Origin of the sequence: Leptospira vanthielii serovar Holland str. Waz Holland = ATCC 700522, assembly GCF_000332455.1 — a bacterium.
Classification (GTDB): domain Bacteria; phylum Spirochaetota; class Leptospiria; order Leptospirales; family Leptospiraceae; genus Leptospira_A; species Leptospira_A vanthielii.
In genome coordinates this window covers 1-57,671 of sequence record NZ_AOGY02000021.1, presented here as the reverse complement: position 1 = coordinate 57,671, position 57,671 = coordinate 1, and the positions used below count along the sequence as shown (strand labels likewise).

The 57,671-nt window shown below is 37.5% G+C and carries 54 protein-coding genes and 1 pseudogene (1 of these 55 running past the window's edge); 28 read left to right on the top strand and 27 right to left on the bottom strand.

Translation table 11 applies throughout. The annotated features are described in order from the left end of the window. Nucleotides 1–172: the end of a methyl-accepting chemotaxis protein gene (locus tag LEP1GSC199_RS04180; RefSeq protein WP_232420628.1), read on the top strand. The gene continues 1,433 nt to the left of window position 1, outside the view; the window shows 172 of its 1,605 coding nt (coding positions 1,434–1,605); the start codon falls outside the window, past its left edge; the stop codon is at nucleotides 170–172. Nucleotides 173–243: 71 nt separating this feature from the next. Here LEP1GSC199_RS04180 and LEP1GSC199_RS04175 read toward each other — a convergent pair whose 3' ends face one another. Together LEP1GSC199_RS04175 and LEP1GSC199_RS04170 are read right to left on the bottom strand one after the other, a co-directional pair. Then, nucleotides 244–789, bottom strand: coding sequence for a DUF4334 domain-containing protein (locus LEP1GSC199_RS04175; protein WP_002977867.1), 546 nt, complete (start codon nucleotides 787–789; stop codon nucleotides 244–246). A gap of 377 nt (nucleotides 790–1,166) precedes the next feature. Then, a complete protein-coding gene (locus tag LEP1GSC199_RS04170; RefSeq protein WP_002977876.1) occupies nucleotides 1,167–1,679 on the bottom strand; it encodes a putative Ig domain-containing protein in 513 nt (170 codons plus the stop codon). A 148-nt stretch (nucleotides 1,680–1,827) separates the two neighbouring features. Between LEP1GSC199_RS04170 and LEP1GSC199_RS04165 the strand changes: the two genes are divergently transcribed. Next, nucleotides 1,828–2,238 carry a CoA-binding protein gene (locus LEP1GSC199_RS04165; protein WP_002977821.1) on the top strand — a complete coding sequence of 137 codons (411 nt, stop codon included), beginning with the start codon at nucleotides 1,828–1,830 and terminating at the stop codon, nucleotides 2,236–2,238. A 69-nt stretch (nucleotides 2,239–2,307) separates the two neighbouring features. On the opposite strand, the gene LEP1GSC199_RS04160 is transcribed toward LEP1GSC199_RS04165, so the two are convergent. Continuing rightward, nucleotides 2,308–2,739, bottom strand: coding sequence for a DoxX family protein (locus LEP1GSC199_RS04160; RefSeq protein WP_002977863.1), 432 nt, complete (start codon nucleotides 2,737–2,739; stop codon nucleotides 2,308–2,310). Between the two features lie 133 nt (nucleotides 2,740–2,872). Between LEP1GSC199_RS04160 and LEP1GSC199_RS04155 the strand changes: the two genes are divergently transcribed. Beyond that, the gene (locus tag LEP1GSC199_RS04155; protein WP_002977852.1) at nucleotides 2,873–5,248 is read left to right on the top strand and encodes a TonB-dependent receptor; all 2,376 of its coding nucleotides are present in this window, start codon (nucleotides 2,873–2,875) and stop codon (nucleotides 5,246–5,248) included. Nucleotides 5,249–5,263: 15 nt separating this feature from the next. After that, the gene (locus LEP1GSC199_RS04150) at nucleotides 5,264–5,827 is read left to right on the top strand and encodes an LIC_11695 family lipoprotein (protein ID WP_002977929.1); all 564 of its coding nucleotides are present in this window, start codon (nucleotides 5,264–5,266) and stop codon (nucleotides 5,825–5,827) included. 8 nt (nucleotides 5,828–5,835) lie between these two features. Here LEP1GSC199_RS04150 and LEP1GSC199_RS04145 read toward each other — a convergent pair whose 3' ends face one another. Next, nucleotides 5,836–6,930, bottom strand: coding sequence for a PepSY-associated TM helix domain-containing protein (locus LEP1GSC199_RS04145; RefSeq protein WP_002977906.1), 1,095 nt, complete (start codon nucleotides 6,928–6,930; stop codon nucleotides 5,836–5,838). A 176-nt stretch (nucleotides 6,931–7,106) separates the two neighbouring features. Here LEP1GSC199_RS04145 and LEP1GSC199_RS04140 point away from each other — a divergent pair, with 176 nt between their 5' ends. Continuing rightward, a complete protein-coding gene (locus LEP1GSC199_RS04140) occupies nucleotides 7,107–8,288 on the top strand; it encodes a putative sulfate/molybdate transporter (RefSeq protein ID WP_002977937.1) in 1,182 nt (393 codons plus the stop codon). Between the two features lie 57 nt (nucleotides 8,289–8,345). Here the strand turns inward: LEP1GSC199_RS04140 and LEP1GSC199_RS04135 are convergent, their stop codons facing one another. Next, nucleotides 8,346–11,870 (bottom strand): nitrate reductase, encoded by a 3,525-nt coding sequence (locus tag LEP1GSC199_RS04135; RefSeq protein WP_002977828.1) that lies wholly within the window; start codon nucleotides 11,868–11,870, stop codon nucleotides 8,346–8,348. Nucleotides 11,871–12,298: 428 nt separating this feature from the next. Between LEP1GSC199_RS04135 and nirB the strand changes: the two genes are divergently transcribed. The 7 genes from nirB to LEP1GSC199_RS04100 all read left to right on the top strand — a co-directional run bounded on the left by nirB (nucleotide 12,299) and on the right by LEP1GSC199_RS04100 (nucleotide 21,931). Further along, complete coding sequence (gene nirB / locus LEP1GSC199_RS04130; protein ID WP_039926028.1) at nucleotides 12,299–14,818, top strand: nitrite reductase large subunit NirB; 2,520 nt, start codon at nucleotides 12,299–12,301, stop codon at nucleotides 14,816–14,818. A 14-nt stretch (nucleotides 14,819–14,832) separates the two neighbouring features. Further along, a complete protein-coding gene (gene nirD / locus LEP1GSC199_RS04125) occupies nucleotides 14,833–15,204 on the top strand; it encodes a nitrite reductase small subunit NirD (RefSeq protein WP_002977892.1) in 372 nt (123 codons plus the stop codon). 11 nt (nucleotides 15,205–15,215) lie between these two features. Next, on the top strand, nucleotides 15,216–16,004 hold the full coding sequence (gene cobA / locus LEP1GSC199_RS04120) for a uroporphyrinogen-III C-methyltransferase (protein ID WP_002977869.1): 789 nt from the start codon (nucleotides 15,216–15,218) through the stop codon (nucleotides 16,002–16,004). A gap of 12 nt (nucleotides 16,005–16,016) precedes the next feature. After that, nucleotides 16,017–16,931: a bifunctional molybdenum cofactor biosynthesis protein MoaC/MoaB gene (gene moaCB / locus LEP1GSC199_RS04115; RefSeq protein WP_002977908.1), complete on the top strand. Its 915-nt coding sequence runs from the start codon at nucleotides 16,017–16,019 to the stop codon at nucleotides 16,929–16,931. Beyond that, complete coding sequence (locus LEP1GSC199_RS04110; RefSeq protein WP_002977899.1) at nucleotides 16,928–18,118, top strand: molybdopterin molybdotransferase MoeA; 1,191 nt, start codon at nucleotides 16,928–16,930, stop codon at nucleotides 18,116–18,118. Before moaCB ends, LEP1GSC199_RS04110 begins: the two co-directional genes overlap by 4 nt. Before the next feature lie 203 nt (nucleotides 18,119–18,321). Further along, on the top strand, nucleotides 18,322–19,677 hold the full coding sequence (locus tag LEP1GSC199_RS04105; protein ID WP_198288755.1) for an MFS transporter: 1,356 nt from the start codon (nucleotides 18,322–18,324) through the stop codon (nucleotides 19,675–19,677). 97 nt (nucleotides 19,678–19,774) lie between these two features. Further along, nucleotides 19,775–21,931 (top strand): molybdopterin-dependent oxidoreductase, encoded by a 2,157-nt coding sequence (locus LEP1GSC199_RS04100; protein ID WP_002977904.1) that lies wholly within the window; start codon nucleotides 19,775–19,777, stop codon nucleotides 21,929–21,931. On the opposite strand, the gene LEP1GSC199_RS04095 is transcribed toward LEP1GSC199_RS04100, so the two are convergent. After that, a complete protein-coding gene (locus LEP1GSC199_RS04095; RefSeq protein WP_002977835.1) occupies nucleotides 21,928–23,004 on the bottom strand; it encodes a HesA/MoeB/ThiF family protein in 1,077 nt (358 codons plus the stop codon). The genes LEP1GSC199_RS04100 and LEP1GSC199_RS04095 overlap by 4 nt on opposite strands. Before the next feature lie 131 nt (nucleotides 23,005–23,135). Between LEP1GSC199_RS04095 and LEP1GSC199_RS04090 the strand changes: the two genes are divergently transcribed. From LEP1GSC199_RS04090 to LEP1GSC199_RS04065, 6 genes are all read left to right on the top strand, one after another. Further along, nucleotides 23,136–24,077, top strand: coding sequence for a radical SAM protein (locus tag LEP1GSC199_RS04090; RefSeq protein ID WP_039926025.1), 942 nt, complete (start codon nucleotides 23,136–23,138; stop codon nucleotides 24,075–24,077). After that, a complete protein-coding gene (locus tag LEP1GSC199_RS04085; protein WP_002977883.1) occupies nucleotides 24,078–24,320 on the top strand; it encodes a MoaD/ThiS family protein in 243 nt (80 codons plus the stop codon). It begins immediately after the preceding gene. Further along, nucleotides 24,321–24,764 carry a molybdenum cofactor biosynthesis protein MoaE gene (locus LEP1GSC199_RS04080; RefSeq protein ID WP_002977830.1) on the top strand — a complete coding sequence of 148 codons (444 nt, stop codon included), beginning with the start codon at nucleotides 24,321–24,323 and terminating at the stop codon, nucleotides 24,762–24,764. It begins immediately after the preceding gene. Further along, complete coding sequence (locus tag LEP1GSC199_RS04075; RefSeq protein ID WP_002977847.1) at nucleotides 24,745–25,365, top strand: molybdenum cofactor guanylyltransferase; 621 nt, start codon at nucleotides 24,745–24,747, stop codon at nucleotides 25,363–25,365. Before LEP1GSC199_RS04080 ends, LEP1GSC199_RS04075 begins: the two co-directional genes overlap by 20 nt. 12 nt (nucleotides 25,366–25,377) lie before the next feature. Beyond that, nucleotides 25,378–25,968 carry an HAD family hydrolase gene (locus LEP1GSC199_RS04070; RefSeq protein ID WP_002977895.1) on the top strand — a complete coding sequence of 197 codons (591 nt, stop codon included), beginning with the start codon at nucleotides 25,378–25,380 and terminating at the stop codon, nucleotides 25,966–25,968. A gap of 201 nt (nucleotides 25,969–26,169) precedes the next feature. Continuing rightward, nucleotides 26,170–27,369 (top strand): hypothetical protein, encoded by a 1,200-nt coding sequence (locus LEP1GSC199_RS04065; RefSeq protein ID WP_039926023.1) that lies wholly within the window; start codon nucleotides 26,170–26,172, stop codon nucleotides 27,367–27,369. A 30-nt stretch (nucleotides 27,370–27,399) separates the two neighbouring features. Here LEP1GSC199_RS04065 and LEP1GSC199_RS04060 read toward each other — a convergent pair whose 3' ends face one another. After that, entirely contained in the window at nucleotides 27,400–28,341 is a 942-nt protein-coding gene (locus LEP1GSC199_RS04060) for a sensor histidine kinase (protein WP_002977878.1), read from the bottom strand. 447 nt (nucleotides 28,342–28,788) lie between these two features. Between LEP1GSC199_RS04060 and LEP1GSC199_RS04050 the strand changes: the two genes are divergently transcribed. Next, nucleotides 28,789–29,286, top strand: coding sequence for a YdeI/OmpD-associated family protein (locus LEP1GSC199_RS04050; RefSeq protein WP_039926045.1), 498 nt, complete (start codon nucleotides 28,789–28,791; stop codon nucleotides 29,284–29,286). A gap of 30 nt (nucleotides 29,287–29,316) precedes the next feature. Here LEP1GSC199_RS04050 and LEP1GSC199_RS04045 read toward each other — a convergent pair whose 3' ends face one another. Further along, complete coding sequence (locus tag LEP1GSC199_RS04045; RefSeq protein WP_002977912.1) at nucleotides 29,317–30,303, bottom strand: M14 family zinc carboxypeptidase; 987 nt, start codon at nucleotides 30,301–30,303, stop codon at nucleotides 29,317–29,319. Nucleotides 30,304–30,557: 254 nt separating this feature from the next. Here LEP1GSC199_RS04045 and LEP1GSC199_RS04040 point away from each other — a divergent pair, with 254 nt between their 5' ends. Both LEP1GSC199_RS04040 and LEP1GSC199_RS04035 read left to right on the top strand, forming a co-directional pair. Beyond that, entirely contained in the window at nucleotides 30,558–31,535 is a 978-nt protein-coding gene (locus LEP1GSC199_RS04040; protein WP_002977901.1) for an alpha/beta fold hydrolase, read from the top strand. Between the two features lie 55 nt (nucleotides 31,536–31,590). Beyond that, complete coding sequence (locus LEP1GSC199_RS04035) at nucleotides 31,591–32,196, top strand: DNA-3-methyladenine glycosylase I (protein ID WP_039926042.1); 606 nt, start codon at nucleotides 31,591–31,593, stop codon at nucleotides 32,194–32,196. Between the two features lie 132 nt (nucleotides 32,197–32,328). On the opposite strand, the gene LEP1GSC199_RS04030 is transcribed toward LEP1GSC199_RS04035, so the two are convergent. Both LEP1GSC199_RS04030 and LEP1GSC199_RS04025 read right to left on the bottom strand, forming a co-directional pair. Then, entirely contained in the window at nucleotides 32,329–32,760 is a 432-nt protein-coding gene (locus LEP1GSC199_RS04030; protein ID WP_002977857.1) for a nuclear transport factor 2 family protein, read from the bottom strand. A gap of 47 nt (nucleotides 32,761–32,807) precedes the next feature. Next, nucleotides 32,808–33,245, bottom strand: a complete 438-nt coding sequence (locus LEP1GSC199_RS04025) for a MarR family winged helix-turn-helix transcriptional regulator (RefSeq protein WP_039926019.1) — start codon at nucleotides 33,243–33,245, stop codon at nucleotides 32,808–32,810. A gap of 146 nt (nucleotides 33,246–33,391) precedes the next feature. Between LEP1GSC199_RS04025 and rnk the strand changes: the two genes are divergently transcribed. Continuing rightward, nucleotides 33,392–33,808 (top strand): nucleoside diphosphate kinase regulator, encoded by a 417-nt coding sequence (gene rnk / locus LEP1GSC199_RS04020; protein ID WP_002977859.1) that lies wholly within the window; start codon nucleotides 33,392–33,394, stop codon nucleotides 33,806–33,808. A 150-nt stretch (nucleotides 33,809–33,958) separates the two neighbouring features. Here the strand turns inward: rnk and LEP1GSC199_RS04015 are convergent, their stop codons facing one another. The 9 genes from LEP1GSC199_RS04015 to LEP1GSC199_RS03975 form a co-directional block, all read right to left on the bottom strand. Next, the gene (locus tag LEP1GSC199_RS04015) at nucleotides 33,959–34,318 is read right to left on the bottom strand and encodes a cysteine rich repeat-containing protein (protein ID WP_002977845.1); all 360 of its coding nucleotides are present in this window, start codon (nucleotides 34,316–34,318) and stop codon (nucleotides 33,959–33,961) included. A gap of 199 nt (nucleotides 34,319–34,517) precedes the next feature. Then, complete coding sequence (locus tag LEP1GSC199_RS04010) at nucleotides 34,518–35,138, bottom strand: glycosyltransferase family protein (RefSeq protein WP_002977819.1); 621 nt, start codon at nucleotides 35,136–35,138, stop codon at nucleotides 34,518–34,520. Nucleotides 35,139–35,195: 57 nt separating this feature from the next. Further along, nucleotides 35,196–35,963: an OmpA family protein gene (locus LEP1GSC199_RS04005; protein ID WP_002977910.1), complete on the bottom strand. Its 768-nt coding sequence runs from the start codon at nucleotides 35,961–35,963 to the stop codon at nucleotides 35,196–35,198. 56 nt (nucleotides 35,964–36,019) lie between these two features. After that, complete coding sequence (locus LEP1GSC199_RS04000; RefSeq protein WP_002977884.1) at nucleotides 36,020–37,222, bottom strand: hypothetical protein; 1,203 nt, start codon at nucleotides 37,220–37,222, stop codon at nucleotides 36,020–36,022. Nucleotides 37,223–37,227: 5 nt separating this feature from the next. Further along, nucleotides 37,228–39,951 carry an Ig-like domain-containing protein gene (locus LEP1GSC199_RS03995; protein WP_232420626.1) on the bottom strand — a complete coding sequence of 908 codons (2,724 nt, stop codon included), beginning with the start codon at nucleotides 39,949–39,951 and terminating at the stop codon, nucleotides 37,228–37,230. Nucleotides 39,952–40,468: 517 nt separating this feature from the next. Beyond that, a complete protein-coding gene (locus tag LEP1GSC199_RS03990; protein ID WP_002977927.1) occupies nucleotides 40,469–41,098 on the bottom strand; it encodes a DUF2306 domain-containing protein in 630 nt (209 codons plus the stop codon). A 141-nt stretch (nucleotides 41,099–41,239) separates the two neighbouring features. Further along, nucleotides 41,240–41,434, bottom strand: coding sequence for a hypothetical protein (locus LEP1GSC199_RS03985; RefSeq protein WP_002977862.1), 195 nt, complete (start codon nucleotides 41,432–41,434; stop codon nucleotides 41,240–41,242). Nucleotides 41,435–41,447: 13 nt separating this feature from the next. Further along, nucleotides 41,448–42,905, bottom strand: a complete 1,458-nt coding sequence (locus LEP1GSC199_RS03980) for an NAD(P)/FAD-dependent oxidoreductase (protein WP_002977935.1) — start codon at nucleotides 42,903–42,905, stop codon at nucleotides 41,448–41,450. A 311-nt stretch (nucleotides 42,906–43,216) separates the two neighbouring features. Further along, nucleotides 43,217–43,450 (bottom strand): hypothetical protein, encoded by a 234-nt coding sequence (locus tag LEP1GSC199_RS03975; RefSeq protein WP_002977865.1) that lies wholly within the window; start codon nucleotides 43,448–43,450, stop codon nucleotides 43,217–43,219. A gap of 258 nt (nucleotides 43,451–43,708) precedes the next feature. Here LEP1GSC199_RS03975 and LEP1GSC199_RS03970 point away from each other — a divergent pair, with 258 nt between their 5' ends. From LEP1GSC199_RS03970 to LEP1GSC199_RS03955, 4 genes are all read left to right on the top strand, one after another. Continuing rightward, nucleotides 43,709–44,101 (top strand): STAS/SEC14 domain-containing protein, encoded by a 393-nt coding sequence (locus LEP1GSC199_RS03970; RefSeq protein ID WP_002977914.1) that lies wholly within the window; start codon nucleotides 43,709–43,711, stop codon nucleotides 44,099–44,101. 9 nt (nucleotides 44,102–44,110) lie between these two features. Further along, complete coding sequence (locus tag LEP1GSC199_RS03965; protein WP_002977916.1) at nucleotides 44,111–45,376, top strand: methyl-accepting chemotaxis protein; 1,266 nt, start codon at nucleotides 44,111–44,113, stop codon at nucleotides 45,374–45,376. A gap of 335 nt (nucleotides 45,377–45,711) precedes the next feature. Further along, a complete protein-coding gene (locus LEP1GSC199_RS03960) occupies nucleotides 45,712–48,222 on the top strand; it encodes an ATP-binding protein (RefSeq protein WP_002977832.1) in 2,511 nt (836 codons plus the stop codon). Nucleotides 48,223–48,251: 29 nt separating this feature from the next. After that, nucleotides 48,252–49,451 (top strand): EAL domain-containing protein, encoded by a 1,200-nt coding sequence (locus tag LEP1GSC199_RS03955; RefSeq protein ID WP_002977872.1) that lies wholly within the window; start codon nucleotides 48,252–48,254, stop codon nucleotides 49,449–49,451. Between the two features lie 165 nt (nucleotides 49,452–49,616). Here the strand turns inward: LEP1GSC199_RS03955 and LEP1GSC199_RS03950 are convergent, their stop codons facing one another. The 6 genes from LEP1GSC199_RS03950 to LEP1GSC199_RS03925 form a co-directional block, all read right to left on the bottom strand. Beyond that, the gene (locus LEP1GSC199_RS03950; RefSeq protein ID WP_002977826.1) at nucleotides 49,617–49,958 is read right to left on the bottom strand and encodes a hypothetical protein; all 342 of its coding nucleotides are present in this window, start codon (nucleotides 49,956–49,958) and stop codon (nucleotides 49,617–49,619) included. 18 nt (nucleotides 49,959–49,976) lie between these two features. After that, on the bottom strand, nucleotides 49,977–50,246 hold the full coding sequence (locus tag LEP1GSC199_RS03945; RefSeq protein ID WP_002977924.1) for a hypothetical protein: 270 nt from the start codon (nucleotides 50,244–50,246) through the stop codon (nucleotides 49,977–49,979). A gap of 389 nt (nucleotides 50,247–50,635) precedes the next feature. After that, nucleotides 50,636–51,181 carry a hypothetical protein gene (locus LEP1GSC199_RS03940; RefSeq protein ID WP_002977918.1) on the bottom strand — a complete coding sequence of 182 codons (546 nt, stop codon included), beginning with the start codon at nucleotides 51,179–51,181 and terminating at the stop codon, nucleotides 50,636–50,638. Between the two features lie 241 nt (nucleotides 51,182–51,422). After that, nucleotides 51,423–52,040, bottom strand: a complete 618-nt coding sequence (gene lsa20, locus LEP1GSC199_RS03935) for an LIC11469 family lipoprotein adhesin Lsa20 (protein ID WP_002977890.1) — start codon at nucleotides 52,038–52,040, stop codon at nucleotides 51,423–51,425. 7 nt (nucleotides 52,041–52,047) lie between these two features. Further along, nucleotides 52,048–53,517, bottom strand: coding sequence for an NADase-type glycan-binding domain-containing protein (locus tag LEP1GSC199_RS03930; RefSeq protein WP_002977843.1), 1,470 nt, complete (start codon nucleotides 53,515–53,517; stop codon nucleotides 52,048–52,050). Nucleotides 53,518–53,579: 62 nt separating this feature from the next. Further along, nucleotides 53,580–54,479: a thioredoxin domain-containing protein gene (locus tag LEP1GSC199_RS03925; protein ID WP_002977926.1), complete on the bottom strand. Its 900-nt coding sequence runs from the start codon at nucleotides 54,477–54,479 to the stop codon at nucleotides 53,580–53,582. Nucleotides 54,480–54,879: 400 nt separating this feature from the next. On the opposite strand from LEP1GSC199_RS03925, the gene LEP1GSC199_RS03920 reads away from it, so the two are divergent. Together LEP1GSC199_RS03920 and LEP1GSC199_RS03915 are read left to right on the top strand one after the other, a co-directional pair. After that, complete coding sequence (locus LEP1GSC199_RS03920; RefSeq protein WP_002977855.1) at nucleotides 54,880–55,461, top strand: hypothetical protein; 582 nt, start codon at nucleotides 54,880–54,882, stop codon at nucleotides 55,459–55,461. 110 nt (nucleotides 55,462–55,571) lie between these two features. After that, nucleotides 55,572–55,958, top strand: a complete 387-nt coding sequence (locus tag LEP1GSC199_RS03915; protein WP_002977888.1) for a hypothetical protein — start codon at nucleotides 55,572–55,574, stop codon at nucleotides 55,956–55,958. An 81-nt stretch (nucleotides 55,959–56,039) separates the two neighbouring features. Here LEP1GSC199_RS03915 and LEP1GSC199_RS03910 read toward each other — a convergent pair whose 3' ends face one another. Both LEP1GSC199_RS03910 and LEP1GSC199_RS21235 read right to left on the bottom strand, forming a co-directional pair. Continuing rightward, nucleotides 56,040–56,510, bottom strand: a complete 471-nt coding sequence (locus tag LEP1GSC199_RS03910) for a DUF2461 domain-containing protein (protein ID WP_269746514.1) — start codon at nucleotides 56,508–56,510, stop codon at nucleotides 56,040–56,042. 16 nt (nucleotides 56,511–56,526) lie between these two features. After that, a pseudogene (locus tag LEP1GSC199_RS21235) lies at nucleotides 56,527–57,519 on the bottom strand (IS30 family transposase). Between the last annotated feature and the right edge of the window lie 152 nt (nucleotides 57,520–57,671).

Here is a 57,671-nt window from a genome sequence, read left to right as displayed (position 1 = left end):
CGTCAATTGGTTTCCTAAAGCAAGCAATTCCAGCTTAAGAAAGATGGCAGTGGTAGTTCCCAACTCAGCATTAGCTGCCATCTCAATAGATGACCAAACACTAAAAACTGGGAATGTAGAACTAAAATCGGTTCCTAGTTTAGAGTCTGGAATTGCATGGTTAAACGACTAAAATCGTATCCGACAAAACTTACAGATCATTGATTTCTTCTAAATCACAATGGTCTGTAATGTCTTATATCCTTATTTATCCCTTTCCAAAACAAAAAAGAAAGGTTGTTTCATCCCTTTATAATCCATACATCCAAAGAGAGTATCTTGATTTACTTTTTTAAAAATGTCATGGATGGGAAGATTATCATAAATCATTGCAGCAGTAAGTTGTCCACGAAACTCTATCCGTCTGACACGAGCTTTTGATTTCGAAGTCTGAAATAAAAATCGAACTAACAAAAATACATATCGTAAAGGCCATAAATTAGTAGAAGGAATCAATGTTGCTAACCGAACAGGCATTAGGGAAGGATTTACTTTAAATAAAGATTTCCCAAAAGATTTAAAAACCAATGGATGAACGTTATCTGCATCCACAAATTCTTTTCCATACCAATTGAATGTTTCCAAAGCACCATCCATCGTATGTGAAGTGTGAAATCCAGATCCATGCCACTGACCGATTGTATCTTCGATAGAGACAGTTTCTAGTGCATCAAAGAGTGCGAACGAATCTTGCGTAGAATTGTTCTTTTTACCGCACATTTCGTTGAATTTTTTTTCAAGCGTATTCATAATTAAATTGTAACCTAGGCCAATCTTTCTCCTCTCCTGCTTTCAGGAAATATATATACAAAAAACAAAAAGAATTTCGAAACTTCAATCAAGAACAGATTCAATTCGCTTTCGTTCTTCGTTGATTCTTATTATAGCTTCTTCTATTTTTTCTTGTAATAGAATTAGATTCGATAACGTCTAATGAGTTCCGTCGAATCCCGTAAACCCCAATGATTTAAATGTCATAGTAGTAAACAGCGGGAAATGACGAATTGACAACTTAAGTCGATTCTGCCCCAACCTCATTACGAATGACCGCAACAAAAAAGGTAGCAATCGAAAGTTTGTTTTTAAAATCAATCCGCCACAAAGTTTAGGTATATCATACCAAACGACTATGCACCACTACAAGCATTATTACATCCATCACCATTTATCGTATTATTATCGTCACAGACTTCATTTCCTTCGATAACACCATTACCACAAGTTGCATCTTTCACTTGTATAGAAATAGTTGCTGAGGTTGACCCGAAACTATTCTCAGCAGTAATAATATAGTTGGTTGCAGCCTGGTTTGCAGTCGGAGTTCCAGAAATGGTGCAAGTGTTTCCTAAGTTAATTCCAACTGGGAAAGTTAGGTTAGACTTACAGGACTCAACTTTTCCAGTCACGGATGGAACTTTTGCAGAAATTGCAGTATTCCTAAAAAAAACATATGGCGAACCAGTATAACTTAAACTAGATGGGGGACTGGAAGAATTACCTGGGTTTGATGCAACAACCAAAGTAATTAATTCAGCAGGAGTAAATTTCGCATCTTCTTTACCAGAAGTTAAATCACAACCCAAAAAGCCAATCAAGGGAAATAAAGAAAAAACAAAAATTTTCAGAACAAAATGATTCATCAACTAACCTCTGTGAGAATTTTTTATTTAATCCAATCGAAGTCAACTGATTCTTGTTAAACTTATTTTTTAATCAAATTACAAAAATATTAGGGATATATATAAATTCCCCACTTGCAATTTCCAATCCATCCTTTATACTATTTCTATGAATGTAGCAGATTCCGAAATTAAAACCCTCCTTGACTCTTATAAAAAGATAACTGTTTACGGATTAAGTAATGATCCATCCAAACCAAGCCATTATGTACCCGCATACATCCGAGACAAAGGATGGGAGGTGGTCGGAACCTATCCCAAAGAACATACTGTAGGTGAATTTACTATCTATAAAACCTTAAAAGAAGTTCCCAAGGAAGATAGGAAATTCATTGATGTGTTTCGAAGTTCCGACAAAATTCCCGAAGTTATAGACGAAATTTTAAGTTTGGGTGGGACCGAAGTGGTATGGCTCCAATTGGGAATTTCCCATCCAGAAGCAGAGAAAAAAGCGGAAGCGGCAGGGCTTCGTGTTGTTTCTAATCGTTGCCTAATCATCGAACATAGAAATTATTTTTAATCACAACACGACCTACCGATTCTAATCAAAGAATATGATTTCTAAGAAAAAATATCTGAAAATTGTTATTTAGTTTTTACGCTTTGTTAGAAAGTCCTGCCAAGAACCACAACTCCAAATGGCCCAGAGGACAAGCACTGGCTGAAAGAACAAACGTATCAAACGTGCTCTATCGGTATCTAAACCAAAAGCACTGATCCCATTTATATATTGGGATACGTTTCCAGGAAAAATCATTACAAAAAACAATGCAACAACCCAACCAACTTGCGCTTGTTTGTTGCGCAGAAAAATCAAAGACAAACCCAAACTGATTTCCACCACCCCCGATAATAACACAACCAAATCAGCGTCTATTGGTAACCAAGTTGGTACTTGGGCCAAAAACTCTGTCCTATGCCATGTTAGGTGGCCGGTTCCGGCGAAAGCCAAAAAAGCTCCAAGGAGGATTCGCAGTGTGGTTTGAAAGACATTTCTATCCGTTGTGTTTGTTTGATTCATGAAACCTTAGACTAAAAATTTGTTTTGATGGCCCAAACCAAGTTCGATTACTAAGGAAGCCCCATTATATGATTTTGAGTCCTACTCTCATTAAATTCTCGACATAAAAGCACGCATGCGGAGGAATGGCCGTATGAGTATCCATTTTGAGAATTGTTCTCATATAGAGCCCCCACCCAATTCACTCACCTCCCCCTTATTGCAGGTTCTATTCATCAAAATTCAGACTTTGTTTTTTATTTTTTGTCTCTTTTCCTTCCCCCTTCTCGCCCAAAGCACAGAGAAAAAACCAGAGCCCCAAATAGAAGGAATGGAGACAAGTCCGAGTGCAGGGGCCAAACCCGCAGAGCAAGGGATTCGTGTTACAGGTAAAAAAGATCCGAGAGACCGGGAGATCCTTCGGACTCCGAATAGCATCAGCCGTTTGAATGAACAAGACATTCAAGATGCTGGTATCAATCGAACCAACGATATAGATAAACAAGTTCCCAATTTCTCCATCATTGATTCGGGATCGCGTAATTTTACTTATTTCAACATACGTGGGATGCGAAGTATTGCCTTCAGTGAACCGGCTGTGGGTTTGATTTTAGATGGAATTCCTCTAAACGATAATGTGGCGCTTAACACGGAGTTATATGGTATTGAGAATATCGAAGTATACCGTGGTAGCCAAGCTACCTTGTTTGGAAAAAACTTTCAAGGAGGTGTTGTTGAAATTCGAACAAAAAAACCAACCAATGTTGCAGAAGGGAAAATTACTTTTGATGCCGGAAATTATAAAAAACAAGAAACATCTGCTTATTACAATGCACCAATCATTAAAGATAAATTATTTTTTGGAATCGCAGGTAAAACCACAGAACGCGAAGGATACCTATCCAACGTAACAGGGTTTTATTACCCAACCAATCGACCTTATGAAGCTCCCGTAGAAATCTATAAAACTCATCCCGATGGTAGAAAAGGAAAAGCTGGACGTTTTCGTTTGTTCTTCACTCCCAACGAAATTTTTGAGGCAGACTTACAAGTCAGTGCCGAAAGTTTCGACGATGGTTCACTCAACTTAGTAAACTACTTAGGTGCCAAGTCGGAAAGAGAAAAAGCATTATTACAAGGTTGCGTCGCGATGCCTTCCAACTGTTACAAGTTATATGGAACATATACGAACAGAGTCAATGGAGACAGAAAAGTCTATTGGGATTATGAGGGGAAAAGTAATGTTACAGGAAATACCTACTCTCTAGCAACGACTACAAAACTACCTCATGCAAATCTCAAAACAGCATCTGCGATTCGTAAGATGGACATTGACCCCATTACCGCAGATTCAGATTTTACAACAATAGATCAGAACAGATCCATCTATGTAGAAAAGGCAACAACATTCCTAAATGATATATTTGTCGAATCGAAAGACAAACATGATCCCTTCCAGTTTAAAGCAGGAATTTATTCATCGAACAAAGTAACCAATATAGATCAAGCAAGGGAACATAGATCCCCAATTTACGTCATAAATGATTTTCCAGGTCTCACCGCACCGACAAGAGAGAAAAATTTATCAAGACTACAAGACCGCAATATTAGTTTTTATACTCATAATAGTTATACATTTGCCGAGAAATTTACGTTTACAATCGGCGCAAGGTTAGAACGACAAGAAAGCCGCCTATCACATACAGAACAAGCAGAAGGCATTTCACGTGCAGGTAATCCACTCGGAGAAACTTTTGTAATGTCTGACCCGTATTCAATAAACAATCGTTATAATTACAATGTTTCTCGTTTTATTTTTGATTACAAACCAATCGAAAATCTAATGTTTTTTATCGGGTTTAGCCGAGGTTATAAAAATGCCGGTTATAGTACAGTAGTCAATATTCCAAACAGAGCCACATTCAAACCAGAAATCAACGATACCGTCGAAGCCGGGCTCAAATCAGAATTTTTTAAGGGAAAATTTGGACTAAAATACACCCAGTTCTACACAGAAACACAAGACTTTCATGTGGTCCGAGCTATTAACCTTTCCCAATATATAAACCTCAATGCAGAACTCGTTACCATTAGAGGATATGAACTCGAAACATTTCTAAAACCACATAAGGATGTAAAACTAGGTCTCTCGGCTGGTTATACAGAAGGAATTTTCAACAAGTTTCATGATTCCGTTCTCAATCGAGATTTTAACGGGAAGTGGGTTCACTTCATTCCTAAATACGATATTGTAAGTTACCTTCAATACAGAAACGAATACGGAATGTTTTTTCGAACTGAGTTTCAGGCCGTTGGCCAAATGTATTTTGCCGCAGATAACACGGTGTCTAGCGATCCATATTATGTAATCAACTCAAGGATTGGATACGAAACAGACACCCTCTCTGCTTATCTCTATATGAATAATATCAACGATCGGTATTACTTCACATCTTACATCGATGGGACATTTCAAGCAGTACCCGGTGCTCCAAAAACATACGGATTTATGTTGACTTATAAAATTTAAACTCTGGAGACAAATATGAAAACAAAACTAAAAACCCTTCTCACCCTATTAACCATTGGTTTCTCCGTATTCCAATGTGATCTTTTTGATCCCAAGTCCAAGGTATCAAACGAAGATTTGGTAACAATGTTAGGCTTACAACAGATGTATGCAAATAGTTTAAGCGAGGGTCAAAAACTTGGCCTTAACATTGCCTACAGCCATCGTTTTAGCATAAAAAATGGACCGCATCTTTTTTGTAGAGAATACTCAACTGCTTACCTAGAAAAACAAGCTGAATGGGAAAAAAACATGGAACAAACATATACAACTATTGGAAATGCAATTGGAATTCAGATTGTTGTGGAAAAGTTTAATGGACCATGTTCCGTCGCCGACAAAATTAGTGCCTGTCATTATGACGGTGTTGACGGAATCAATGATCTAATTCCTTATGCGTACACTACGGAAGGAGAACATAAATATTTAATTCCTGCGAACATTTATTATGGAGTAACGGATTTAAAGAATGCTAAAGAAGCTTGCGAAAGATTCAAAGGAACTTACGTTTGTTACGATCCAAGTAAATGTTGGCAATAAACTAACGATTACACAGAAGAACTCAAAGGAATCTTTTGAGTTCTTCTTCTTTTATTCTTTCTCTTAATATAAAATATGCTAATCCCACTAATTGCAAGAATCGCCGGGGTAAGTCCCCCAATCACCCAGATTACCTTACTCAAATGATTGGCAAAAGTTCCGAAGTGAAGTGGCCGAAATGAATCCAATATTTGATTCCAGAATTCTTCCTTTGATATATCAACCTTATCAAATATTTTTTTAGATTTCACATCATAACGAACATAAGAACCGTACCGACTTTCCAATCCAGAGGAATCGAAACGATTCCCATAAATTCCAATTGGTTCTTCTTTAGAGTGGTGTGGAAAAGAAACATATCCCAATCGGAATCCAGGAATTTCCTTTTTTGTTTGCTCCACCAATTGATTGATCGAATCTTCTTTATGCCAAAGATGATGGACTACCCTTTCTTCTGGAAATGTAAGAATCACGGTATCTCGTAAACTCCACCATCCGCCAGTGATTGCCAAAATCAAATGAAACCAAACTGCGTTAATACCAACAAACTTGTGCAAGTCGGAAAATAGTATTTGTATACTTTCTTTCCATCTCAGACGAAACAAACTGATCCAAAATCGTTTGTAAAGTTTGATCCCACTAATCACCAAAACCAAATAGATAAAGGCAATACATCCCGTTAAAAAATAACCTACCCCACCGAGAAAAAGACTATAATGTAAAACTAATAAGAATCCATAAATACTATCACTTCGATCCTCTTTTAGTTTTCCAATCACCTTGCCATTGTATGGATTGATTAAGTAGACAGATTCACGACTAGGCATTTTTAGATTATGAAACCAAACTTGATCAGCTTGGTCATTTAAGTCAGAAACCAACCAACCCGCAACACTTCCATCAGGCATTTGAGTTAACAATTGTTTGTATAATTCATCCAAGGACAACCGACGATCTTCCACTGCTATGGAATGTGAGCCAGCAAGGGATTGAATTTCCTTTCCGTAGACCAAAAGAGATCCGGTCAGACCCAAAACCAAAAGAAAACTCGCACCAAAGATCCCGAGTATCAAATGCAGTTTATACCAAGTTTTTGCTTTCACGAATGATCGACTCCAAGTGGGGAATAGAGCCATATTATGAGAATGGGTCTCATTTTCAAGAAAAACTCAAATAAGCTTACTTTGCCTGAGAGGCGGGATTTCACTGCCAACTTCTCTGGCCTGGAAGATTTCCGGGTTTCCAAGCGGCGGTAACATTTCCACTCTGAACAAGAATTATGTTTGGATTTTCTTTTTTGCGTTTCAACCGTCGAGAGTTTGCGGGTGCCTTTGGGGACATCGGAACTGACTTACCTCTCCTAGTTGCTATGATCCTTGCGGCGGGCCTTGATACACCGAGTGTGTTCATTGTGTTCGGCTCAATGCAAATCCTAACAGGACTGATTTATAAAATGCCTATGCCCGTGCAACCACTGAAAGCCATGGCAACTCTTGTTATCACAGGTAAAATTGCTGGGCCTATTGTGTTAGGTGCAGGGATTGCAATTGGGACCATCATGTTTTTCCTTTCCTTATTTGGTTTTTTGGATCGCCTAACAAAGTCAATTCCCAAAGCGGTGGTTCGAGGGTTACAATTCGGATTAGGTGTTAGCCTTTGTGTTCTTGCCTGCAAGGAATACATCCCCGCCGAACAAACAAAAGGATATATCCTCGCAGCCATTTCCTTTTTTATCATTATTTTATTACTCGATAACAAAAAATATCCCGCTTCCCTCTTTGTCATTTTACTCGGAATCGTATATGCCTTGACTTTCCATTTCCATCTGACGATCATTCAAAGTAGCATAGAAGTCCATATTCCGATATTTTTTTTACCTGATGCCGATATGATCCTAAAAGGTTTTGTGTTATTAGCAATTCCTCAAATCCCTCTGTCATTAGGAAACTCCATCCTTGCCACCAAACAGGTATCTGATGACCTATTTCCTGATAGAAAACCAATCAGTGTCAAAAAAATTGGATTCACCTACTCATTGATGAATTTGATCTCTCCTCTTTTTAGCGGAATTCCTTGTTGCCATGGAGCTGGCGGGATGGTGGGTCATTATACTTTCGGGGGAAGGACAGGAGGTTCAGTGGTGATTTATGGTTCTCTATACATCATCCTTGGACTTTTTTTTGGGAATGGGATCCAAAACATAATCAAAACATTCCCACTGCCGATGCTTGGTATGATTCTTTTTTTCGAAGCCCTATCTCTTATCACCTTACTAAAGGATACTATCCCAAACAAAAGAGAGTTTATCATCGCCATCCTTACGGGAATGATTGCTTTTGGGCTTCCTTATGGATTTTTGATTGCAATGGTTGTTGGAACTGGAGTTTATTATTCACCAATTACACTTTCCACATTATCTAAATTAGGTGATAGAATAATCAAAGAACAAAAAGATTATTAAGAAAATAGAGAAATTCGAATCAATCCGAACATAGAGAATCTAAGTAGTTACTTTCAACTAAATAGATTCCTCCAAATGATTCACCATCTCTCGAATGATTTTGTTCACTTCCGGGCGACAACTGCCACACCCAGTACCAGCACCGGTTGTTGCCATAATGGATTCTAAATTGTTGGCACCATTTTTAATTTCGTCTTCTATATTTCCCCGACCCACACTATTGCAGGAGCAGACAAGAGCACCTTTCGGTTGTTTGGTGGCAGTTCCCCCAGAGAGTAACTTCCCTCGTTTCTCTCCAAGTTCTATTCCACTCGCAATCAAGTTTTTATATTCAACAAATTCGGCTTTATCACCGATGAGAATGGCACCAACGAGTTTATCACCCTTCACAATGCATTTTTTATAACGCCTTCTTTTACGATCTAAAAATACAATTTCTTCGTATTCATCGGATAGATTTTCAAAAGAAACTCCAGGAAGACGAAGGGAAACAAGTTCAAGTCCAGGAATTTTTAATAGATTGGAATGTAGGGATCCAGAATAAGTTTTGTATTTATAACCAAATATATGTGAGGCGGCGACTTTTGCTTGTTCTTCTGCCGCAAGAACTGTTCCGTAAACTCCACTGGCATGTTCTGCCACTTCTCCAATGGCATAAATATCAGGATCACTGGTTTGTAAAAATTCATTTACTTTGATCCCTTCTCCTAATTCAAAACCTAAGCCCTTTGCTAAATGCAAATTGGGACTGGTTCCCATCGCATAAACGATTCCATCAGGATATAGTTTTCGTCCATCTTTCAACTCTACGTTAGTGATGCGACCATACCCATTGACTTTTGCAATTTCCGAATTAAAAAGAACTTCGATTCCGCGATTCAAGATCTCTTCTTTTAAAATCTCACAAGCCACAACATCCAACTGTTTGGACATCAACCGGTCCGTTCGAACTAGAACAGTGACTTTTACATTTAGAGATTTTAACGCAGCTGCCAATTCCAATCCAAGAAGTCCACCACCTACAATCAGGGCATGGGAATCAGGAACAAAAAAACCTTTGATCCGATCCGCATCAGTTTTAGCACGTAAACTAAAAACTCCCACCATATCAGGTGTTATGGATTTGGGAATTTGAGGAGAACTTCCTGTAGCAAGGATTAGTTTGTTATACGAATGCGAATTGCCCAAAGCATCTTTAACAATCTTTGCTTCTGGTAGAATTTCAGTCACAGAGGTAGAGGTAAAAAGATTGATATTCCAAGAGACTACTTCTTCTGAATCTGCACTCGAGAGTTCATAGAATTCTTTTTCTCCGCTGATAAAGTCAGGAAGAAGGATTCGGTTGTATAAAGGATTTTCTTCCTTACAAATTACGGTGATTTCATCATCGGGAGCTAAGTCTTTATATTTTTTGATAAATGCATGAGTGCTATTTCCGCCACCAATGATAAGAATCTTTTCTTTTTCTTTGGTATATGGTTTTACTTGCACAGCCGAGATTTTAAAACCAGGTTGTTTGGAAAACGGATCAAAGTCTTTGCTTGTTAGGTTGTTTGCTCGAGATTCATCGTTTTTGTTTTTTTTTCCCCAATGCATAGGCAAAAAAACTGTCCCTTGTTTGATTGAGTCTGTGATTTTGGCCCGAACACGAACCACACCTCTTTCATTCGATACTTCCGCAATCGCGCCATCAATGAGATCCATTCGTTTTGCATCCTCTGGATGAATCTCCAAATATGGTTCTGACTTGTGTTCCATCAGTTTTTGCACTTTTCCCGTTCGAGTCATGGTATGCCACTGGTCTCGGATTCGACCTGTGGTTAAAACGAAGGGATATGTTTCCGAAGTTTTTTCGGAAGTATCTTCGGGTGATACATCAAAGATTTTTGCTTTTCCATTCGCACGATAGAAGATATGATCCGAAAATAATCTCGGAGTTCCGCCGTGGTCTTTGTGAGGATAAGGCCACTGCACAGAACGTTTTTCTTTTAATATCGAATAATCCAGTCCACTGATATCAATTTTAGTATGTTTTGTTAAAGCACAATGTTCTAAAAATACATCTTCTTCCGATTGATAAGCAAACGAAGAACCAAAACCCATCTTCTCAGCAAACTTTTGAATGATCAGAGTATCCGCAAGTGCCTCACCGGGAGGATCTATGATCTTAGAAAGATAAGTCACACGCCGATCGGAATTGGTCATGGTTCCTTGTTTTTCTGCCCAACCCGCTGCAGGAAGCACATAATCCGCATAAGGAATGGCAGACGAATTCATAGATATATCTTGTACGACAACTAATTCAGCAGCACGTAACCCTTGTTCTACCATTCGTGCATCCGGTAAACTTGTGGTTGGATTTGTACACATAATCCAAACAGCCTTCATTTTTCCTGTGCGTAGGTTTTCAAACATCTCCACTGCCGTAAACCCAGGTTTACTTTGGATGACTTCGGTTTCCACTCCCCAAAACTTTGCTACTTCTTCTCTATGATTTGTATTACTCAAATCACGATGAGCCGGTAACAAATTCGAAAGTCCACCGACTTCCCGTCCGCCCATGGCATTGGGTTGACCGGTAAGGGAAAAAGGGCCACTGCCTGGTTTTCCAATTTTACCAGTTAACAAAGATAAGTTGAGTAGGCTTAAGTTTTTGTTAACACCCACTACACTTTGGTTCAGTCCCATGGCCCATAAGGATAAAAATCCATTCGCATGACCTATGTAAGATGCTGCCAAGTGAATGTCACTTGCGGGAATTCCGCAAGTCTTTGCTGCCGATTCTACGTCAAAGTTCGATAAGAGTATTTTTAATGCTTCAATCCCTTCTGTATGGGATTGGATGAATTCAGAATCAATCCAATTGTTTTGAATTAGAACCTTGGCAATTGCATGGAAAAGATAAATATCGGTTCCTGGATGAATTTGTAAATGTAAGTCGGCGTCCTCACAAGTATCCGTCCGTCTTGGATCCACAACGATGATCTTTACATCAGGATGGTTCTTTTTATGAGCTTCAATCCGACGAAATAAAATGGGATGACACCATGCAGGATTGGCTCCGGCAATGAGAAAACAATCGGCAAGTTCAATGTCCTCATAAGCAATCGGCACACTGTCTTCACCCAGAGCCATTTTGTATCCCACAACAGCCGAACTCATACAAAGCCTTGAGTTGGTATCAATATTATTGCTACCAATAAATCCTTTGATGAGTTTATTGATAATATAGTATTCTTCTGTAAGCAGTTGGCCAGAAACATAGAATCCCACAGAGTCTGGGCCGTAAGTTTGAATCAATTTTTTGAATTTATCAGCAATCCCAGAAAGAGCACTCTCCCAACTAACTTTTGATAACGGAAGATTCTTATCTTTTCTATAGGAAGGATAGAGGAGACGATCACTTCTATCCATCACCGTATAATGCAAATTCATCCCTTTCGAACACAAAAGCCCCTTGTTCGCTGGATGGTCCTTGTCCCCTTCAATAGAGATCTCTGTCAGGCCAGTTTTGTGGACGGTAACACCACAACCAACCCCACAATAAGAACAAGTGGATGCATAGGTTTCTTGAATCTGCACACAGATAGTCAGCAATAACTATGCCAATTGCTGAAATATTCACAAAAATGCTTATTCCCATAGGAATTTGGATTAAATCGTCCCAGGTTGAAGTTAAGACCGGCAAAATCACGAAAAAAAATCGTAGGAAACTGCACATAAAACGTACAGAACCGTTAGTTTCTAACAGAAAGGATGAAAAAAAGTTCAAAAGGAAGGGGACTGACTTGGGAAACTCGTGCACCAAAAACAGGCAGCTTCCCATTTTTTGTAGCTAAATTTATATTTTTTTTACAAGGACCCACTCGATTCCCTAAGTATATCCCCAAAGCAGTAGTATTTTTAATCTAGCTGCCTCTGTTAGGTACACTTCGTGCATATTGTAGGATGATTGGAACCATTCTAGCGGTTCTTTTTAGAAAACTTTTGGGTCCAGGTAGGGTAACAAAATGATCAAGCGAAAGTTAATCGTGATAGGAAACGGTATGGTTGGCCACAGGTTTTGCGAAAAATTAGTGGAGTTCGGTGGCACGGACAAATTTGAAATCACAGTCCTTGGGGAAGAACCAAGACGAGCCTACGACCGCGTCCATCTTTCTGAATATTTTGCCGATAAGTCTGCCGATTCCTTATACCTTTGCCCTCCTGATTGGTATAGGTCAAATGGAATCAAATTGTTATTATCAGAACCAGCAGTATCAATTGACACCATCAAACGAAAGTTAGTTACTAATCTTGGCACAGAACTTGATTTCGATGAATTAATTTTTGCCACTGGTTCCTCCCCTTTTGTACCTCCACTGGAAGGTTTAGATAAGGAAGGAGTTTTTGTTTACAGAACCATTGAAGACTTAGAACAAACTATGGAATACAGCAAAAAAGTAAAAAAGGCAGCTGTACTCGGTGGTGGACTACTCGGACTCGAAGCTGCGAAAGCACTGGTTGATTTAGGTAAAGAAACTCATGTTGTGGAGTTTGCTCCAAGACTTATGCCAAGGCAGTTGGATGATGGTGGTGCTGCCATTTTAAAATCCAAAATAGAAGAGATTGGTGTTGAAATTCATTTAAACAAACAAACTGAAAAAGTCCTTGGTGAAGAAAAAATCGAAGGTTTTGAATTCAAAGATGGTGGTAGTCTTCAGTTTGATATGCTCATTGTTTCTGCGGGAATTCGTCCAAGAGATGAACTAGCAAAAGAAGCAGGGATTGCTGTTGGGGAACGCGGAGGAATCATCGTAGATGATGGAATGGGAACCAATGTTTACGGAATTTATGCGATCGGTGAAGTTGCCTTACATAGAAATTTTATTTATGGCCTTGTAGCTCCGGGTTATGAGATGGCAGAAACCCTTGCCTTCAATTTATGTAGCCCAGGGAGTAAACCAAAGGTTTATATTGGATCTGATTTATCCACAAAACTAAAGTTAATTGGTGTAGAAGTAGCTTCTTTTGGAGATGCTCTCGGCCAATCGGAACATATTCCGATCGTTTTTAAAAACCCAAGAAGTGGTGTTTACAAAAAACTAGTCATCTCTCCTGACGGTAAATACCTGTTAGGTGGAATCCTAGTAGGGGATGCAAAAGCATACGGAAACCTACTCTCCTTCTATTTAAACAAAATGGAACTACCGGAAGAACCAGAAACTTTGATTGTTGGTTCTGTTTCTGCAGAAAACCTTTTTGGAGCGGATGCCCTACCAGATGAAGCAAAAATCTGCTCTTGTAATAATGTTTCCAAAGGAGATATCCTTAAAGCCATTCGCGAAAAAGAATGTTATGACATCACTAGTTTAAAAAATTGTTCGAAGGCCGGTAGTGGTTGCGGGGGATGTTTGCCACAAGTAAACTCCATCCTCAAAGCAGAGTTAAAAATCCAAGGGAAAGTAGTCACAGAACACCTCTGCGAACACTTCAAATTTTCTAGAAAAGAACTGTTTCAAGTCATCAAAGTCAAATCATTGAAAAGTTTTCCCGATGTCATCAAAGAAGTGGGTCGTGGGAACGGATGCGAAGTTTGTAAACCAGCGGTTGCCTCCATCCTTGCGAGTGTATGGAACGAGCCCATCCTCAAACATAGAGAAATCCAAGATACCAACGACAAATACTTAGCCAATATCCAAAGAGGAGGAACCTACTCTGTGGTTCCTAGAATTCCTGGAGGAGAGATCACTCCAGAAAAACTCATTGCGATCGGGGATGTTGCCAAAAAATACAATCTCTATTGTAAAATCACTGGTGGCCAACGTATCGACTTGTTAGGTGCAAGGATTGACCAACTCCCCGCCATTTGGAAGGATCTAATCGAGTTTGGATTTGAAAGTGGACATGCTTATGGAAAGTCCATGCGAACGGTCAAAAGTTGTGTGGGTTCCACTTGGTGCCGGTTTGGAGTACAGGACAGTACCTCCTTTGCCATCAAATTAGAAGAACGATACAAAGGGATTCGTGCTCCTCATAAATTAAAGTGCGGAGTGTCCGGTTGCATTCGCGAATGTGCGGAAGCTCGCGGAAAAGACTTTGGAATCATTGCCACAGAAAGAGGTTGGAACCTTTATATCGGTGGAAACGGCGGAGTGAATCCTAAACATGCGATTCTTTTTGCAGAAGATCTCGATGAAGACACCTGTATTAAGTATATCGACCGTTATATGATGTTCTATATAAGAACCGCAGACAAACTGATGAGAACTTCTACTTGGTTAGAACAATTAGAAGGTGGAATTGATTACTTAAAAGATGTAGTGATCAATGACAGGCTCGGAATCAACTCACAACTAGATGAAGAGATGAATGCCCTTGTGAACACTTATCTCTGTGAGTGGAAAGATGTTGTGGAAGATACGGAAAAACAAAAGAAATTTAAACATTTTGTGAACAGTAATGAAACAGATCCGAATATCAAATTCATCGAAGAACGTGGTCAGATTCGCCCAGTGGATTGGGTAGAAAAAGATTTAGTCAATTCATAAACAGGAGAAACAAAATGTCAGTAGATACAAAAAACAAAGAAAGAGTATTCATAGGTCCAGTTTCCGAATTTGAAAAAGAAGGTGGAGTCACAGCAAAAGTGGGCGAAAAACAAATTGCCATTTTTTACTTTGAATCTCGGAACGAATGGTATGCCTGCGACAATGCATGCCCCCATACGGGAGATATGGTTTTGTCTCGTGGGTTTCTTGGGGATACCAATGGTGATCCAAAAGTAGTCTGCCCTCTCCATAAAAGAAATTATTCACTCACAAGTGGGGAATGTCTTAGCGGTGAAAATTACAAAGTGAACCTTTATCCTGTGATTGTGGAAAACGGATCCGTCTATTTGGATGTGGATCCATCACTTCCGAGTACCAACGGTTAAACGTTAATTCTATGGAACTTTTAAGCAACCAAACAAACAAAGGTAAGGTGTATCTCGTCGGTGCAGGGCCGGGAGATCCAGAACTCTTAACTGTCAAAGCCTTAAAAACTTTGCGAAAAGCAGATGTTGTTTTTTATGATGATTTGGTTTCTCCAAGAATTCTTGGTGTTTGTAGAAAAAATATCCAATTGGTTTATGTGGGGAAAAGACTCGGAGTCCATAGTTGTTTACAAGACGAGATTAATTCCAAACTCATCCAAGCGGCAAACGAATTTAAAACAGTAGTTAGGTTAAAAGGTGGCGACCCTTCCATCTTCGGACGGGTGGGAGAAGAGTTTGCAGCTCTTCTTGCAGAAGGAATCCAATGTGAGATCGTTGCTGGCATCACTACTGCATCAGGTGTTGCGTCTTCCTTAGGATTTCCTTTGACCCATAGAGACTATGCAAGAGAGATCCTTTTCCTATCGGGACACAAAAAGGATGGAGCCAACTCGGAAGGTTTTAAAAACCTCAACTGTATTGGGAAAACCATCGTAGTTTATATGGGACTCAATTCGATTGGTCTCATTGTCTCCGAACTCCTGGATGCCGGAAATGTAAAAGATACTCCTATTGCAGTCATTCAAAATGCAACTCTCGATACTGAACGAGTTTTTACTGGAAATCTGAATTCCATCCAATCCATCATTGAAGAAAACGAGGTCAAATCCCCAGCCATTCTTGTGATCGGAGAGATTGTTCGTTTCTATCGTGAGATGGAAAATTTGAAAAATGACTGTTCTTCCATTCTCACACCCTGATAAGGGATAGGAATGAATGATATTACAGGCAAACGAACCACCCTTCGGTATGCAGAAGCGGAAGGGTATGTGTATTGTAAGGCGGAGACAATCGAAAAAGTCAAAGCCAACACATTACCAAAAGGGGATCTCTTTGGTGTAGCTAAGGCTGCCGCCCTTCTTGGATCTAAAAAAACCTCTGAACTCATCCCCCACTGCCATCCGGTTCCCATTGATTCTTTTTTAGTCAAATTTGAAATCCTAGAAGAAAAAAATGCCATTCGAATCCAAACAGAAGCCAAGTCCATTGGTAAAACTGGAATTGAAATGGAAGCACTAACGGGAGTTACCGTTGCTGCTCTTGTGATTTATGATCTCCTAAAACCGATTGATAAAGAAATAGAAATCTCTGCGATCCGACTCTTAGAAAAAAAAGGAGGAAAAACGGATGCACAAATATCCAAATTTGCCTCTGGATCCAATGCAAAAATTTTAGTTTGTTCCGATTCTTGTTTTGCAGGAAAAAAGGAAGACGGTTCGGGCAAAATCATCTCGGAACTTCTCATCCAAGAAGGTGTAGATGTTTTAGAAATTAAAATTGTTCCCGATGAACCAAAAGAAATTCAAGAAACCATAACCAATTGGACAAAGGAAAAAATTGATCTGGTTGTCACAACTGGTGGAACAGGACTTGGGCCAAGGGACAACACTACTGATACCATAAAACAGATGTTAGAACAAGAATTACCCGGTGTGGCTGAGGTGATGCGTTCCTTTGGACAAGATAGGACTCCTTTTGCGATGTTGTCCCGTTCCATTGCCGGTAGGATCGGAAAGTCTTTGATTGTTTCCGTTCCGGGAAGTAGCAATGGTGCCAGAGAAAGTATGACGGCAATTTTACCTGCCATCTTCCATGCCAAAAAAATGATGCGAGGAGAAGGACATTGATTTCTTTTTCAGAAGCTTTGGATAAAATTCTATCAGAAGTTCGAATTTATCCGAGTGAGATCATATCTTTAGACCAAACTTTGGGCCGTGTACTTGGCGAGGATATTACAGCAGACAGGGACTATCCACCATTTCATCGTTCAGCGATGGATGGATTTGCTTTGCATTCTTATGATTATACGCCGAACCAAATTTATCCTTACCATAGAGAACTTCCTGCGGGAATGAGTATCGATTTAGAACCGAACGAAAAGGCCATTCGGATCATGACCGGTGCCCCTGTTCCCGATGGTTTTGATTTAGTGATTAAAATTGAAGATGCGACTCTTACCGAATTCAATGGACAAAAACAAGTTTCGTTTTCGTTAAAAGAAGTCAAACCTTGGCAAAATATCGCCAAACAAGGAGAAGACGTAAAAAACAACCAATTGGTTTTACCCAAAGGAATCCAAATAGGAACTTCGGAATTCTCACTCCTCGCAAGTCTTGGAAAAGATAAGGTATCAGTTGTCAAAGCTCCCAAGGTTCATATCATCTCTACAGGAAATGAAGTCGTTCCCATCCACCAGTCTCCCCTTCCCTTCCAAATTAGAGATTCCAATTCTTATACCATCGCATCCATTCTATCCAAGTACAAAATCCAACCGGAATCCGTAACCCATGTCCCTGATCGGGATAAGGAACTCACGGAACAAATCCAAAAAGGATTAGAGGCCGACATACTAATTCTTTCTGGGGGTGTTTCCATGGGAAGTATGGACCTTGTGCCTTCCATATTACTTAGATTAGGTGTTGAACTTTTATTTCATAAAACTTCAATCAAACCAGGAAAACCCATTTGGTTTGGAAAAAGAAAAAACACGATCGTATTTGGAATGCCAGGAAATCCTTTTAGCGTCCAAACCTGTTCTCGTATTTTTCTTGAACCTTTTCTAAGAAAGTCATACGGCCAAAGTCAACTTCCCTCTTATAAACTTCCCTACTCTACCACCAAACAAAAAAAAGGTGCTCTTACGGAATTTTTTCCTGCCCGATTAGAAACAACAGACAAAACCTATCTCACACCGCTTGCTTTCAATGGAAGTGGGGATATCCGTGCCGGCATTTTCTCGGATGGGCTTGCCATCTTTCCAAGCGACCTCTCCCAAATCCAACAAGGGGATATGATCGAATTTTTGCCTTGGTGATCCCAATCTTCTCAATATCTGTATAATTGGTACGCAGTTTATACGCTTTCTGGTCAAAAAATTGCCGGATTGTAGTACATATTCTACACCAATGAAAACCATAAGCGTAAAGTTCAGTTTTAGGGCGTTTTAACCCATTTTAGGTCATTTCGTGCTCTGGTACGCTTTTTGCACTGTTTATCAGCATTAGGAGTACACTACCCGTGACCATTACACCTCATGCGAAAGCAACTAAAATCGAATTATTCAGCCTGGCGACACCTCAGATGCGTACCTTTCACCTAACATGGATTGCATTTTTTCTATGTTTTTTTGGATGGTTTGGTATCGCTCCCCTTATGGTTTATGTTAGAGAAGAACTTTCTTTAACAAAAGCTCAAATTGGAAACATCATCATTGCCTCTGTCGCCATAACCATCTTTATGCGACTCTTTATCGGTTGGTTGTGCGACAAAATTGGACCACGGATTGCTTATACTTTTCTTTTAACTTTAGGATCAATCCCTGTTATGTGTATTGGTCTTGCAGATAGTTATCTTTCCTTTTTACTTCTACGATTGGCCATTGGTGCCATCGGTGCTTCTTTTGTGATCACTCAATACCATACTTCTGTTATGTTTGCACCAAACATCATTGGTACTGCAAATGCAACCACTGCGGGATGGGGTAACTTAGGTGGTGGTGTGACTCAAATGGTGATGCCTATCCTATTTGGATTTTTTGTCGCTTTCGGATTTACTACGGGAGTTTCTTGGAGACTTGCCATGGTGGTTCCTGGGGCTGCTTTGTTTATCATGGGTGTCATTTATTACTTCGGAACACAAGACACTCCAGGTGGAAACTTTAAAGACATCAAAGAAACCTATCCTACTTTCCAAGGTGGAAAGAAAAATTCACTGAGTAACTTCTTACTCGTGATCAAAGATCCAAGAGTATGGTTACTATTTCTTGCATACGGTGCTTGTTTTGGAATTGAACTTACCATCAATAACATTGCTGCCTTGTATTATGTAGATCAGTTCAAACTTTCTCCTGCTACTGCAGGACTCATTGCTGGACTTTTTGGACTCATGAACTTATTTGCAAGAACACTCGGTGGTGCTTTTGGTGATAAGTTCGGAATCAAATGGGGTCTTCGCGGAAGAGTTGTTTGGTTGAGTGCTGTGCTTGCAGGGGAAGGACTTTGTTTGATTTTATTTTCACAAATGAGTTCTCTCATCCTTGCCATCTCCTCAATGATTGTTTTTAGTTTGTTTGTGCAAATGTCAGAAGGAGCCACTTTCTCTGTTGTTCCCTTCATTAACAAAAAAGCAATTGGTGCAGTCTCTGGAATTGTGGGTGCTGGTGGAAATGCAGGAGCTGTGTCTGCGGGATTTTTATTTAGAGGGGACTTAACTTACCAAAACGCACTTCTTATCATTGGGATCACAGTGACCGTTGCGTCTTTTTTTACTCTTCTTGTAAGATTTTCAACAGAAGAAGAAAAGGAAGTGGGTGATGAAATGAGTCAGATTTTACCAACTGGTGAGAAGAAGTCCACTCTAGTTTCTGCCACATAGAACGTCGAAAGAGTCGATTTTTTTAAGAAAACTAGATTCATTTTAAACTTGTCGAAAGAAAAACTTTCTCTTAAGATTTCTGTCTTAGGAGAGAGTTATGGACCAAATTCATTACCGGTCTTGCAGTTTGTGCGAGGCAATGTGTGGACTACAAATCGAATTGAAAGATGGCTCCATCCAAGGATTCAAAGGAGACCAAGAAGACAAGTTTAGCCGAGGCCATATTTGTCCTAAAGGACCCGAACTCAAAAGCCTCTACCAAGACCCCGATCGTATCAAATTCCCACAGAAAAGAACAAAAACGGGATGGGAAACCGTTTCTTGGGTGGATGCCCTCTCCGATATCGCGACCCAACTCGTAAAAGTTCAAACCACATACGGAAACGATTCGGTTGCAATCTACAACGGAAACCCGACGGTTCACAACTATGGATCGATGTTACTCGGTCAAAGATTTGCCAGTAGACTCAAAACCAAAAATAACTTCTCCGCCACCTCAGTAGACCAGTTGCCCCACCAATTACTTTCTTACTTAATGTTTGGCCACCAACTCCTAGTCCCCATCCCAGACATTGATCATACCGATTTTTTTCTAATTTTAGGTGGGAACCCATTTGCATCTAACGGAAGTTTAATGAGTGTCCCCGATGTCAAAAAAAGATTAAAAGCAATTCAAGAGCGCGGAGGAAAGTATGTGGTGGTGGACCCACGTAAATCCGAAACGGCAGACCACGCCGATGAACATTTGTTTATCAAACCAGGAACCGATGCCTACTTACTACTAGCGATCCTCCATGTCCTTTTTGAAAAACAACTGACAAAACCAAATGACTTAATTCGCAAAGAAGACTTACAAACCATCGAAACGGTTACGAAAGAATACAGTCCCAAAAGAGTATCCCAAATCACAGGTGTATCCAAAGAGACCATCGAAAAAATCACATTCGAATTTGCGAATGCACCTTCTGCGGTTTGTTACGGAAGAGTCGGTGTTTCCACACAAGAATTCGGTGCGGTCTGCCAGTGGCTCATCAATGTCATCAATATTGTCACTGGAAATTTAGACAAAAGGGGTGGTGCCATGTTCACACTCCCTGCGGTGGACTTAGTGGGAGAAGGATCTGTGATGCGTTCCTCTCCGGGAAGTTTTAATTCCTACCAGTCAAGAGTTCGCAAACTTCCTGAATTCAGTGACGAACTTCCGGTAGCAGCACTCGCTGAAGAAATTCTCACCGAGGGGGAAGGAAAAATTCGCGCGCTTTTCACTTCGGCAGGGAACCCGGTTTTATCCACACCTAACGGAACGAAGCTGGATAAAGCATTATCTAGTTTGGATTTTATGGTAAGTGTTGACTTTTATTTGAATGAAACCACAAAACATGCGCACTATATCTTACCACCTACTTCTGCTTTAGAACATGACCACTATGATTTGATTTTTAATGTATTTGCCGTTAGAAATACGGCAAGATACAACCAGCCACTTTTTACGCCGGAACCAGGGATGTTGCACGACTGGGAAATATTTACTGACTTAACCAAACGTTTGGAACTAACAAGGGCTAATAAAGAACTCCCCAAAGAACTAGTCAAAACAAAACTAACACCAGCTAGTATCATTGACCATGCACTCAAATCAGGACCGTATGGAACCAAAGGGCCTCATAATCGAGAGATGAGTTTGGACCTTTTAAAAAACAGTCCCCATGGTGTGGACTTAGGACCATTACAGCCCAGTTTTCCAGAACGTTTGTATACCGAAGACAAAAGGATCCATCTTTTCCCAGAGATTTTAAAAGAAGACTTACCGCGTCTTAAAAGTAAGTTTTCTGAATGGGAAAAATTTACCTCTGACAAATCGCAATTTTTACTCATAGGAAGAAGGCATTTACGAAGTAATAATTCCTGGATGCACAATCTACCAAAACTGATGACAGGTAAACCCCGTTGCACTGTCATGATCCATCCCAGTGATGCCAACCATTTAGGAATTATAAATGATGAGGAAGTTATTGTCGAATCCTCTGTTGGCAAAATTCAAATCCCGGTAGAAATTACCGAAGAACTGATGCAAGGTGTTGTGAGCATTCCTCATGGATTTGGACACAATCGCAGTGGTACGAATCAAAAGGTAGCTACCGAATTTTCAGGAGTGAGTATCAATGATCTTACTGATGACCAGGCGATTGATGAATTTTCTGGAAATGCTGCCTTTAGTGGAATCAAAGTGTCGATCAAAAAACAACCGGCCTAAAGGGGAGCTTCGTTTTTCAAGTATTGGGTGTAGGCTCTCCTTCCTCCCTTGAGTGAATAAACCTGGTTTGTCATTTGTAAGTAAGCTAATGCTTTTTTAGAACGAACTCCAGTTTCACAAATACAAACAAGAGTTAGGTCTCTACTGAAATCAGGAAGATAGCCTCTTTCCAATTCCGATAGAGGCAACAAAAAAGTATCGGAAATCGGATTCGAATCGGTTTCCTCTTTTTCTCTGACATCGATAAGAAGAAAATTTCTTTGTTCCTTAAGAGTAAAGAATTCGATAATATAAATTTCATTCTCCTCCAAATGGGCAGTGGTTTCTTTTTTCCCCTGCCCGCAAGTGGGACAATTCACATTCGCATCTATTTTAGATTGGTATAACATGGGCGGATTCCATTCCATAAAGTATACCGAAGATAGGTCTGTCGATTTTGGATCTAAGAGATACTGCATTGCCAAAGAAGATTGATAAGTTCCGGCAAGTGCTGTTTGCACCCCAAGCACACCACCCAAACTACAATTTAAAGTATCCCCTTCTTTTAAATCTGGAAACAAACAACGGTAACATGGTCGTCCTTTCCCGGAAAAGATGGCAAACTGAGCACTCGTTCGAAATACAGAGGCCGTCACTAAAGGAATCAATTTTTGAATACATAAATCATTGATAAGATACTTCGATGTAATGGTGTCCGTACAATCCAAAACTAGATCCCATCCATTGAAGAGGTCAGGTTTTGTATCTTCCGAAAGCAGTTCTGAAAAACAATCTACTTGCAGCCAAGGACAATGTTCCAACAAAACCCGAGAAACCACTTCTATTTTGGGTAAACCAAGATCACGGAATGTAAACAAAGTTTGGCGGTGGAGGTTTGAAATCTCCACAATATCAAAATCAACCAAACCAATGCGGCCAATTCCTCCGAGGGCTAGTTGCAAGGCGGCAGGACATCCGAGCCCCCCAAGGCCTATGACAAGGACCGAGGAGTCTCGCCATTTTTTTTGACCGATAGAGCCAATTTCAGGAACTTGGATTTGGCGTTGGAAGAATGATTCCTCTTCTGTACCCATAAATTAGAGAAGAATTAACGATTTAAGGCAATCAAGGAGAAATTACGCTTTAGTTAAAATAGTTTAATAAACGAATCCGACTTCCTATTTTTGTTTTCAAGTAAGAAAACTAGATTAAACTCGACCTTAAGGTGAATGCGCACACTAGAAAATTTGAAGTGCTTCGAGTGAGTATTCTATCTCATTGTAGTTTTGCTTGCGTTTATTGTGCTCCCAAAAACAAACCTGAACTTCCTAACTTCTATCCAAAAATTCATTACTTAAGTCCTGAACTTTTGGAATCCAAAATCAAAGCCCTCACATCTCACATCCAATTAAAAGAAGTCCACCTAACAGGTGGTGAACCTACACTCCATAAAGATCTTATTCTACTCATCCAAAAACTGAAAGAAATCTCGATTAAGGATATTGCCATTACATCCAATGGATTCTTTGAAGATGGACTGATTCAAAAAATGAAACTAGCCGGACTCACTCGAATGAATTTTTCACTTGATAGTTTTTCGCAAAGAGGTTTTGAAAAACTCAGTGATCGCAAACTTCCTGTTGAACGTTTGCTCAAACGAATTTTGGAAGCAAAAACATTTGGATTAGAAGTTAAAGTCAATTGTACAGTTTTAAAAGGTTACAATGAATCGGAAATTCTTGATCTCCTAGAATGGTCAGGGGGAAATGGGATACCCATTCGATTTTTAGAGTTTATGAAAATGGGTCCGCTGCAAGAAGAACATTCTGACTGTTTTTCCTCTGCAGAAGAAATTCGTTGTATCATTCAAAGCCGATACAACTTCCAACCTTACCCTACAGCTGCAGATTCCACAGCCACCTATCACATCACAGACGAAGGATATATATTTGGAATCATTGCCAATCATACAGAACCATTTTGCGAAGGTTGTAATCGCCTGCGTATGGACTCTCTTGGTCGGATTTATGGATGTTTGAGTGACCAGACATCTTTTGACCTTCCAACTGAACCTTCTGAAGTCCCATTTGTTTTACAGCAGGCAATGAATACAAAAAAAATGGAATTCACTGGTTCTGCACTTTCTATGAAATTTATTGGAGGATAAATGGAAATCCAATTGTTATCGTTTGCTGCTTTAAAAGATTTTTTTCCATCCAAACAAGATCTAAGTTTAGAAGGAATCAAAACTGTTTCCGATTTAAAAATGTATCTTTATCAACTAAAGCCAGATGCTACGAACTTAATCAAAATTAGTCGCATCTCAATCAACCAAATCATTGCTAAAGACTCCGATCCTATCATCGATGGGGCTGTCGTTGCAATCCTTCCTCCATCAAGCGGTGGTTAAATGGACGCGAATACAAAATTCAAACATATCACAGAAAACAAATTAGGACTTCCCACGGAATTTCCACCATTCCCGAGTATGGGTGGGTATGTATTTTTTGCCGGTATTGTAAGAGATATCAATGATGGGAGGTTAGTCACACATTTAGAATATGAAGCTTATTCCGAAATGGCCAACCAAATGATTGCAGAAATTATCAGTGATGCATTCAAAAAATGGGACTTACAATACGCAGATTGTATTCATAGACTAGGGAAACTTAGATTAGGTGAAGTGGCAGTAATCGTCAATACTGGTGCCATTCACAGAGACGAAGCATACAAAGCCAACCGATACATCATCGATCGAGTCAAACACGAAGTTCCCATTTGGAAAAAGGAATACTATGTGGATGGAAGTTCCGAATGGTCACAAGGCTGCGTGGATGATACCCACAACCACTGATCCAATTTTTGTTCTTCTCGCTGGTGGACAAAGTGTACGAATGGGAGAAGACAAAGGATTCGTACCAATCGGACCCGATTCCCATTTCCTTAGCCACATTCTAAAAACACTGAACAAATTCAGTACCTCACTCTATGTTTCGCTACGAAAGGAACAAGTAGATTCTTATTCTAAGTATATACAAAAACCCTCACTTATTTTAGATAAGGAACTCACCGTTGAAGGACCCCTTAAAGGAATCCTCTCTTCTTATATCTATCTAAAAGATAACAATCTTTTGAATGATTTTATCTTTGTATTGCCAATTGACATACCTTTTATCGAAGAAAAAACCATCCAAAGATTGTTAGATACAATCAAAGGTCGATCGAGATCTATCCCCGGAATTTTTTATGAGTCAAACACCGGCTTAGAACCATTATGCGGAATTTATACAACACAGACTTTATCTCAGTGGATGGCATCTTTATCCATTCCAGGGAAACAGGAATTTTCCCTGCAAAAACGAATTAAAATACTAGAACCAAAACCTCTTTTCATAAAACTTCCCGACGAGGAAGAATCTAGTTTTAGAAATATAAACTCAAAAAATGACTTATAAAGGAATCAATCTATGAGTTTTTTCAAAAGGAAAAAGAATTGGATCTTTGATATGGATGGCACTCTCACAATCGCCAAACATGATTTTGATGCAATAAAACGAGAACTAGAGATTCCTTTAGATACAGATATTCTCACTTCCCTATCTAAACTTCCTGTAGAAGAAGCAAAAAAGAAACATATTCATTTAGACACAATTGAATTAAAAATCGCCAAGGTATCTATCCCTTCCCCGGGAAGTTCTGAACTATTACGAAAACTTAAAACACAAACAAATAACTTAGGGATACTAACAAGAAATAGTTTCTCTAATTCTATTGAAACCTTGAAGGCCACAGGTTTAATTGATTACTTTCAGTCAGATTTTATTTTTTGTAGGGAACGTGCCCTACCTAAACCAAATCCCGAAGGGATCTTTCGGTTGATGGATCTCTGGAAAGCAAATCCAAAAGAGACAGTGATGATTGGCGATTATGTTTTTGATTTAGATGCGGGAGCCGCTGCCGGTGTCGAAACCATTTACCTTGACCCTTCAGGAAAATTTCCTTTTAAAGATTCTGCAACACACTGCGTAAAAAACTTAGGCGAAATCCTAAATCTATAACGAAGACAAAGAATCCATCTTTTCTTATTAAAACAAGATTGTAGTGTTATTCATGAGTTATTCCAGTTGAATGATTGAGTTACACGACAATACAAATACTTTCAAATATTCGAATACTCTAAATATCAAATTTTTCTCCAAAACCAGAATTTCAGACAAATTTGTGAATCAAATATTTCCCCCAATTGTTAAGTGGTATAGATGCGCCTCTCTAATTTATTTTCATTGTTAATACTCTCATTCTTTCTAGTTTCGTGTAACGGTCAGTCTACTAAAAACGACATCTCTGCATTTGCCCTTTTGGGTTCCCTCGGAGCTCCGGCAGACCCAATCCTTGAGAACAAATTCGAATCACTACAATCTACTACTTATTACAGAAAAGATGGAAACTTCCAATTCCAAGACATTGTGTTGCAATATAAATTAAAAACTGCGAAAGAGGATTCAGAAACGATCGAAGCATATATGGGAAACCCTAATGAGATAACATTCAATTCCAAAACAGGAATTGTTTCAGGCCAAATCACACAAATGGAAGACTCATTCAAAACCAACTACATCGTATTCTCTTATTCAGATTACACAAAAATATTCAAATTCATTATAACATTAAAGAAGGATGGGAAAATCATTTCTAATCGGGAAGTTACCTCCACGCCACCAACGGTACCGGCCATCCCACCAAACGCCATAACTTTACCAAACATAAGTTATGAAACAGTACGTTCTATTTTTTATAGTGATGGAGTTCCAACGGAATACCAAATCATCCGAGTCAAATTTCAAGCCGGCTCAGACCTATCCGCCTACAAGAAATTAGATGCTTATTTAGGTAGGCCAACGAAAATCAGTCTTGCTGCAGACAATTATAATGTGATAAATTATATTAAGGTTAGTTTTTATGATAAATATGCAGGGTATTTCTATTTTATAACACCTGAAGTAAACTCAGCATATAAAATTATCGTTGTAGGTTCTACCGATGACGCAAAAGGCAATCGAAGTATTGACACTGTCCCACCACCACCGCCCGCCTCACCTTGCCTTGGTAGTGTGAACGCACCTGCGACCATTGGAAACTGTGCGTCACATTGTTTGGTTGTCGATTTAGTTGGCAATCAAATGGAATATATAGCAAAAACATCGGTAGGAACTACCACTGAAGAATATTTATACTTAGATTCCACCAGTTCCACTGTAGGTGGCGGCATTGGGCCTGTAGGTATGGCCTATATCGAACATTTTTCTCCTATCGGAATTGGTGCCTACCAAACAGACCCAAAATCGTTTGATGTTACCGCTTATAACAATGCATGTGTTGTTTTGTCATCCTATCTTCAACAAGAAGGACCTACTGGAATTAGAGATAATTACATAACGGGAAAAGTAAATGTACCATAATTACTGTTCTGTCAAATATAAAAGATTTTGCTAAATCTGAATCGTATTTTCATTCCGAATAGGAAACCGGATTTCAAAACAAGTACCAGTTATTTTTTCAGTAATCAATGTCCCTCTAAGTTGTTTAACTAAATTTTTAACAAGTGTTAATCCGATTCCTTTAGCATCCCAAAAATCTGTTCCCATCCCTGAACCATCGTCCTTCACCACAAGAACAAATTGGTCATCCATCCTTCCCAAACTAACTTCAATTTTTCCATGATTACGATTCATAAAAGCATGACGGAAGGAATTGGAAACAAGTTCATTGAGTATCAACCCCATAGGGATAGCTCGATCCAGGTCCATTTCCAAACCTTCTTCAATTAACTCATGCAACTCGATATTATTTTTTTCATTTATATAGGTTCCTTTCAAATTACCCAATATAGAATTAAAAATCTGATTCAAATCAACATACAATAAATTTGGTGATCCATAGATAATTTTGTGAACCGATGCAATTGCCATAATTCTATTCTGAATTAAACCGAGAGAAGTTGTTAACTTCAGATCATTCTCTGACTCTACCTGCATCGCCAAAAGACCGGAAATGATTTGTAAATTATTGTTCACTCTATGGTGTATTTCCGTGAGTAACTTCGATTTTAATTTTAAGTCGGACTTAATTTGCCTTTCATGTTCAATCCGCTGACTTTGTTCCTTTTTCACAGAATGAACATACAAAAAAATAAGAAAAAACATAGCATAGAGGTCTTTAAAAAAACCTTCGTAATCATCGAAATATTCAATCGCATATCCATGTTCCAATACGTTGGAAATACTCACATAACAAGGAATAATGGCAAGGATCAAAACGAATGTCCCTTCTCCACGGAAAATAGGGCGACGGATCAAATTTTTGATTATGATAAAAATCGCGATCAGATAAATGAATAAGGATGATAAATTTAGTAACACGACTAGATTCATATCAGTGATTTGATACCAGAATTTCTTTTTTCAAACTCACCAGAAAAAGAATTGAGGAAAGAAAGTAAAAGGAGTGTTCGAGGAGATTAAAAAAATCATGAAAAAAGAAACCCTCGGCAACAGTAAAAATAGTACTAAGCCATATACATAAAAAACCAAAAATCAAAAAATGAAATTTGGGTATTAATCCTGAACTAAGTAACCGTAAAGTTATCAATAACCCTACACTATCAAAAATAAGATTTAGTATTTCACTTACTTGATACATATATTACCGAAACCGGAGTGATCCTGGATTTTCCTAGACGGTATACTATAACAGGATTTTATTTATGGTAAAGTGATTATTTAGAAAAAAAGGGAACATAAATTCCCCCAATGAAAAAGAATCCGTTTATCAGAAAAAATTGATTGATCAGATCCAGATTTATTTCATACAAAATGGGAATGGCCGATTTTCCCTTTTTGAAATTCTCTGCAAAAATTGAGATTATAGGGATCAATCCATTTGTATTTTTACCCAAACACATTTTATCATCATTGATGGAACAAGCGAAAACTGATAAAGGTAAAATTCGAGTCACTCTCAAAATTGATGGATTCCAATTCACGCAAACACTTGTTAAATATAGTGGAGAGTGGCGTCTTTATTTGAATACGCCGATGAGAAAGGCTGCAAAAAAAGAAGTTGGAGACCGAGCAAACTTCGAAATAAAGTTCAATCCAGAAAAAAAGATTCAGCCAATATCCTTGGAACTCAAAGCAGCATTGGAGAAAAATAAAAAAGCAAAAGCTAAGTTTGAAACATTAAGTCCTTCTCTTCAAAATGAAATAATGAGATATATCGTTGGGTTAAAATCGGAAGAAAGTAAAAAAGAAAACGTAATTCGCGCCATTCAATATTTACTAGGTAAAACAAAATTCCTCGGTAGAGAAATCGAATAAATTTACCAACTTCACCTTACAAAACGACATTCAATCTAAATCCATTGGTTTCATTTTTGCAAGTCGCAGAACATCTGTCAAAAATTTCCGATGACTAATGATCGACTCTTGTTTCGATTCGCGAGCCGGATTGAAGATACCGCGTTTGCGAAAAACTTTCCATGGATCCAACTGAATATCAGACCACGTACCAATTTCCAACGTTAATGGGAGAAACCTTGAACCATTTGGATTCGAATGTGCTTTCGTTTTTTGATACTCGTTATAAAGCCGATCCCAAAGATCACCATGGGTTGTGTATGTTTCACTTTGCGGACCGAACTTATAAAGTATATGATTGAATTTTGTGGTAAGATGATTTGCGATTTTCTGAAATAATGATTCATCTGCACACTGCTCATGTGTACCTGCATAAGGCCACCAAACATGATCGATAGCACCAAAACCTGAATGAACATCGATGACAGGGATCATGGAGTTTTCAGCAGGTAACAGATATTCTGTGTAAAATCGATCTAAAACTTTGGATTCTGCTTGTAAGACATTCCCCCTATAATAAGGAAATACATTTGAAATTTTATGTCCGCCAAAAAAGAAGGGTGCCTTCACTGCCTCCACACCAGAGTTTCTCATCAGATCGACACCACTTGGGTTCGATCTACGTTTCATTGCCACCCCACCTGGGTTCAGAATGGGAATACAAACAATTCCGAGCTCCCCATCTTTAATCTCTCGATACAATTCGGATGTTTTGCGCGCAAAAAGATCATCTAAAAAATCTAATAAAACTCGGATCCCAATGGTTTCAAGTCCATGAACACCCGCAACAACACCGGCGACATTCCGTTTGATTGCCTTTTCCTTTCCAATTTCTAAAACATATATAGGGAACCGAAAACCTTCGGCCGTTTTTGTAGAAAATCCAAATTGTTTAAATCGAACTAATTTCCCACCTAACTTAACAATTTTTAGAATTCTGTTTTCATATCGATTAAGACGTTTCATTCCTCTAAGCATCAATTATTAACCTAAGAACCCTCGTTACATTATTAAGACTCACGGAACCAAAACTCATTAGAACCGATAGAACTCATAGTCTCAAAATGAATCCTTTTAGAGAAATTCTATTTAATATATTTATATTACAATTTGGTTACGAAAAATAGGATTAGAGGAAAGTAAAAAAAACAGGTTAAGAAGATTTCAATAAAGAGAGAAAATATATTCAAATATCATTTACGAAAGAACCGGAAGACTTTCAAGTTTACCCAATGAGACAACCTGCACCCAAACCAAAATCAAAAAAATACAAAGAAGAATCCATTACAATTAATGGTATTAATATCCGGGTAGGTATTTGGCCAGGGAATAGACAAACAATCGTTTGTCTGCACGGATTGTCAGGAAATTTATACTCAATGAAACCTTTAGCGAAAAATTTAAACCGTTTAGGTTATAGAGTTTTGTCTTATGATTTACGTGGTAGAGGTAAATCAGACAAACCAGAGTCTGGTTATGGATTTCAAAATCATATCAAAGATCTGGAAGGTATCATTTCTCATTTCAAAATTAGAAATCCGATTTTTTTTGCGCATTCTTTTGGTTGTATGATTGCCCTTCGTTATGTGATATCCAATCCTGGAGCTGTCAAATCTATGATCCTTATGGATGGAGGAGGCCTACTTTCCCTTTCCAAAAGACTCCAAATTCTAAAGGTTCTACAACAATCCTTCGAAAGACTGGATGTTACATATCCAACGATTTCGGATTATTTGAAACTAGTAAAAAACTCACCTCTAGTGCCTCATTGGACCAAAGATATCGAAGACTACTTCCGACTCGAATTAGAAAAAACTAAAAATGGTTATGTTTGCCATATGCCGAAGTTTGTTATGGAAGAGGAATTAAAAGAAATGGGAGGTTCTATGAATCTTTTAAAGGTAATCAAATACTTGATGAAGGACCCCAAAAGAGTGATTTCGAAAATCAAAGAAAACAAAAATTTGGAGTTTGAAAAAATACAAACGCCGACCCTCATACTTCGTGCCACTGAAATGAACTTATTCCCCAAAGATGACTTATTGCCTAAGGAATCATTCGAATCCATGTTAGAACGAATTCCAAATTCTCAAGGGATAGAAATCAAAACAAACCATTATGGAATTCTTTTTGACAAACTAAAAGAAAGAGACTCATCCATCGAATTTTTTTTAAGTGGTTTGAAAACCAAACAAGGAATTTCTAAATAACTAAATTCCCTGTTTGACGCAAGAATCTATCGTTTATGAAATGGACTTCGATGAAATGAATACTCATACTGAAAAGGAACGCTGTTCCTGGTGTTTGAAATTTGACCAATACATTCAATACCACGATGAAGAATGGGGGGTTCCCGTCCACGATGACAAAACCCATTTTGAATTTTTGATTTTAGAAGGTGCACAAGCAGGACTTAGTTGGGCAACTATCTTAAAAAAACGGGAAGGTTATAGAAAATTATTTGCAAACTTTGATCCAACAAAGGTTGCAAAGTTCACTGATAAAAAATTAGAAACCATACTTCTTGATCCATCCATTGTGCGAAATCGATTGAAAGTATTTGCCACAGTTAATAACGCAAAACGGTTTTTAGAAATTCAAAAAGAATTCGGATCCTTTGATTTTTACATTTGGAGTTTTGTAAAACACAAACCAATCACAATCCGCAGGAAAAGTTTAAAAGAAATACCGGCAACAACAAAAGAATCTGACGCACTGAGTAAAGATTTGATCAAACGCGGATTTAAGTTTGTAGGTAGCACGGTCATTTACGCACATATGCAAGCCTGTGGACTCGTCAATGACCATGTCGAAACTTGTTTTCGTTATAAAGAACTAATGCTAAACTCTTCTGCATCCCGCAAAAAATAACATTAACAACTTCCTTTTCTCTTTGTTTTTTCGAATCGTTCTATTTGCTCGGGGAAACATCTCTGTAATCTCCCAAATCAACAACTCATTACGTAAGGAGATTTTTTTACGAGCAAATGGTGGATTTGAAATTTATTTCTTCTCAGCAACCACCACTGCTTTGATCATTTTCCATTCCCCATTGTCAAAATAAAATGTATACATTGACTGGAACTTCATCACCTTACTTTCCAAATCAACTTTGACAAATCCAAACTGGTCAATAAAATCTATCGAATGAATGCGGACATCTCTCTCCACTCCACCGATCTTTCCATCCTTTAGCGATTGGATATAATTTGTTTTATTGGAACTAAATATAGAACCACTTCCTTTTATATAAACACTATCCGCATAATCAGAATGAAACTTCGATTCTATTTCTGAAACTTTTCTTTCGTCTATATTCTTCATAATGAAGAGAAACTCTTTCCTTAAAGATTCCTCATTCCTTTCTGCGCTGATTTGATTTGTGATCATAATTCCTCCTAAAATCACTAAAAATCCAAAAACTTTTTTATTCATTCCAAAACCTCACTTCGTTGCTATAGCAACATAAAATACAAAAAAAATCAGTCTATCGATTCCTCATAAATTTGATCAATAATCCTTTTAAACGTCTTAAAATCCTGAGTTGATAGTTTTTTAAACATCCGTTTTCTTTCTTCCGTAACAACAGAGGCCATCAATTGATAAATCTCTGAACCTTTTTTTGTAGGAAATACCTGGTTTTTCCTACCGTCTTCCGGATTTGATTGGATTTTGATCCAACCCTTCTCTTCCATGTTTCGGAGTGCTCTTGCCATAGACGGCCTATCATCAAAATCCCTTCCCAAATCCGATTGGCTACAACCAGGTTGTTTCATTAATCGAACAAGAACAAACCACTGCTCTGGAAATAGTTCCAAGCCATTTGCTGAAGCCAACCGCATAAACTGACGTCGCAAAGCTCTAACCGTACGATAGATCAAATATGCATAGGAATTCTCTAAATCAAATGAGTCGGACATCTGTTGCTATAGCAACAATAAACCAACTTCCCATATTGTCAACTAAGAATCAAGTTTTGGGAACCTTAAATTAGACAATCAACCTTGACAGTACAACTATCTTAATTATAGTCTAAAGTTTTGCACAAATCTAAAGGAGTATTAAAATGAATACGAAGAACAAAATATGTGTCACTCATTTTGACTATAACCGATTAAAACTAATGATTTCGGATTATACAAAAAGAAACAAAATGGACCCAAATACAAAAGATCTACTCGGCGAAATAGAAAGAGCTCAAAAAGTGGATTCACATTCAATTCCAGCAAACTTTGTTACCATGAATTCTGTGATTGAATTAAAGAATTTAAACGAATTAGAATTTCAAGAATTTAGATTGGTTTTTCCCGAGGACGCCAATACGGAGCAAAATAAAATTTCTGTTTTGGCACCGATAGGCACTGCGATCCTAGGTTACAAAATTGGCGATGTGATTCATTGGAAAGTCCCAGGAGGAGAAAATCAGTTCCAAATCACGAGTATCAAATACCAACCAGAAGCTAACGGCGATTACCATCTGTAATTAAAATTGCTTACAGAAAATGTTTCTTTTGGCGTTCCCAATCCAATTCCTGATTGGAATTCCTTCAAAGAAGGGCCGGGCTCCTTCGGGGTCCGCGTTCGCTCCCGTCTGCCTCTCGGCAGACCGAGCCCTCCAGATCCCTAACGTTTGTCATATTTCGTTTAACACAACCTTACATTGGTTAGATATTTTTGATTCATTTTCGAATAGACATTTTAAAATTCTTCCACCGCCAGGAATGATCCAACGACAATGTTCACTCACATCGTCTTTACAAAAACCTTGCGACTTACTCTTCATAGTATCTGAAAGTGCACTTTGTCCAGCTTCACAAACATCCGAAAGATTTTTACCGCGTTCTTTCAAACATTGTAGAATCCTTGCTTTCGTAGGTTTGATCCCTTGACAATAAGTGGCTATCTCATTCTGACAGACTTCGTAAATGGGTTTTGTTTCTGCAAATAAGGATAGGTTAAAAAAGATAATAAGAATGAGTGTGTATAGTTTCATATATAATTTGTTCCTCTTGTTTAAAAATACAATGGTCTGAGAGTCATAGTTCGGAATCAATTTTCCTATTTGTAAATTAAGAAGGCAAGTCCATTATTTTGCAAAATTGAAACCTCCATTAGGAAAAATTTCCACTTTTTACAAACACGAACAGTTTGTATTCAAAGGGAAACTAAAACCTTGCGTTGAAATATGGTGTTTATCTTTGGTATAAAGAAAATAATATGGATGATGGCAAACGGAGGAAATATCCCAATTTTAATAATTGATTGAGTAGCGATTGTTTGATGATTCCATTTTTTTCAAACCGATGGGCCGAGGTAATGGCTGGGTACGGCAAAAGAACTGGCCAAGTTATTTTACGAAATTTTTGACTAAGCTCCGTATCTTCAAAAATATATTGCAGTTTTAGGTCCGATTGCCAAAGCCTTCTATCAAAAAAAACACAATGATCAAGATAAACTATACCCTTTCTCTTGAAACGAATGAAATTAGAATACCATGATATAAACCTTAATAGGAAATGTTCTTTATCAAATTGATGTAAAAACCCACCCCACCTAACTTTTTGTTCTTTCTGACAACTCAATTCGATTAAGTAGTTTATCGCCTCTCGGGGTAAGTATGTCCTAGGATGATGAAAGAGAACCACTTCGCCCTTCGATTTGTGAAATCCTATATTCAATCTTTCTGCGCGCGAGGAGGCTTCTAAAAAACTTACAGGAAGAATTTCAACCTCTGTATGGTTTTCAAAATCCTGAAGGGACTTTTGAAATAGAGCATTCTTTCCATCGTCTGTAGGAATAACGATACTCAACATCTATGTTTCTATTGATTCTATCATGATCCAATCAATAGAAACCTGCAAAGTGAAAAATCATTCTTTAATTAAATAGATATGAATCGTTGATTGTGAATCACCAGCCACTTCTTTTGTACTTCCAGTGACTTCACGATCAGAAATAAAAGTTCGAATTCGATTCTCATCAATGGCTTCTTTGCTTAAAACCTGTTTTATTTCATCAAATCGACGTTTTACAAGACGAACTTGGTAAGCCAAATCGCCGGTAGTTTGCGATTTACCAACCAATACAACTTTGAAAGGTTCCTCAGATTTTAAAATATCACGAGATAAACCAACTAATTTCGCTTTGGAGTCATCTGTAATTTTATAATCATCAGGAACAAACAATACCATTTGTATCGGTGTTGTTTGGCCCTCCGGTCTCCAATAAGATAACTTTGAAGGTAAGGTATACGAGTTTGGTTCTTTTTTTATGGAATCCAAAACAACCGATTTCGGACAGTAAACTTTGATTTCGGTAGAAGAATTAAAAGATAATAAAAAACCCAAAGTTGTTACAACAATATCCCAAGGTTTTGCGTAGGATTTAGATTCTAATACAAATAAGTCGGTTTGATTAGTTGTAGAACTTGAATCTAAATTATGCGAATAAATGGGTAACAAAAACAGTGCTCGATAGGTGCGTTCTTCAGAAGTCATCTCACAACCATTTGGTGGATTGATGGGGAGATGACGTTTTTCTTCCAAAGGAATGCCGAGGGACGAACAAGACGTTGCCAAAAGACCAATCAGGAGGAGTAGAAAGATATTTTGTTTACAATTTTCTTTTTGAATTTCCATAACGATTATGTATTAATAATAATGTTGGTTCCAATAAGGAAACTGTTTTCTACCCCTCATTCTTTACTAATTCCAAATTTTGGCAAAAAATAGCCGATATGCCTATCCGCAGTCGGATTCGGTTGGTTAGGTCCAGGTGTTGGCAGTGTCCAGGAGTCCAAATACTTTCCGTTCGTCGTTATAAAATCTGAATTCAAATAGTAATTTTGAAATTCATTTTCTTTATGATCAAATTTGATAAAATCAATTGGAGAAAACTTAGCTGAGGTTAACCCTGGTTCGGTTTGGTATACAAAGTTGTTAGTTGCATACATATCTAAAATGAGAGTCTCTCGATTCCCTTCAGGCAGGTCTAAAACAATAAGCCCATCCTCGTTGTATCGATCCATGGAATATTCATTGTCTAGGTATTCAAAATCCAAACGGTCCGTAAAGGGGGCTGTTAACAAACCCCAAAAGGGATTGTTTGTGGGATCAGCTAGTTCTGCCGCTTCTGTTCCCGCATTTCTGTGAATGCGAGGAGAATAGACAGCATTGTCTTTTAAACTTAAGTAACCAGTTGTTGCGGAAATAAAGTAGTTAATTGAATTCACTTTTTCTACGCTACTATCAAAGGGATATGCATTCAAAATACTTCGCCTTCCGTGCTGCGGATCTGCTTTCCCGGTTTCGGATTCATACCACATTGCATAGGAAATGTATTTGTTATGTGAGTTTGCTAATTTTGCTTCATCTAACTCACATTTTATGGCTCCAATCTTAAGTCCTATTCGATCATACTTTCCATCTTTCCAGGCAAAAGGATTTACGTTACCCGATCCACTGATTCCGAAAAAAGACTTACCAGAATCCAAAGGGTAGCTCACTTTCATACGACCCCCGTTTTGGTTATCAATCCAGTCTCCGTCATAAACAACAGCGGATGCATTGGAAATTCGTTCTTTCCCTAGAGCGACAGATCCTTTTTCCCATACTAGGATAGTATAAATATTTAATCTGGCTTTTTTACATCCCACCGAATGATTTAATTTTCCATCATTGAGAAATCGAGCCGGCAGAGGATTACTCCCTCCAGCCCGAAAGTTTTTTACCGAAATTTGCGAGTTGGCAGATTCTACAATCCGAAAGACAATATTTTTCTGAGAGAGTAGTAACAAACCAAAAAACAATTCATCCGTGAGATCATTTTTTTTGGTTGGGCCACAAGAGGCCGCAACAAAAGAAAATAAGGATACTAGTAAAGTGGTTTTCACTCGCATAAGTTTTACTCCACACACTCATCAGAAATTGGACTCAACAATTTTTGATTTGCGCGAATCGTCAGGTAGTCATAAAAAAGAAACTCTTGGTTATCAACATCAAAGAACTTGCCTCTAACTTTCCAAGGATCAGAAATCTCCAACTGATAAACCGCATTCGGAGAGTAATCACAACGTGTAATATTCAAAGGCCCACCATAGTTTGGACAGTAATAACTAGTTGACGTCACAATTTTTCCATCTTGGACAGGAGCATTCGTCCATTGTGTTTCAAACACACCTTTTTTGATATTGGCATTGTATTTATAGACAGCTGCTTTTCGGTTCAATGAGCCTTTGTCAAATTGTAATCGAATGTCTTTATTGGTATAGGACATCGCAACATCAGGGACTGTGCAATACACGGGAACGGAGTCAAAGACGGAAATTTGTGCAGGAATTAATATACATAAAAATCCATAGGGAATGACAACTGAGAGATTCAAACAAGTTCGGAAATCAGGATTCTCAATTCTACGTTCCACTGTTCTCCAGCTACAAATAGCGCTAGTTTGGCGATCATACTTAATAAGTTCAGGGATTTTTAAATTGAGTCTTAGATAAGCAGGTGGATTGGAATTTACATTTTCAAAGTCCATCAATCTTGAAAAATTAACATTTACCTTCGCATTATTAGGACAATTAACAAGATTCACATTATTGATTTTTGGTAGAGAAGGTGTCAACCTGTCAGCGGTGGTAAAAAAACGAGAAGCAGTTGTCGTAACGGAAGCAATTCCATCTATGTTGCGAATTCCAGAAGGCACTGTATACTCGTATTCTTTATCACTCAATACTTGGTCTGGATTCAAATGGTAAATTGCTTCACCAATCACAGGGTCATAAGATGTTAAAATAACGTATTGTAATCCTCCATCGGAAAGATTTTCCAAACGAAGTGGATTGAATTCGAGAGAGTTCCGATCCATAACATCATTAAACTTAATTTTGATATTGATTCCACTGAAGTAAAAAACATCTCTTTCTTGGTCCGGAGAAACAGATGTTACTTGTGGCGGAGTTACATCTGTTGTTCTGAATGGATGGACCTTTCCGGTTGTCATAACATTTCCGAAACTATCTTGGATTCCCGGAAGAATTTCTAGTTCGTATTCTGTTTTTTCAATGAGCGAATTTGATGGGATATTGATGTTTATTCGTCGGTTAGGATCATCATACACAACCGAATTAATAGAAACGAGTGTCCCCGATTGTTTGGCTCTTAAAACAAATTTGTTTTGGGCACTAGATCCATTCAAAGCTTCGCTAAAGTCTACACGAAAACTGGTGATGGTAGGATCCACCCTTTCGCCTTCAGGAAGGATCAAACGAACAAAAGGTGCCTCCGTGTCTTGTGTGATTAGAAAGTATTGTTTTGATAAAACAGCTAAAAAATTTCCGGATGTGTCTTTTGCTTCCGCAGAGGAAACCAAAAGGTAAGCGGCATCACTTCGTAATGGTTTTGATGGATTGAAGGAGAAAGTTGCTGTTTTTTGATCCGCACTGAGTGAAGAAAAGATAATTTCCGGGTCACCCAATCCAACTAAGCCAAATCCTTTAATCGTAGCTGGATCCATTGGTTCACTGAAATGAATTTTGAATTCTGTGATGTTTGGATTTACATCCTGTCCCTCTGGTTCAATCGAAGTGACTCTTGGTGAAATTATGTCTACTGTATGAAACGATGTTACCAAACGATATCCGTTTTCTAAATTTCCAATTTCATCAGTCACACCGTTTACGTACAATGCATAATTGGCATCAGAGTCGAGAGTGAATTCGTTTTTATAAGTGACAATCTTTCGATCCAAGGAAATTGACACAAACTTCAAAGGAGCATAAAGATTTTGGTCTCTGGAAACAAATCCTGAATGAATGACTGTCAGTTCGTTGACAGGTTCATTGAAGGTAACTGTGAAAAAATTACCTGGTTGTAAAGGGAGGACATTTGTATTAGGTGTTCCAGAAACTATCTGCGGTCCCACCGTATCATTGTTATTTGTAGGGTCATACGGAAAAGAATCAATTATATTGGCCGCTCCGTCTTGATCAAAATCGTCAAAAGGAAAAGAAAGTCGAAGAGGATCCGTACCTGGAGCATATTCCGCTTTTACAATATTTAAAAATGGTATAAATGTTCTTGAAAATAAGGAATAAAATCGATTCCGATTGCTGAGTTGATTGATATCATCCAAATAATTACGAAATTGGACTGCTGCCATTCGAATGGATGCCGAATCAGTGATGATTCTTGCGACAATCATTTCGATGTTTACATGTAAGGCTGCGTAAATAGAAAAATGATTTAACTCGGTGGTGAGTTTTCCTGCAATTGCGTCCACGTTCGTTTTTTGTTGTTCCCACTCTTTGTTTGCTGGATTGAAATAATAAATTTGAGTGAGTTCGTTTTGAATTTGTGACTGGACGGACTTTGGATCATACTTAGTTGTCAGAGTGACTGGTTTTGCAAAACTAGTGCCTTCTGGTTCTAATATAAGTTTTGAAGCAACAGGAGTCATTCCAGGAACATCTGTTCCCTTCATCTCTTCTACTCGCATAGTAATGACTACATCTTGAGATAAAGCATCCTTAGGAATATTCAATGAAAAAGCTTGGTTCTCAATTGTACCACCATTTTTACCGATGGTTTTTGAAACAGACCCATTCCCTGAGAAAAAGACAGAGGCCATTAAGAATTGGTTTCTTAACTGCAAAGCATCTTGGGCTTTATTTGATTGGAAAAGGCTGAAATTTCCATCTCCGTCCATAAACGCAGCACAGGATGAAAATACTATAGATGTAGCGATTAGAGTAAAGCTAACGCATACCCTCTTAAAGAAATGTTCCATTTTCGACTCCGAAGTTTTAGCATATAATTTTTGTAACAGGTGCAATGTGGTTTTGTGGAAACAAAAAAGCAATGCGAAAACGATTTAGAGAATTAAATTTTTATGAAATACCGTTTAAAACGTTTTGAACTAGATTCAAAAACATTTTAAACGTTTTTAAAAACAAGAACAATGATCAATGAGTTACTACTCATCGCCATCTTAGGGAAATCGGAAAATGAAATTGTGAAATTTTTCGTCTATATTTTGTTATGTGGAAAAATAAAAACAGCCATCCACTTCGGGTTTTTACGCTGGTGGGGCAGTTCTTTATAAGTTTTTTACCACTTGGGTTAAAAAGATTTTACGATACGATCATTTACTTTCGATCTTTACGAATGATCCATTCTGCAAATAAAAAATTGATGAACCAACCTGCACCCATCATTAAATCTCTGGGAATTCCAGAAGGATCTCCACCTACCAAAATGAACCAAGGCAAATGGGTAAACACTTGTGTTCCTGCACCCATTCCAATCGCATAACCACGAATCATCCAATGGCTATGTTGTGAGATCTTCTTTTTTCTAACAAAAAAGAAACCAACGAATATACAGACAGTCATCCAAATCCCAACAACCATACGAATTCCAAATAACCAATCTCCATCAGTTGGAACTCTGGGATATACAAGAGTAAGCCATAAACCGGAAAGTGCAGAAACAAGTCCCATACACACAAGGAACCTTCCAGAAATTCGATGCCAAACTATATGTTTCTTTCGAAAACCTGGAGCAAACTGAAAAGCACCTAAAATGCTAAAAGCAACCACCGCAAGAATATGAATGATTACAGGAATAGGATCGTTAAAAAAACGTTGGTTTTCCACTGTATAACCTTCACCTTTCATTAGTTGAAGGAAACGAATGATACCTGCAATACCAGGAACTAAACTTAGGAAAAGAAGAGAGCCAATAATCCAAAAATCTTTTTTTGTATTTGTTGCCATAGGAATCTATGGCTCATTGCCTAAAATAATTAGAGATTCGGCAACAAAAAAAGGATATTAGTAGGTAGATTTTCTCTGCCTTTACCGCCTATCGTCCGAAAGGTGATCTAAAACAAATACCAACATATCTTTTCTACAATATCAATGATGAGACTTGAGGATCATCACCATCATTCGAATATTGATCCATAAAAATCGTATCAATTGCCAAGGTAAAAATGTACGAAAGAATTTCGTTTTTGTATTAGGAACTGCGACAAAATCACCTTGTTGGTAGGAAGAATTTAATTCTTCTTTTTCTAATAAGACTAACTCTACTGATTCATTACCTTTCATATACATACTCCCTTCATTCTGGAATCAACCACCAACCTGGTTTACACTTTGCTTTATACATAAACATATAATGCAAAACCATCTTAATCCAATGGCCAGCAAGACCAATCTCTCCCGTAGTATAAGTAAGAGACCTACCCCATTTCGGATACTGTTTGAAGTCAGGGACAATTGGATAAACTGTCATAGAAACGGCAGTTCCAGAAAACACACCATTGCCCGCAGAGGCGATACAAGCAGCGCCCATCTCCGCCATAGAAGCCCTGTGTTTTAGTTCTTTGGTTTTAGTTTTTATTTGGTGGGCTATATTTTGTGCCACAACTTTCCCCATAATGGCAGAGGGCATCCCTGTTCTCGGAGGTGTTGGAGAAATTTGAATTCCTTCACTGTTTTTCATCACTTTAGAAATGGGATGTGGGGGAGCAAAAGCAATTCCTACTCCAAAGAGATTGGAATAAAATGGTGACTGGTAAGTACTTGGCCAATCTTTTGCATCCCATTTTTCATACACTTTCGCTTCATAGTTTGCGTCAACCTTCATCATTCCATTGGCAGCAAACAATGTCGAGGTGATATCCTCCCCATTGTTTCCATAGGCCTTTAAACCCACCCCACTAAAAGGGGGGATTAACATAGAAAAATCATACCGCACAAATCCATTTTCCCCTTCGAGCGTTGTATAATGAATTTTATCTTTTTCAATTTTTGTTACATGGGCCCGAGTTTTCCACTGGATTCCCCTTTCGGTGAACAAGGATTCTGCAAATATTTTACTACTTGTGACGTAACCACCTTGTTCTAAATGCATTCCCCCCATACCAAAGTCACCTAACTCATATTCATTGGAAATCCAAAGAATTTTTGCCTGGTCCCTTACGCCTGCCTTTCTCAATTCATGGTCCACGTTAAAAAGATATTCAAAGGCAGCACCTTGGCAGGTACACATTCCATGTCCTGTTCCAAATACAAATTTAAAAGATTCTCCCTTTTTCATTCTTTGAATTAAAATTTGTAATTTTTCATTTGCTTCTTCTGCATGCAAATAGGTACAGACTGAAACAGTATTCCCTTCCTCGGGACCAAGACCTGGCGTTGCAGAGAAGTTAAGTTTAGGCCCTGTCGCATTGATACAGTAGTCATAAGTGAGGCGACCTATTTTACCTTTTGATTCTGGAGCCGTAGATTCGTATTCAACAAAGGCGTCTTTGGAACCTTCTTTCCCATCAGGATATAAAGAAGTAACTTTGGCTTGAATGAATTGAATTTTCATCTTATCGTAAATCGGTTTTAATCCAAAAGTTACTTCCTTGGGAACCATCGCGCCAACACCTACCCAAATATTCGATGGAATCCAATTCCAGTTTGCATTCGGAGAAATGACGACCACCTCATGTTTTTTACCCAAGTATTTTTTGAGTAACGTAGCCGCTGTATGTCCTGATATCCCTGCACCCAAAATCACTGTTCTCATACTTTTATACCTATACCCCTATATGTATATAAGCAAAACAAAAAGCAACCCAATCTTAGCCTGAGCCAAACATTTCCAAAAATATTTACTGAACACAGTTTAGAAAAAATGCATTAAAAAATGATAACAAAAGCGGAAACGGTAATTTCCGGGATAGAATCATTCTAAGAATTTGGAATCAACAAACTAGTGTTACTAAATAAAACAACAACCGTGATATAAATTTGAGTTTTGTTGAAAGGATTAAGATTTTTTCCAGAGATTTGGAATTTTTTAATCAATCAAGCGGAAACATCGGGTGTAAGACTACTCTACTTCGACCTAGATTTAACCTCATCAAAAATTTCCTGATAGATATTAGCACCTAACTGGTATTCAATTTCAGATTTTCCAACTCCTTTTAAAAATTCCGCAAATGTCCAATCGGAACGATTGGGGTCCTTCCCCGAATCAAACCAATCTTTGAATATGACATGGTTTCCTTCCAATATAACTTCGACTAGGTGGTATGGTTCCGAATTTTGCCAATATCGATTTTTAGTCATGATAGATTTGTTACCTTTACCAAAGACTACTATATTGGGATTGAAGTTTCAACTTTTTTCATAGAATTTAACACCTATAGATATGTTATCTATTGTTTATCTAAAATATCTTTATAAATCAATTCAATCAATCTCGGGCTCTCAATGGAAACATTCATTGAGTTACAAAATAAAAAAATGATAACAATAAACTAGAATTACCTTGCATTTTTCGTCTCTAAAAAATATGAATCAGATCAACAAGAAGGATAAAATCGAATGATCATATTTCAATGCCCCACAGCAGTTACAGAATACCTAGAAGATAAAAAGATCGTTGTTCTTACGCAAACTGGGAAAAACACTGGGGCAAATTTAAAGGAGAGTCTTGACAAAGGTGTGGAGGCACTCATCAAATACAATGCAGTTAAGTGGTTGTCCGATAACCGAAATATGGGTACACACACTGCAGAAGATGTGGAATGGCTGAACAACGATTGGACTCCGAGAGCCATCAAAGCCGGCTGGAAAAAATGGGCACTCATCCAACCTCAATCAGCACTCTCTGCTATGTCTGAAAAAAACCTTGTCGATTTTTTTGCTTCCAATGGTATCGAAGTTAAAATATTCGAAACTCCAGAAGAAGGACATAAATGGTTGGATTCAGTCTAGATTCCATTCATGAAACATAGTAAAACCACCCAATACGTAGCTCTATCGATTGCCTTAATTTCAACTCAGCTTGGTTCTTTGGCGTATCAATTATTTGGTATTCCAGAATTAAGTTGGATCATGATTTCCATCCAATCGACTGGGCTCCTTTTCTCTTTGATTACTATATTATTTGCTTTATTACAGATCAGAAATTATAAAAAACAATTTTTGATTATCAAAACGACAATAACCAATGCAATTAAGGGAAATTTATACATTGAACCTTCGATTAAAGCAAAACTAAAAAAAACTAATGAAGTAGATTCAATTTTGCTTTCCTTGTTCGAACTGTTACATATTTTCCAAGATATCATTGCACTTTTAAAAGATGCAACGAAAGGACTATCCGCATCTGTAGATGATGCGAAACTAGCCGATGATTCCTTTAATTCCAGTTTAATCAGGCAAAAAGATTATTCTCAAAATTTAGATTTAACGGTTCGTAAAATGACGGACAATATGACAAACATCGAAAATGCATCTGCGAATAACTATGCAACATTGATAAGTGTTTCCGAAAGTATCAAAGTACTTTCGGAACATATAAATGAGTCAGAAGAGAATAGTAATCTATCAAAAAAATTGACATTCGGTATTTCCGATAAAATCCAAAAAGGGAATAAAGCATTGGAAGAGATGGCCAATGTAATTGAAAACATCGCCATCAGTTCAGGTAAAATTGAGGGTATGGTCATCGTAATTAAGGAAATTTCTGAACGTGTTAATTTATTAGCCCTAAACGCTTCTATAGAAGCGGCAAGAGCTGGTGAATATGGAAGTGGATTTGCAGTTGTTGCGCAAGAAGTTTCCAAACTGGCCACCCAAACATCCAATAGCATCAAAGAAATTGATAATAACGTAAAACGCAATAAAGGAGAAGTAACTCTCAACCGTCAAAAAATCAACGAAACCAATCAATTGTATAAAGAAATCATTAGTGAAGTAAAACAGATTTTTGAGAAGATTGATTTCATTTCAGAATCAGCAACCAATCAAAGTCAAATTAAAGAAAAACTTCTATCTGAATCTGACCAACTATCACAGATGTTAGCCGAGATCAAAGAGAACATCGCCGATCAAAACAACTCGCAAAAATTAATTTCCGATGTTGCCCAAGCAATGGATTCAAGCGTAAAGGCAACATTTTCTGAAGGGGAAAACCTATCAAAATTATTAGAGAAAATTAAATCCACAACTGATGATATTGGTGGTGTAATTTTATTATTCAAATAATACTTTAACATAAATAATTCCTATAGGATTTATAAATCATATTGTTTTTGTTTTATAAATCCAAACTTGATGATAAGTTCGTTTGGTTCCTTCTCCGAACTTCGTTCTTAAAACAGATTGTCAAAATATTGCATCCGCAGTAAAAAAATTGGACATTTTGTATTTTTTCTAACCATTCCCTAACTTTCATCCAAACAACGACCAAACACAAATCCAATAATCATAAAAATTAGTACAATTACCACTTCACAAAAGTTATATTTTGTGATTGCCATATTATAATTTCCTGTTTTTCTGATTCTCTACGTTTTTTCCACCGCCATGGAATAAGAAAAATGGATAAAAAATCACAGAGATCAAAAACCCATTCGAAAAACAATATAAAAAATCAAATTGATTTCCAGAAGATTTTTGAGTCTCTTTCTGAGCTTTATATGATCTTAGATTTAGATTTTAATATCATCGATGTTAGCGATGCTTATGCACAAGCAACTCTTATCCAAAGAGAAAATGTAGTTGGACATAACATTTTTGAAATATTCCCGGACAATCCCAATGACGAACTGGCTGATGGTGTTAAACAACTAAAATTTTCTTTAAATCAAGTGCTTAATTATAAAGTCGCAAGCACCATGACATTACAAAAATATGATATTCGTAAACCTGACGGAAGTGGCTTTGAAGTTAAGTATTGGAGTCCAAGAAATTCACCCGTATTAGACAAAGATGGCAACTTAATCTGCATTGTCCATCGCGTGGAAGATGTTACCGAATTTGTTTATCTAAAACAACAAAAACTAGAACAATCAGAGATTACTGAAGAGATGCATGAGCGTATTGCAAAAATGGAATCGGAAGTTTTTACACGTGCAAAAGAAGTTATTGAAAAAAACGAAGCTCTATTAATCAGCGAACAAAACCTTTCTATCACCTTGAGTTCGATAGGTGATGCAGTTCTAACTACTGATGAATACGGAATTGTAAATCGATTAAATCCTGTTGCTGAAGAACTAACTGGATGGTCAGAAAAGGAGGCAATGGGCAAAAAAGTAACTGAAATTTTAAAGATGGTTCATACACAAACACGTTTACCCAAAGACATTCCCATTTTCGAAGTATTATCAACTGGAAAATCAAAAGGAGATAACCAAGATTCACTGCTAATACATAGGAACGGAGGAAGGATAAATATTTCAAACAATTGTGCCCCAATTCGAAATAAAACTGGTCGCATCACTGGATCTATATTAGTTTTTCGTGACATTACTGAGGAGTTTGCAGCAAAAGCCTTTTTAGAGAAAGCAAAAGAAAATGCAGAGTTAGCAAACAAGGCAAAGGATTCCTTTCTTGCCACAATGAGCCATGAGATACGCACCCCACTCAGCGGCTTAATAGGGATGTTGGAATTACTCTCCCAGACATTACTTAGCATAGACCAGAAAAAAATGGTTCAGAGCGCATTAGAATCGGGGAATAGTCTACTTCGAATTTTAAGCGATATACTGGATTGGTCAAAAATAGAAGAAGGGAAACTTGACTTATCCCTACAACCAACATCTATTAGTCGAATTCTCTCCGAAGTTGTTACAACATATTCGCATATTGCTAACTCAAAAGGGTTATCTTTGAAATATAATATTGATAAGAATATTTTAAACTCACATCTTATGGATCCATTACGTGTTTCTCAAATATTAAATAATTTCGTTAGTAATGGAATTAAGTTTACTACGGTGGGAAATATTACAGTTTCCGCAGAGTTAGTTAAAAATCTCACACATGCTCAGCAGATACGATTTTCTGTAACTGATACTGGAATTGGACTTAGAAAAGAAGAACAATCAAGACTGTTTCGAAATTATTCCCAAGCAACTGCTGATACCGCCAGATTGTATGGTGGAACAGGTCTTGGTTTAGCAATCTGCCGGAGACTTGCTGATTTAATGGATGGCATTATATCGATTGAAAGTATACCTGAAATAGGCTCAACATTTAGCATTATACTTTCTCTTCCTGTAATTGATATTGATATGAACGATCTGGACTCATTAACAATGGAAGACAATTCCGTTGAACCCATAGTAGATACAAAATCCTATATCCCCAGAATTCTTGTAGTAGATGATCATTCGGTAAACTTAGAGTTATTAGTTCGGCAGATAGAAATGCTTGGTCTTCGTGTAGATGGCGCTGAAGACGGAGAGAAAGCAATAAAATTATGGCTCGAAAACAAATATGATCTCATCATTACCGATTGCCATATGCCAATAAAAGATGGATATACACTTACAAAGGAAATCAGAAAAATTGAAATCAATCGTCACCACAATAGAATCCCAATCATTGCCTATACAGCGAATGTTTTAAGTGAAGAAAATGAACAATGTTTGTCCGCAGGAATGGACGAAATATTAATAAAACCTGCACGACTCGCGATACTGAGGCAAACTCTTCTTAAATGGTTACCAAACTTATTAAAACCAAACTCAAAAGATTCTTTGGAAGTTTCCGTTAATACTGAATCGCCAATCGACGAATTTGAATTGAGAAATCTGATCACAGACAAAACTGGACAGATTTCAATTTTAAAAAAATTTAGAACGCATCATCAAGCAGACTTATCTAACCTTATTTCTGAACTATCTAAAAACAATCTAGACGAAGCCGCACATATTGTGCACCGACTAAAAGGTTCCAGTAAAGTTGTCAGTGCTAGAAATTTAGTGAATGGATATACAAAAATCGAATCACTTATCAAGGAAAATCAGATAGACAATGCATTAAAGGAAATTAAGAGAATGGAAGTAGACGTTTCAGAAATTGAGTCTTTCATTGATGGCTTATAATCATCAAATAACTTTATAAAGGTGGTATTATGAATACAAATGAATTAACTTTCTTAGTTGTTGAAGATGATGACTTCCAAAGAGAAGTAATCGTAGATATATTGATGCGATTGGGAGTACAGAAGGTTACCGAAGCTCGAACGGGTACCGAAGCATTAAAAATAATAAATGAAGTAAATTACAGTCCGATTGATATCATTCTTTGCGATTTAAATATGCCAGAAATGGATGGGATGGAATTTCTTAGGCATATTGGAAACTCACACTCCACTATCGCTACTATTATTATGAGTGCCTTGGATGGAGCTTTGATTGAATCTGTCAAAAAAATGGCCGGCGCTTACGGAACATATTTACTTGGTGCTATCGAAAAACCAGTAACACCAGCGCACTTAGAAGCATTATTTTCTAAATACAAATCTCAAGATTCAAAGTCAGGCAAAGAATCGCAAAATGGATCAAAATTTAGCATAGGAGAAATATTGGAAGGATTAACTGGAGGAGATTTTAATCCTTTTTTCCAGCCGAAACTGGAATTGGCAACTGGTAGATTGATTGGCGCCGAAGCTTTAGCACGGTGGATTCATCCACAACATGGGATTATTCCGCCGTATGCATTTATTGATTTGTTAGAAAAGTCCGGTAACATTGATATACTAACATTCATTATGCTAGAGAAGTCAACGAAAGCTTGTAAATTATTCCATACAAATGGACATCAAATTTCAATTTCAGTAAATCTATCTCTCACTTCGCTAGCAGATATAAAACTTGCGGATAAAATCACTCAAATTGTAAAAAATTTTGGAGTGGATCCAAAATACGTCACACTCGAAATCACTGAAACCGCAGCAATGACAGAAATTGCACCCGCACTTGAAAATTTAGCTCGACTTCGTATGAAAGGGTTTGGCCTTTCCATTGATGATTATGGGACGGGATATTCCAGTATGCAGCAGATTACTCGCATTGCCTTTACGGAATTAAAAATTGACCAATCGTTTGTTCGCGAAATGACAACTAGCAATGTATCGAAAGTACTAATCAATTCTAGTATCGAATTGGCTGCAAAACTTCAGATGAAGTGCACTGCCGAAGGTGTTGAAACTAAAAATGATTGGGAACAACTGAAAAGTATGAATTGTGACTTAGGGCAAGGTTATTTCATCGCAAAACCGATGCATTTTGATGATTTTTTGAAATTTTGCGATCAACAATCGGATTCTTAGATTGATAAACTAGATAAAATCTAATTCCAGCAAATGGAAGGGTTTGAAAAAGATTGTTTTGTGGTAATTGATAAATTTATCTAAAATTCTTTAATGAAGAACATTCAGATTCAAGGTAGTAATGATTGATTCTCATCGAAGAAAATCAATCATACTTAAAATTTACTATTTCTTTTTTGCTGGAGCAGAACCCTTTTCAATAACAGGAGTTCCTTCGACATAAACACAATTTAAGACTAAGTAAACGCCATGTTTTCCTTTTATTGTAACATCTTTTAGACCTGTAGCGCCTGGAGCTTTGCGAAGCGCATCACGAGCAGCTTCAGCGATACTTTGGTTATACCACTGATTATTAAAACCAGAATATCCACATTCGCTTCCTTCTACCGTTCCAGTTCCAACAACTTCTAAATTTGTAGGGGCCTCTAGAGAAAATTCTTTAAAATTACCTACTTTATAGGAACAACTTACTGCAAATGCAATTGCTAAGAATGACAACCATTTCATATTCATATTTTTCCTTATTTATTTCAACTTTCTTATTTGGGCACAAGCTGATGCAAATTCCGCATTCCATTGTAATCCAACATTTTGGTTTTTGACATTACCTTTAGCTTTAGCATCGCTAAGTACATCATCATAAATCCCAACGATAACTGTTGCGCATTTTTCACCCAAAACAGTTTCCGACAATGCAGCTGAATCATTTTCAGCTGGTACAATGTATCCAACTTTTCCGGCTGTAACACAATTTGACAAAAAAACAATAATTCCAAGAAGGAATATTTTTTTCATTTTTGTTCTCCTTAATATGGTTATATGGTCTTAGTCTAACTTTTCTGTAAAGAAAATAAAGCGTTAGTTGTCCTTTTGTTCTTAACTAAACTGTAATAAACAAAGATGTTTCAGGTAACCAAAAAAAAATTCGTATACTTCGGGGTCATGCTCTTTGTTCCAGGATAGATCACTTATTAATTTTGAGTATCTAGTTTAAGTATCGACGTCGATGTGGATTGAGTCGAATCAACCGATTGAAGTAAAGACAGAAATTATGATTTCAATCAAATTCAAAATCTAAAAAACCACCATGGAAAACAAATGATTAATATCTGTTCCCTGATGGTATTATGAATTGTTAATATTTCTGATTCCTTTCTGAATCATTCATCTGAAAATATTGATGGTTATTTTAATGGAATTACAGTTGAATTCTCATCCAAAAAAATCAACTTTTCTGGAACATTCACTTTTGGTAAAAAATAGATCAAAGTGCGAGTAGCTACTTCATTTGGCTTTAAAGTTATTGAATTCTCAATTTTCCCAGTCGCAAAATTATTACCAGTAGTATCTTCTTTTATGTCATTCCAAACATCAACTTCGAAATGTCTAACAAAGGCAGGTGAATTTAATTTTTTTGTTTCTTTCCCTTTATCATCCAAAACCGTTATGTAAGTCGGTTCCAAAGCGATTTTCGCAAAAACAACTTCATAATCAGTGTTTTTAAGATTTTTTAATGAAACCGTTACATGGATCAATCTCATCTCATCCGACTTGGGGTAAAAATTCGTTCCACCAGAGGCAAAACTATCTGGTCCGTCTGTTAGTTTTACCATCTCAATTTCTAAATTTTTGGATTTTGATTTCAGGTTTTGTTTTAAAATAACTGGCGTAGCACAATTGATTAAAACAAGAACGGGAAGAAGAAACAATGTTAGTTTAAGTTTTGTCATAAATTCAAATTTGATACCGAAAGGGTTGAGGTCAATACATTTTATAACAAACGTTAACCCAAATTAAACATAAAAAAATTAACCTAACTTACCAACAACGAATGACTAGTAAAATACAGATGCATATTTTGATACTGCGTATGCAGTAATCTATTACCTGAACCACACACATGGTGGATGTCAAAACGAAACTCAAGTTATTTACAGATTGAAAATTACATTAGCAGACGTTATCGTGTGGTTAATCCATTTCACTAGGAAGGGACCTCCCTGCACTTTTTTCAAACTGAAGCATTCGCTCACGACTGATACCAATTAGGTTGTGTTTCAAAGTCAACTGGTCACCTAAAAAATCAGGGGCCAGACGAATTTCCACCACACGAAACCAAGTTTCCTTTGGAAGAACGGTAAAGGCATGATTGACACACAAACATTTAAATTTGAATCCAAAACTATGTTCTGCAGGCAAGGCTGAATGGGGAGCTGCAAAAAAATACACCGGTGTATCAGTTGGATTTTTCATTACAAGTAGGAACTGTTTTTTGGAACCTGGTTTAAGAACCAATTTACTTTCGGGAATCAAATCGCCAAAGGGAGGTTGTTTTCCTTCTTTTACTGATCCTGTAGTCCATAAAGCGAGAGTTTGTGCCCCACTTGGCTCTCGAATTTCCATCTGTAAAGGAAGCATTGTGGTTTCCCACTGAATGTGAATCGAAACCTTACTTGTTTTTTGCGGATTGGAGATAGCAGGTTCAAGATGAGAATGTTCGTTTTTTTCGCCTTCTCCTCCGCAGGAGAAGGTAAGAAAAAAGAGAAATGACCAAATAGCAATTGTATGGCGATGTAATTTCTTTTTCATCAGAGTGTTATTCCAAACTGAGTTCCAAAGTAGAGAAGTCTAAATTTTCTGTTTTTTTAGAATTGGTTAAATAAAATTGTTTTCCCCGCATTTGTAAGGTAACAAACTCTTGGAAAATTTTTTCTGTATTGTTGGGATCTGGATTTTTGACAAGGTTACAATCTCGTCCGCATCCATTACAATCTCCTCCACCATAATCTAAAAAATTTGTAAAGGTTTGTTTGCGAAGGAATCCAAAAATCCGCATATAAATCTTTCCAGGAGAAATTTCTTTGATTTCATAATTTCCCATTCCATAAAAACGATGAGAACTTTCTTCATTAGCATCGTAATTGGTTCTGGCAGTGGATCCTTCCAAAAAGAAAGTTCCATCGGAACGAAGACGAATGGTCCAATCAGAAGATGTGGGTGGATCTAAGTTCTCCTCCACCGCAACTTCCGTTTCTGCTCCCGCTGGTAAATCAGAGATGGTTTCATCAACAACTGCCAACACTTCCCTTCCCGTCAAACCACGATTGAGTACTTTACGTAAGGAAGCTTTTGCAAAGGAATCAAAGTTTTTGGCAGCCGTATCTTTTGATTTAGGGAGAGTGTCCATTGCGAACCAGTCGCCATCATCACCAAAACGTAACTCTGATAAGACGATCCCTTTTTCTGTTAAACCTGGATAAATTTCTTCGACTTTCATTGTTAGCTTTTTACCTTTGAAGGGAATGGGGAGTTGGATTTCTTGGCTTCCCATGGTATCTTCTAAATTGATCTTTGCCGAATACTCATCATCCCCTGTTAAAAGAAAAGATTTTACTCGACCATTTTTAATACAATGAACGTCGGAACGTTGATACCCATTCCAAATTTTCAAAACCGATATTTTTTTCTTCTCCGCAAAATCAAAGTTAAATGTAACACCTACTCCACCTTTGACCGATGAATATCCGTTTTCATATTTGGAATCAAAAAGGTTCATAACCGAGTATGTAGGTTCTGGAGATGCCGTTTCAGAAGCGGAGACCGAACCTGCGATAATCTCGGGTGCATACGTTCTATATGTTCTATTCTTTTCATCGTAAAACTTAACAGACTTAAGACAGATGTTTTGGTTTCTTTGGAAGTTTAATGTAACAGACCTTGCCTGCACCACTGGATCAAAACTTACTTCAGAATTTGATTTCTGAATATCAGTACTTGCATAAACTTCGTCAAAATTGACATAGGCAGCAATACGGTCTTTGAATGGTCCTGAACAGGATTCAATCGAAACCTTACTCAAAGAAAAGGCATTGTCTGCATAAAAATGTAATTTGACAAACTCTGCACCTGGTTCCGCTTTCCATTCTTTCCCATCTAACACAAGAAAGGGGAGACCGTTTTCCATTGATGTAGAAGTCACCATAGAAAAGTGGAGTTTTTTACCACAATTCACTGTCAGAAGAGCAAGTAAGATCAAAGGGGGAAGCAAATACGATCTAAGTTTCATAACCAATCCTTACAAAATGTGGATCAAGGAGATCTCATTGTACAAAGAAGGCAAGATATTTTTTAAGGACTAGTTGTATCTTTCAAAACCCGTTCCCAGGTCTCGGCATTTAGGGCACCGACAATCCACCTACCATTCACCCAATACGTGGGAACCGAGCTCACTCCAAATGCAGCACCTTCTTTCATATCACTTCGCACTTGGGAAATATATTTCTGAGAAAAATTCTTCGCCTGGCACTCCTGAAAAGATTTCCATTCAAGAACTTGCAAATCCTCACCACGCATTATTTTTTTGGAATTAGAATATAACAACTGTATATGGTTCTGGAAATGATCAGGATCTTTTTCCCACAAACAACGACCGAAAGCCAAAGGAAGGAGTCCTTCATCAGAATCTCCATCCAAAGGAAAATCTTTATGCACATAAAAAATCTGTGATTTGTACTTTGACAAAATATTCTTTGTATGTGGGAAACTATCTCTGCAAAAAGTGCAAAGATAATCGCTCCATTCAACAATCACCCATTTGGCATTCGGCGAACCAAACTTAGGTGATAATTTAACATCCAGTTGTTTCAAAAGATTCGAATTGGTTGTTTTTTGTTTTAAAGAAACTCCCGCTTTGTGGAATATGCGGCTCCAAACAATGCGGTTACGAATTGAATCCCTTTGTCGATCAATGACGTCAGTATCGTCAATATGCATCGGTAGTATTTTTTTCTCTTTTTGCCAATACAAATTGATTTCTTTTTCTGATACATTCGATCTTTCCCATTCTTTCCACTCAGTCAGAGTTTTTTTTTGAAGTTGAGCATGTGTATTTAAAATCGACAGATTTGAGTCAGAAGACAATGAATGTTTTACTGTTTCTTCAGAGGGAAGATTTTCGGGAAGATACAAATTCTCAGAAGGATTCTCACTGCAGGAAACAATAAATAGGAATAAAAAGAAAAATACCACAACGTAAATTTATAAAATTCTGAACTCACTGGGACAACTTTTTTTAGGGACTTGAATGCAAATTTTAATGCTAAATTGGAAAGAACTCTGCGCTCATTCTAATTCGAAAAAAAGGGAAAAGTTTAAAAAAGATGATCCATTTTTGAAAGTAGAGAATCGTGGGACGAGGTAATAAAAAATTTCACCGAGGATCTCACAAAACACTCACCGTTTTTATTATTCAAATCTTAATTCCGTAGCGCTTAATATGACAATCGTTAGTTCTTAACAACCCTTATTGAATAGTAGCCAATTTATTTCTCCGAATTCCCGTCCCAGGACGACAAATCTTTTTATTCAAGTTATGGTTAATATAACTTAATTAATCTGATTGGATTAAATCCATCAGAAGGAGAATCCATTGTTAAAACCTTCTATAAAAGAAAATAAAATACCGAATCAGTATTTATCACCTTTATTCTGTTTGTTGTTTGTGTCATTATTGCACTGTGGTGGCGACGGTTACGATAAAAACAAGAGTAAGTCTAACGATTTATACACTGCTATTTTATTAAGCCTCCCTAAAGCAGAGGAAAATTTACCTCAACCAGCCATGAATACGGTAGAGATTACAGTCGGAGATACAAAGTATACCAAAACACTTGGCGTTTGTCGTGGTGATTTGAATGTGAATGGAAATGATAATATTATGGTTCCAGGGAATGACCAAACGTTACCTCTTTTCTATCTACATAAAGTTGATTTCACTGCGACTACAAATGTATTCCTTACCCCACAAGGACCAACTTTTATATTTAATATTGATATGCCAGGAGGTGGTGGGTATGATCCAGCAGTCGTTTGCGAAACAAAGATCTTGGAAAACAGCACAACAATCTATGACATTCAGGTAAAAAATTGTGCTGTAGATAAAATCTTTGGTGCGGTTACTCCTCCAACCAATACGATTTCTTTTCGAGCTCGTTGTACCAAGGGACTGTAACTAAAAAACAACAGTAAAACATCACCTTTTTGATGTTTTACTGTTCTCTAAGAAATAAAACTCTGGCATTTCCATCAATTTCTGTTTCATTTACCTCCGAGGTATTTAAAATGAATTTTATCTTTTCCCATATCAAATGGATTATGCTTGTTTCCGGGATCATCACTTGTTCCATGATCCTTTCTGCACTACACCCCAGCTTAGGACTTACTTTAACTTTTGGGGAAACTCTCAGCGGTGATTTATCCAATATCATTGTTCGGAATTGGGGAGCTCTCATTGCCCTTGTTGGAGGGATGCTGATTTATGGAGCTTATAACGAACCAAATCGCAATTTGGTTCTGGTCGTTGCTTCGATTAGCAAAAGCACTTTTGTTATTCTCAATCTTATTTATGGAAGCGCCTACTTTGCAAAATCAGGACTGGCTTTAGTGTTTGATTCTGCTCTTGTGATTATTTTTGTTTTGTATCTTCTTTTGCATAAACCAAACAAATAAAAGAAAAAGAAGATACAGAAAAACTTAAGAAAGAAAATCAATCGATCCATTCATGGCATAGGTAATCAATAAATTTTGTCTTTATTTTTTACCCATCGCCTCTTCCAGAAATTGATTCAAAGGATATAAGTTTCTAAATGATTTCACAGTTTCCTTTGCAAAGTCATTGGAAGTTAAGTCGGTATTTTTTATTTTTTTGGCCACAGCAAATCCTTTGTATTTTAATAGTTCGATCATGGGATGGTCTTTAGCAAAACCTTTCGGTACCGTTTTTAATTTTTCAGCATAAAACTCTTTTCCAAAATCCTGAACAAACTTACGCTCGTTCAAAAGTTGTTGGATTTTTTTTGAATCGGCAATCATCCTTTCTCTTATTTTATACAATGATTTTGGATCCGGTTGATAACAGCCACCACCGATTAAGGATCCGTTCGGTTCTATGTGCAAATAATAACCAGTGCCTTCTATTTTTTTACCTCCACCTCTAATAAAAATTCCGAAATGAGTTTTATAAGGACTTTTGTCCTTTGAAAATCGAACATCTTTATAGATTGATAGATTCTAAAGTTTAACGCAACACTTCCTTTATTTTTTCCGCGGGAGTTTTCCAGCCAAGCGTTTTTCTTGGACGCTCATTTAAAAGCTTTTGGACTCTTTTCAGTTCTTTTCTTGATATATCATTAAAGTCAGTTTTTTTAGGAAAGAAATCTCTTATTAGCATATTCGTATTTTCACAAGTCCCCCTTTCCCAAGGACTTCCCGGATGACAAAAATATACTTTCATTTGAGTATCTTTTGTAAATAGCTTATGGTTACTCATTTCTTTACCTTGATCATAAGTTATCGAAAGTCTAAGCTCTGTTGGCATTTTTTTTAGTTCCTTGGCAAAACTTTTTCTGACGGTCTCAGCATCTGTGCTTGTTAAAGGAACCAGTATAACATTTCTAGTAGTTCTCTCTACAATTGTACCAATTGCACTTTTGTGATTCTTTCCAATTATCAAATCACCTTACCAATGTCGTGGAATTGATCTTTTTTCAACTGATTTTGGTCGTTCTTCAATGCTTATCATGTCTGGTATTTTACCTCTATTATCAGTATTTTTCGACTTTTTGTAGGGTTTCATCTTTCGGCGTAGATAGCTTTGCAATTCCTTTTTTAGTTCGCCTCTCGGTAAAAGATAGATATAAGTATAAATAGTTTGATGGGAAACTGATTCTGTAATTCCGCTTGGCAGATTTTCTTTTAAAGACATCTCTATTTGCTCTGGTGACCATTTAAGTTCTAATTTAGATTTTATAAATTTTCGTAAATTTGGATGTTTTTGCAACTTTATTTTACCAGAATTTCTGGAACTTTCATTCTTCTGTGAAATGATTTGAGCATTTGATACTGAATAATTAATGAAAGAATTTCTTGAATAACCTTTAGATAATTCTCTGGAAATGCTTGAAGGACTTCGATTCAGTATCTTAGCTATACTTCTAATACTTTCCTCTTTAAATCGCATCTCAGCAATTACTTCCCTTTCTTTCAAATTAATTCTTGTATAATGATTCATTTATTAACACCTTATTCATTAGATTATCGGTGTTGCGTTAAAAATTTGATTCTACCTTTGTATTTATGAACTGTATTCCGGAAAAGGCATCTGACGACGGTTCTGCGGCTGCAATGTTGATTTTGGTGACAGAGGCAGTTTCTGCTTCCGAA

What these genes read in the sequence shown, in the direction of transcription:
- LEP1GSC199_RS04100 (WP_002977904.1), top strand. Translation starts at nt 19,775, where the DNA reads ATGGACCAAATTCATTACCGGTCTTGCAGTTTGTGCGAGGCAATGTGT.
- LEP1GSC199_RS03915 (WP_002977888.1), top strand. Translation starts at nt 55,572, where the DNA reads ATGAATTTTATCTTTTCCCATATCAAATGGATTATGCTTGTTTCCGGG.
- LEP1GSC199_RS03960 (WP_002977832.1), top strand. Translation starts at nt 45,712, where the DNA reads ATGGATAAAAAATCACAGAGATCAAAAACCCATTCGAAAAACAATATA.
- nirB (WP_039926028.1), top strand. Translation starts at nt 12,299, where the DNA reads ATGATCAAGCGAAAGTTAATCGTGATAGGAAACGGTATGGTTGGCCAC.
- LEP1GSC199_RS04160 (WP_002977863.1), bottom strand. Translation starts at nt 2,739, where the DNA reads ATGAATCAAACAAACACAACGGATAGAAATGTCTTTCAAACCACACTG.
- lsa20 (WP_002977890.1), bottom strand. Translation starts at nt 52,040, where the DNA reads ATGAAAAAGAAATTACATCGCCATACAATTGCTATTTGGTCATTTCTC.
- LEP1GSC199_RS03995 (WP_232420626.1), bottom strand. Translation starts at nt 39,951, where the DNA reads ATGGCCTCTGTCTTTTTCTCAGGGAATGGGTCTGTTTCAAAAACCATC.
- LEP1GSC199_RS03930 (WP_002977843.1), bottom strand. Translation starts at nt 53,517, where the DNA reads ATGAAACTTAGATCGTATTTGCTTCCCCCTTTGATCTTACTTGCTCTT.
- LEP1GSC199_RS03940 (WP_002977918.1), bottom strand. Translation starts at nt 51,181, where the DNA reads ATGACAAAACTTAAACTAACATTGTTTCTTCTTCCCGTTCTTGTTTTA.
- LEP1GSC199_RS04035 (WP_039926042.1), top strand. Translation starts at nt 31,591, where the DNA reads ATGAATACTCATACTGAAAAGGAACGCTGTTCCTGGTGTTTGAAATTT.
- LEP1GSC199_RS03990 (WP_002977927.1), bottom strand. Translation starts at nt 41,098, where the DNA reads ATGGCAACAAATACAAAAAAAGATTTTTGGATTATTGGCTCTCTTCTT.
- cobA (WP_002977869.1), top strand. Translation starts at nt 15,216, where the DNA reads ATGGAACTTTTAAGCAACCAAACAAACAAAGGTAAGGTGTATCTCGTC.
- LEP1GSC199_RS04155 (WP_002977852.1), top strand. Translation starts at nt 2,873, where the DNA reads ATGAGTATCCATTTTGAGAATTGTTCTCATATAGAGCCCCCACCCAAT.
- moaCB (WP_002977908.1), top strand. Translation starts at nt 16,017, where the DNA reads ATGAATGATATTACAGGCAAACGAACCACCCTTCGGTATGCAGAAGCG.
- LEP1GSC199_RS03975 (WP_002977865.1), bottom strand. Translation starts at nt 43,450, where the DNA reads ATGACTAAAAATCGATATTGGCAAAATTCGGAACCATACCACCTAGTC.
- LEP1GSC199_RS04045 (WP_002977912.1), bottom strand. Translation starts at nt 30,303, where the DNA reads ATGCTTAGAGGAATGAAACGTCTTAATCGATATGAAAACAGAATTCTA.
- LEP1GSC199_RS04010 (WP_002977819.1), bottom strand. Translation starts at nt 35,138, where the DNA reads ATGTTGAGTATCGTTATTCCTACAGACGATGGAAAGAATGCTCTATTT.
- nirD (WP_002977892.1), top strand. Translation starts at nt 14,833, where the DNA reads ATGTCAGTAGATACAAAAAACAAAGAAAGAGTATTCATAGGTCCAGTT.
- LEP1GSC199_RS04015 (WP_002977845.1), bottom strand. Translation starts at nt 34,318, where the DNA reads ATGAAACTATACACACTCATTCTTATTATCTTTTTTAACCTATCCTTA.
- LEP1GSC199_RS04165 (WP_002977821.1), top strand. Translation starts at nt 1,828, where the DNA reads ATGAATGTAGCAGATTCCGAAATTAAAACCCTCCTTGACTCTTATAAA.
- LEP1GSC199_RS03985 (WP_002977862.1), bottom strand. Translation starts at nt 41,434, where the DNA reads ATGAAAGGTAATGAATCAGTAGAGTTAGTCTTATTAGAAAAAGAAGAA.
- LEP1GSC199_RS03955 (WP_002977872.1), top strand. Translation starts at nt 48,252, where the DNA reads ATGAATACAAATGAATTAACTTTCTTAGTTGTTGAAGATGATGACTTC.
- LEP1GSC199_RS04170 (WP_002977876.1), bottom strand. Translation starts at nt 1,679, where the DNA reads ATGAATCATTTTGTTCTGAAAATTTTTGTTTTTTCTTTATTTCCCTTG.
- LEP1GSC199_RS04075 (WP_002977847.1), top strand. Translation starts at nt 24,745, where the DNA reads ATGATACCCACAACCACTGATCCAATTTTTGTTCTTCTCGCTGGTGGA.
- LEP1GSC199_RS04080 (WP_002977830.1), top strand. Translation starts at nt 24,321, where the DNA reads ATGGACGCGAATACAAAATTCAAACATATCACAGAAAACAAATTAGGA.
- LEP1GSC199_RS03965 (WP_002977916.1), top strand. Translation starts at nt 44,111, where the DNA reads ATGAAACATAGTAAAACCACCCAATACGTAGCTCTATCGATTGCCTTA.
- LEP1GSC199_RS03945 (WP_002977924.1), bottom strand. Translation starts at nt 50,246, where the DNA reads ATGAAAAAAATATTCCTTCTTGGAATTATTGTTTTTTTGTCAAATTGT.
- LEP1GSC199_RS04065 (WP_039926023.1), top strand. Translation starts at nt 26,170, where the DNA reads ATGCGCCTCTCTAATTTATTTTCATTGTTAATACTCTCATTCTTTCTA.
- LEP1GSC199_RS03950 (WP_002977826.1), bottom strand. Translation starts at nt 49,958, where the DNA reads ATGAAATGGTTGTCATTCTTAGCAATTGCATTTGCAGTAAGTTGTTCC.
- LEP1GSC199_RS04070 (WP_002977895.1), top strand. Translation starts at nt 25,378, where the DNA reads ATGAGTTTTTTCAAAAGGAAAAAGAATTGGATCTTTGATATGGATGGC.
- LEP1GSC199_RS04085 (WP_002977883.1), top strand. Translation starts at nt 24,078, where the DNA reads ATGGAAATCCAATTGTTATCGTTTGCTGCTTTAAAAGATTTTTTTCCA.
- LEP1GSC199_RS04140 (WP_002977937.1), top strand. Translation starts at nt 7,107, where the DNA reads ATGTTTGGATTTTCTTTTTTGCGTTTCAACCGTCGAGAGTTTGCGGGT.
- LEP1GSC199_RS04005 (WP_002977910.1), bottom strand. Translation starts at nt 35,963, where the DNA reads ATGGAAATTCAAAAAGAAAATTGTAAACAAAATATCTTTCTACTCCTC.
- LEP1GSC199_RS04060 (WP_002977878.1), bottom strand. Translation starts at nt 28,341, where the DNA reads ATGAATCTAGTCGTGTTACTAAATTTATCATCCTTATTCATTTATCTG.
- LEP1GSC199_RS04000 (WP_002977884.1), bottom strand. Translation starts at nt 37,222, where the DNA reads ATGCGAGTGAAAACCACTTTACTAGTATCCTTATTTTCTTTTGTTGCG.
- LEP1GSC199_RS04025 (WP_039926019.1), bottom strand. Translation starts at nt 33,245, where the DNA reads ATGTCCGACTCATTTGATTTAGAGAATTCCTATGCATATTTGATCTAT.
- LEP1GSC199_RS04175 (WP_002977867.1), bottom strand. Translation starts at nt 789, where the DNA reads ATGAATACGCTTGAAAAAAAATTCAACGAAATGTGCGGTAAAAAGAAC.
- LEP1GSC199_RS03980 (WP_002977935.1), bottom strand. Translation starts at nt 42,905, where the DNA reads ATGAGAACAGTGATTTTGGGTGCAGGGATATCAGGACATACAGCGGCT.
- LEP1GSC199_RS04150 (WP_002977929.1), top strand. Translation starts at nt 5,264, where the DNA reads ATGAAAACAAAACTAAAAACCCTTCTCACCCTATTAACCATTGGTTTC.
- LEP1GSC199_RS03970 (WP_002977914.1), top strand. Translation starts at nt 43,709, where the DNA reads ATGATCATATTTCAATGCCCCACAGCAGTTACAGAATACCTAGAAGAT.
- LEP1GSC199_RS04095 (WP_002977835.1), bottom strand. Translation starts at nt 23,004, where the DNA reads ATGGGTACAGAAGAGGAATCATTCTTCCAACGCCAAATCCAAGTTCCT.
- LEP1GSC199_RS04040 (WP_002977901.1), top strand. Translation starts at nt 30,558, where the DNA reads ATGAGACAACCTGCACCCAAACCAAAATCAAAAAAATACAAAGAAGAA.
- rnk (WP_002977859.1), top strand. Translation starts at nt 33,392, where the DNA reads ATGAATACGAAGAACAAAATATGTGTCACTCATTTTGACTATAACCGA.
- LEP1GSC199_RS04030 (WP_002977857.1), bottom strand. Translation starts at nt 32,760, where the DNA reads ATGAATAAAAAAGTTTTTGGATTTTTAGTGATTTTAGGAGGAATTATG.
- LEP1GSC199_RS04050 (WP_039926045.1), top strand. Translation starts at nt 28,789, where the DNA reads ATGGCCGATTTTCCCTTTTTGAAATTCTCTGCAAAAATTGAGATTATA.